Below are 44,028 nucleotides of genomic sequence, written 5' to 3' on the forward strand. Positions count from 1 at the left end.
GCGGTACGTGGGACGTCGACAACAACGTATGGATCGTGGGCGACGACTCCGAGGCCGTGGTGATCGACGCCGCCCATGACGCCGACGCCATCGCCGAGGCGCTAGGCGACCGCCGGCTCGTGGCCATCATCTGTACGCACGCGCACAACGACCACATCGACGCGGCCCCGGCCCTGGCCGCTCGCACCGGCGCCCCGATCCTCCTTCAGGCCGACGACCTCCCGCTGTGGAAGCAGACCCACCCGAACCGCCTGCCGGACGGTGAACTGGCCGATGGGCAGCGGCTGTCGGTGGCCGGCACGGAGCTGACCGTGCTGCACACTCCGGGTCACGCTCCGGGCGCCGTCTGCCTGCACGCCCCCCAGCTGGGCGCCGTCTTCACGGGCGACACGCTCTTCCAGGGCGGGCCGGGCGCGACGGGGCGTTCCTTCTCCCACTTCCCGACGATCATCGACTCGATCCGCGACCGGCTGCTGACCCTGCCGCCCGAGACGGAGGTCCGTACCGGCCACGGCGACTCGACGACGATCGGTGCCGAGGCCCCGCACCTGAAGGAGTGGATCGACCGGGGTCACTGAGTCCCCGCGGTGAGGCCTCGCTCGCTGGGGACGGTCGTTGGGCGTACTCGGTTCGCTATTCAGATCCCGTTGGTTCGGTTGAAAGCTGGCCATGATCTGCTGGCGCGGGACAACGGCCTTTCTCGCGGGCAGGGAGGACTGGCGCATGGAGCTGCGCAGTGTCGATGAGCTGATGGATCTGCTGCACGCCTGCCGGGGGGCCTGGGGCACCCCGTACCTCCGCCACTCGAGGCCACGCCCCAACGGAGGGTCCCTCGCCGGCAGCGCGCTCGATCTGCACGATCACGCCTTGCAGACCGCCGCGCTGCTGCGGCGCGGTCATCCCAGTGACAAGGAACTCCAGGTGGCCGGCCTGGTGCACGGCATAGGGCAGCTGCTGCATCCCGGCGACGAGACCGGTCACGCGGACCACGCGGCGGACGCCGTGCGGTCCCTGCTCGGCGAGCGGGTGGCCCGTCTCGTACGCCTGCATGCCGCGCCGTGGGACGACGGCCCGTTCGACGACGACGTGCTGTCCCTGCGGCAGGCGGACGAGGCGGGCAAGGTCGCCGGGCTGAACGCCGGCGTGCTGGAGGACTGGCGCACCGTCCTGGAGCTGGTCGCGGCGCGCGCCACCGTCCGCCGCTGACGCACACCTCTGGTAGCTGACGGTCCGTCATGAGACCGTACGCGGATGACTTCGCCGTACGGGCTCACGGGCAGGGCCGCGATCGTCACCGGGGCTTCGCGCGGGATCGGGCGGGCGGTCGCTCAGGCGCTCGTCCGGGCGGGCGCGCGAGTGTGCGTGACCGCCCGTGATCCGGGCGGGGTGAGCCGGGTCGCCGAGGAGCTCGGGGTCGTCGGGCTCGCTGGTTCGGTCGCCGAACCGGCGCACCTGCGCGAGCTGACGGAGCTGACGCTGCGCGAGTTCGGGCGGATCGACGTGGTGGTGAACAACGCGGCGACGAACGAGCCGTACGGCCCGCTCATGGACGCCGACCCGGACCGCTGGCGCGAGGCGTTCACGGTCAACGTCGAGGCGCCGCTACGGCTGGTGCAGTGCGCCTGGCAAGCGTGGATGGGCGAGCACGGCGGCGCGGTCGTCAACGTCTGCACGGAGGGCGCCGCTCATGTGGGCCCCAACGTGGGCGCGTACGGCACCAGCAAGGCCGCCCTGCTGCACCTCACCCAGCAACTCGCGGGCGAGCTGGCCCCGAAGGTGCGGGTCAACTCCGTCTCCCCCGGTCTCGTCCGCACCGAGATGGCGCGGTTCGTGTGGGAGCGGGGTGAGGACGAGGTGGCCGCAGGGCTGCCCCTGGGCCGGATCGGCGAGCCCGAGGACATCGCGCGGGCCGTCGTATGGCTGGCCTCGGACGCGGCGGAGTGGATCACGGGGGCCGACCTGCTGGTGGACGGCGGAACGAGAGTACGGGCGGCACACACGGCGACGGCGTACGCCGTCCACGAGCGCCTGCGGTCGCAGGTGCCGCCGGATGCCGACAGCAGCGCGTACTGACACGGCTGAGCACGACACGATGTGCACGGTTTGCCCGAGATCAAGGCGGCTACGCGATTGCCCCCAATAGGGCAACAGGCCCGCGGAGGGCCTGCACGGAGTCGAACCACGAAGAACGCGTTGCCATCGCACCGGGCACCCTCACGGTAGGACAGCGGCTCCCGCACAGGCCACCGGATTACCGCGGGCGGGCGGCCCTACCACTTGCCGGGCGCGTAGTCCTTCAAGAACACCCCGTACAGATCCTCGCCCTGCTCGCCCCGCACGATCGGGTCGTACACCCTCGCAGCCCCGTCGATCAGGTCGAGCGGCGCGTGGAACCCCGCGTCGGCGAGGCGCATCTTGTCCGGGTGAGGCCGCTCGTCGGTGATCCAGCCGGTGTCGACGGCGGTCATCAGGATGCGGTCCTTCTCGAACATCTCCTGGGCGCTGGTGCGCGTGAGCATGTTGAGCGCGGCCTTGGCCATGTTGGTGTGCGGGTGCCCCGCGCCCTTGTAGCCGCGGCTGAAGACGCCCTCCATGGCGGACACGTTCACGATGTACGTGCGGTTCGCCCCCGAGGCCGCCATCGCGGCGCGCAGGCGGCTGATGAGGATGAACGGCGCGGTGGAGTTGCAGAGCTGGACCTCGAGCAGCTCGACCGGAGTGACCTCCTCGACAGCCTGGATCCAGCTGTTGGTGTCGTGCAGGTCGGGCACGAGACCGCCCGCGTCGATCGCCGTACCGGCCGCGATGCGCTCCAGGGACGCCGAGCCGGAGACCAGCGCGAGGTCCGTGACGTCCTGGGCGGTCAGCTCGCCGCCCCCGGCCACCGGCAGCGCGGCCACGGCACCGGAGCCGAAGGTGCCGATCACCTCGGCGGGCGGCAGCTCGCCCGAGGGGAGCGGGGCGGACTCGGCGGCGAGCAGCTCGCTGTAGGCCCCCGGAGAGCGGCGTACGGTCTGGGCCGCGTTGTTGATCAGGATGTCGAGCGGGCCCGCGGCGGCGACCGAGTCGGCGAGCGCGACCACCTGGGCGGGGTCGCGCAGGTCGATGCCGACGATCTTCAGGCGGCCGATCCACTCGTCGCTGTCGGGCATGGCCTTGAAGCGGCGGATCGCGTCGTTCGGGAAGCGTGTGGTGATCGTGGTGTGCGCACCGTCACGCAGCAGCCGCAGCGCGATGTACATGCCGATCTTGGCGCGGCCACCGGTGAGCAGCGCGCGCTTGCCGGTGAGATCCGCGCGGGCGTCGCGGCGGGCCCGGTTCTCGGCGGCGCAGTTCTGGCAGAGCTGGTGGTAGAAGTAGTCGACCTCGACGTATCGGGTCTTGCAGGTGTAGCAGGAGCGCGGGCGCTGGAGTATCCCCGCGATCTGCCCGGCCTCGATGGTGGACGAGGGCAGGATGCCCTCGGTCTCGTCGTCGATGCGCTGGGCGGAACCCGTCGCCGTCGCCTCCGTGACCGCCTTGTCGTGGGCGGTCTTGGCGGCCCGGCGCTCCTGGCGGCGGCGCTGCTTCACCGTGCGGTAGACACCCGCGGTGGCGCGGCGCACGGCGACGGCGTCGGGGTGGTCGACCTCCAGCTTGTCGAGCTCCTCGAGCACGCTGAGGCAGACAGCCAGCCGCTCCGGGTCGATGCCGGGACCGTACGAGGCGCCTGCCACCTCTGCCGCGTCCACGGCGGGGGGCGCCTGGCTGTCGTCTGTCACCGTCATCGTCGTTGCCGTTTCTCGGGTTCCGCGCCGCGCTCGAACCGCGCTCGCTTTCGAAGGCGGAATTTTACGGAGCGCGGGGCGAAGGAACCAAACCCGGCGTGATCACCGCTCCCGTCAGGGCGCGCAGGCGACGTTCAGCGCCTCCACCTCCGCGATCACCGCCTTGGCCAGCCGGTCCAGGTCCGGCACGGCCTCCGCGTCGGCGACGAGCCCGTAGTGGACGCGCCCGCGGTACGTCGAGACGGCGACCGCGAGGGACTGGCCGCGGGCGAGCGGGGCGAGCGGATAGACCTCGGTGAGCGGGCAGCCGCCGAGTTTCAGGCCGAGGCTGGGCAGCGGCACGCTGGTGACCAGGATGTCGAAGAGCAGCCGGGCCGCCTGGCCGACGACGGGACCGCCGAGCCGGTGCCCCAGCGGCAGCACATGGTCGGCGAGCAGAGCGACGGCACCCGCGCCCCGGTTGGGGCCCGCGTCCTTGTTGCGGTTCATGGCCGTACGCACCGTGTCGAGCCGCCCGAGCGGGTCCGCGTCGTCGACGGGCAGCTTGATCAGGTAGCCGGAGAGCCGGTTGCCCTGGGGGTGCGCGGTGCGCGGGCGGCGCTTGGAGACGGGGATCAGGGCCCGCGGCACGACGCCCTCGCTGCCGTCACCGCGCTCGTCCAGCCAGCGGCGCAGGGCGCCCGCGACGATCGCGATCAGCACGTCGTTGACGGTGCCGCCCACGCTCTTGCGGATCTTGTGCACCTCGTCGAGGTCCAGGTTCACGCCCGCGATGCGGCGGGTGCCGGTCGGCTCCGACACCAGGGCGGACGAGGAGCGTACGCCCAGGGTGGCGCGGGCGACGGAGGCGCCGATGTCGAGGGCCCGGCCCACGTCGGAGAGGGTGCCGCGGACGAGGCCCGGCAGTTTGCGTACGTCCGGGAGGAAGCCGCGGGCGGGCTCTGCGGGGCGGGGGCGGGGCTCGGGCAGGTCCATGGGGTCCATGACCGCCGCCGCGAGCGTCAGCGCCCGCAGTCCGTCGGCCAGGGCGTGGTGGAACTTGAAGAGCACGGCGAACGAGGTGCCGTCCACGCCGGGCAGCACATGCGCCTCCCACGGCGGCCTGCCGCGCTCCAGCTGGCGCTGCATGAGCACGCCCGCCGATTCGTGGAAGTCCGCAGTCGGCGCGTGCAGCCGGACATGGTCGAGCGGGTCGAAGTCGCGTACCGGCTCGCGGGCCGCACCGCCGAAGGCCAGCGGCTGCCCGAAGGAGAGCGGCTGCCATACGTCACGGATCCGCATCCGCAGCCCGGGCACACCCGCGGCGCGCGCCGCGAGCAGGTCGGCGGCGTGGGCGCCCGCTGCGGGCGAATGGGTCTCGAAGACACCGAGGGCGCCGAGATGCATGGGGTGCTCGGCGGACTCGATGTTCCAGAACGCCAGGTCGAGTGGTGCAAGCAGGTCGGAGGTCAATGGCTTGCTCTCGCGTCGACGACGGGTGAGCAAGCAGTCAACCCCCGACAAGCGATTACGGTCAAGTACGATCAAGCTACGCACAGTTAACAGCAGATTAAGTCCCGCCTCCTTGTGAGGGATGGGACGCATGTGGTCTACGAGGTCCTTTCCGGGCAGCTGAAGCGACTTACGGGCCGCATACGGCCGGGCGGCCCATCCGCCCACCGCGAAGACGAGTGGGCGGATGCCGTACAGCGCCGGCCGCAGGAATCAGCCAAATGGCCGTCACTCGACCGAGCAGCCCACAGAGGTCGTCAGGGACGCGTCCCGGCTCGGTGCTTCATGTGCGGCCTTCAGCCGGGGCACCTCTGTCTCGTTCTGCCTCCTCAAGGCTCCGACAACGCGAACGGCCCCGGTGCGCACTCCGCACCGAGGCCGTCCCGATGATCGTTACGACACCTGCTGTCCCTTGCCCAGCGCGATCACACCGCCCTTGGAGACCGTGTACAGCTCATGATCCCGTTCCGGATTGACGCCGATCGTCGCGCCCGGCGGTACCTGTACGTTCTTGTCGAGCACCGCGCCCCGTACCACCGCGCCCCGCCCGATGTGGACGTTGTCGTGCAGCACCGAGCCCTGGACGACGGCGCCCGGGTCGACGACCACGCCCGGTGAGAGCACCGAGCGGCTGACCTGGCCGCGGATGAGGCAGCCGGCGCTGATGATCGACTCGCTGGCGATGCCGCCGGCGTTGAAGCGGGCCGGCGAGAGCTGGCCGGAGTGGGTGTAGATGGGCCACTGGCGGTTGTAGAGGTTGAAGGCGGGCCGCTCGGCGATCAGATCCATATGGGCGTCGAAGTACGCGTCGAGGGTGCCGACGTCACGCCAGTACCCCTGGTCGCGCACGGTCTCGCCGGGCACATGGTTGGCGCTGAAGTCGTACAGCTGGGCCTCGCCGCGCTCGGTGAGCTGCGGCAGGATCGAACCGCCCATGTCGTGTATGGAGTTCTCCTCCTCGGAGTCCCGCTGGAGGGCCTCGATCAGGGCCTTGGTGGTGAAGATGTAGTTGCCCATCGAGGCGAACACGGACTCGGGGTCGTCCGGCAGACCCGGTGGGTCGGCGGGCTTCTCCAGGAAGCTGTCGACGGTCTGGCCGTCGGATCCGGGGGCGATGACACCGAAGGACGACGACTCGCCCCTCGGCACCCGTATCCCGGCGACGGTCACGCCCGCCCCGCTGTCGATGTGCTGGGCGAGCATCTGTCGCGGGTCCATGCGGTACACATGGTCGGCGCCGAACACTGCCACGTACTCGGGCTGTTCGTCGTAGATGAGGTTCAGTGACTGCAGGATCGCGTCGGCGCTGCCGAGGTACCAGCGCGGGCCGAGCCGCTGCTGGGCCGGGACCGGTGTGACGTAGTTGCCCAGCAGGCTGGACATCCGCCAGGTCGTGGTGATGTGCCGGTCCAGCGAGTGCGACTTGTACTGCGTGAGTACGCAGATGCGCAGAATGTCCGCGTTGACAAGGTTGGAAAGTACGAAGTCCACGAGGCGATACGTTCCGCCAAACGTGACCGCGGGTTTCGCACGGTCGGCGGTCAGGGGCATCAAACGCTTGCCCTCACCGCCTGCCAGTACGATTCCCAGCACCGAAGGTCCACCGCGTCGCATGCCGTGCCGCCCCTCTACCCGCCCGGTTGTGCCATTTTCTTGTACTTCACCTGCTTGAGGCTTACCCCAGTTTGAGGAGTTCCTCGTACAGCTGGACCGTACGCCGGGCCACCGCGTCCCAGCCGAACTCCCGCACCGTCCGTTCCCGGCCCGCCTCGCCCATCCGCCGGGCGGCCTCGGGGTCGGCGAGCAGGGAGTCGAGGGCGCGCGCGAGCTGCGCCGCGTGTTCCTCGGCGCTCTCGTCGACGGACACGAGCAGACCCGTCTCGCCGTCCTCGACGACCTCGGGGATCCCGCCGACCCGCGAGGCGACCACGGCCGTGCCGCAGGCCATCGCCTCGAGGTTGACGATACCCAGCGGCTCGTACACCGAGGGGCACACGAACACGGCGGCGTGCGTGAGGAGTTGGATCACGTCCGGGCGCGGGAGCATCTGCGGGATCCAGAACAGGCCCTGGCGTACTCGGCTGAGTTCCTGGAAGAGATCGCGGAACTCCCGGTCGATCTCCGGGGTGTCGGGGGCTCCCGCGCACAGGACGACCTGTGCGGCCGGGTCGATGTCCCGTACGGCGCGCAGCAGTTGGGGCACGCCCTTCTGGCGCGTGATGCGGCCGACGAACAGGACGTACGGGCGGTCGGGGTCGACGCCCAGGCGTTCGAGGACGTCCGTGCCGTGGTCCGGCTGGTACAGGGAGGTGTCGATGCCGTTGTGCACGACGCGCACCTTCGCCGGGTCCAGGGCCGGGTAGCAGCCGAGGATGTCCTCGCGCATGGCTCCGGAGACGGCGATCACGGCGTCGGCGGCCTCGATCGCGGTGCGTTCGGCCCAGCTCGACAGGGCGTAACCGCCGCCGAGCTGCTCGGCCTTCCAAGGGCGCAGCGGCTCCAGGGAGTGGGCGGTCATCACGTGCGGAATGCCGTACAGCATTTTCGCGAGGTGGCCGGCGAGATTGGCGTACCAGGTGTGCGAGTGGACGAGCTCGCGGCCTTCGAGGGCGGCGGTCATCGCGAGGTCCACGGAGAAGGTACGCAGCGCGTCGTTGGCGCCGTCGAGCGTGGGCCAGGGCCGGTGGCGGAGGACTCCGCCCGCGGTGCCCTCGCCCCAGCAGTGCACGTCCAGGTCTGTCAGGGGCCGCAGCTCCCTGGCGAGGAACTCGACATGGACGCCCGCGCCGCCGTACACGTCCGGCGGGTACTCCCGGGTCAACAAGCCCACTCGCACCCGGTTACCCCCTGTCTCAGCGGCTGATTCCCCCATGGTCACCCAGAACAGGCCCGCGGGGGAAGACCGCAAGTGACAGCGGGGTGGGAACAGTGCGACGGGCGGGCGAAGCGAACCAGTGTGCGACCTCGCGGACACGGAACGTGATCGCGGTCGAGATCCGGCGAGATTCACGGAATTCGAGTGGACCAAGCGGGCATACCGGCTCGAGCATGGGAGTTGTACCCGGTGTCACCCAACCAGGGTAGGACGGGGCACGCGTCGTACTCCATCGGCAGTAGGACCCAATGCCTGCTCAAGGACGACGACGCGAGCGCCTTCGAAGGGCATCGTATTCACCATGAAAACCGACCGTTCGCCGCGCCGGAATCCCCGCCAGCCGGAGCGCGCCAGCCAGACGCAGAGGAGGGACCCATGAGCGCCCTCGCACTGTCTGTGCTGCTTTCGCTCGTGTCCGCCGTCGCCTACGCCGGTGGCGCGATCGTGCAGGAACGGGTCGCCGCGGCGACGCCGGACCAGTCGTACGCTCCCATGCGCCGGCCCGCCTGGTGGGCCGCGGTGGGTCTCAACGGCCTCGGTGGTCTGCTGCACGTTGTGGCCCTCGCCTTCGGCCCCCTGAGCCTGGTGCAGCCGCTGGGCGCGCTGACCATTGTGTTCGCGCTTCCCATGGCGGCTCTCTTCGTTCGCCGCAAGGCCGGTGCGACGGCCTGGCGGGGCGCGATCATGGCGACGGTCGGCCTGGCCGGACTGCTGTCGCTGGTCGGCACGGCCGATTCGCAGTCCTTGGACAACTCCCAGCAGCTTGCGGTGGCCCTGGCCACCGGCGGTGCGGTGGTGGGCCTGATGATGGCGGCCCGCGCGGCGCACCGGCACCCGGCGGTGCGCAGTGTGCTGCTGGCGATCGCCTCCGGTATCGCGTTCGGTATGTCGTCGGTGTTCACGAAGACGGTCGCGGTGGACTGGACGGGCGCCTTCACGCTCGGCCAGCTGCCCGCCCTGGCGGTGATCGGCGTCCTGGCCACGGCCGGCATGCTGCTCTCGCAGGCCTCCTACAGGGGTGCGGGACTCGCGGCGCCGCTGGCCACGCTGACCGTGGTGAACCCTGTGGTGGCAGCCGCGGTCGGCATCACGATGTTCGGCGAGACCTTCCGTTACGGCTCGACCGGCACCCTCCTCGCGCTGGGCTTCGGTGTCGTCGCGGCGGGCGGCCTCATCCTCCTGACGTCGGAGCGGATCAGCAGCACGGAGCGTACGGAGCCGGTTCCGGGCGAGCCCGCGCTGGTGGCCGGGGCTCCGGCCGACGAGGTAGTGCTGCCCGAGCAGCAGAGCGTCGAGGTGGCCGGGCTGGTCGCCGCCACGGCGGCGGGACAGGAAGCGGCGGCGATGCGGGAAGAGGTGCCGCTCGTGCCCGCCGCGGTCGTCGTGCCGACACCGGTGTCCGTGCGGGAGGCGGCCGGACTGGCGCGCACCGGGTCCAATGGGCCGCCGCCGGGCGACGACGATGCACGGGACGGCGCAGCACCGGCACGGCCCGGCCCGTACTACGAGGGCTTCTACCTGCCGCTGCTCCCGGTGCCGCTGGTAGTCGGCTCCCGCGTCAAGTCTTGACGTCTGCCATGCAGAACCTGATGCCGGGTGTACGCGTCAGAGGCTGACGCCACCCTTGCGCAGATAGGCGACCGGATCGATGTCGCTGCCGAATTCGGGCCCCGTCCGCACCTCGAAGTGCAGATGCGGGCCCGAGCTGTTGCCCGTGGAGCCGGAGCGGCCGATGCGCTGTCCGCTCACCACTTTCTGCCCGTCCTTCACGGAGATCGCCGACAGATGGGCGTACTGGCTGTAGCGGCCGTCGGCGTGCTTGATCACCACCTGGTAGCCGAAGGATCCGCCCCAGCCCGAGGTCACGACCTGGCCCGCGGTGACCGCCTTGACCGAGGTGCCGGTGGGCACCGGGAAGTCGACGCCCGTGTGGTAGCCCTTCGACCAGGAGGAACCCGTCGCGCGGTAGGCAGTACCGGCGCCGGCGTCCACCGGGGCGGTGAGCGTACGCGCCGACTCACGGGGCTTGCTCTCGGCCCGCTCTTCCTTCTTCTCGGGCTTCGCGGGAGCGGTCGGGTTGGACACCGGTGTGGGGGACGCGGGCTTGTCCGGGGCCTTGGTGCTGAGGCTCAGCCGCTGGCCGGGGACGATCATGTCCGGGTCGGCGCCGATGGCCTTGCGGTTGGCGTCGTACAACTGCCGCCAGCCGCCCTGGACTTCACGGGAGCCGGCGATGCCGGACAGCGTGTCGCCGCGGACGACGGTGTACATCTCGGCGGTGCCCGCCTGGGACTGGGGCGTGTTCTGCGGCTGTACGTCGCGGACGGTGCGCTGGGGTTTGCGGTCGGTGGTGCCCGAAGGGTTGATGTCGGGGGTGTCGCCGCCCCGGGTGAGGCCCGCGCGTACGGAGCACACCGGCCAGGCGTCGGGGCCCTGTCCCTTGAGGACCTTCTCGGCGACGGCGATCTGCTGGTCCTTGGTGGCGAAGTCGGCGCGTGACGCGTAGACCGTGCCGCCGAACGCCTCCCAGGTGGACTGCTTGAACTGCAGCCCGCCGTAATAGCCGTTGCCGGTGTTGATGTCCCAGTTGTTGCTGGACTCGCAGGCGGCGACCTTGTTCCAGGTGTCCACATCGGCCGCGTCGGCAACACCGGCGGCTATCAGGGGCATCGCCATTCCGGCGCCGCCCGCCGTGACCGTCAGCGAGGCACGGTTGATCCTGTTCGGCTGATACCGGCGGTGCCGGCCCCGTACGGCCATGGAGTATCCCCCTCGACATGCGTCAGCAGCGGCAAAAGTAGACGCCGCGAACAGGCCATGACAAGGCGGCAATCAGCCGCTCTGTCCCGCCAAGTGACCGGGAATGCACTGTTGTTGCGGGTCGGCTGAGGCAGAACGGCACGCCATGCGTACACATCGTCGGCAAGTCAGGATGGTCAGTGGGGCGATACTGACTGGCACCACCGTTTTCAGGACCTTTTAGGAGCCAACCGTATGAGCACTTCAGCGCAGATCGGCGTGACGGGTCTCGCGGTCATGGGGCGCAATCTCGCCCGTAACTTCGCACGCAACGGATACACGGTCGCCCTGCACAACCGGACGGCGTCGCGCACGCACGCGCTGGTCGAGGAGTTCGGCAGCGAGGGCGACTTCATCGCGGCCGAGACCGCCAAGGAGTTCGTGGCCGCCCTGGAGCGTCCGCGCCGCCTGGTGATCATGGTGAAGGCCGGCGATCCGACCGACGCGGTGATCCGGGAGTTCGCCCCGCTCCTGGAGCCCGGCGACATGATCATTGACGGGGGCAACGCCCACTTCGCGGACACCCGGCGCCGGGAGCGCGAACTGCGCGAGCAGGGCATCCACTTCGTCGGCATGGGTGTCTCCGGCGGCGAGGAGGGCGCGCTGAACGGGCCGAGCATCATGCCGGGCGGCCCGAAGGAGTCGTACGACTCGCTGGGCCCGATGCTGGAGAAGATCTCCGCGAAGGCGGACGACGGGACGCCCTGTGTCTCGCACGTGGGCCCGGACGGTGCCGGTCACTTCGTGAAGATGGTGCACAACGGCATCGAGTACGCGGACATGCAGCTGATCGGCGAGGCGTACCAGCTGCTGCGTGATGTGGCGGGCTACTCCCCCGCGCAGATCGCGGACATCTTCCGCACCTGGAACACCGGGCGCCTTGACTCCTACCTGATCGAGATCACCGCCGAGGTGCTGTCCCACGTGGACGCGGCCACCGGCAAGCCCTTCGTGGACGTCGTCCAGGACCAGGCCGAGCAGAAGGGCACGGGACGCTGGACCGTGCAGATCGCACTGGACCTGGGTGTGCCGGTGTCGGGTATCGCGGAGGCGGTCTTCGCCCGGTCGCTGTCGGGCCACACGGAGCTGCGCGAGGCCTCGCGGGGGCTCGCCGGGCCGAAGGCGGCGCCGCTCAGCGAGTCCGAGGCGGGGGCCTTCGCCGACCAGGTGGAACAGGCGCTGTACGCCTCGAAGATCGTGTCGTACACGCAGGGCTTCCACAAGATCGCGGCGGGCAGTGCGGAGTACGACTGGAACATCGACCTGGGTGCGGTGTCCTCGCTCTGGCGCGGTGGGTGCATCATCCGCGCGGCGTTCCTCGACCGGATTCGCGCCGCGTACGACACTCGGCCCGATCTGCCGAGCCTGCTCTCCGACGAGACGTTCGCGCAGGAGATCGGTTCGGCGCAGGACGACTGGCGTGCGGTTCTCGTCGCCGCGGTGCAGCAGGGCGTTCCCACGCCCGGGTTCGCCGCGGCTCTCACGTACTACGACGCGCTGCGTGCGGAGCGGTTGCCTGCGGCGCTTACGCAGGGGCAGCGGGACTTCTTTGGGGCGCACACGTATCGGCGTGTGGACCGGGAAGGGTCGTTCCACACGCTGTGGGGTGGAGACCGGTCCGAGGTGGCCGGCTAATAGCTCGGGGGGTTCTGGGGTTGGGCGGCTGCGGGTTCGTTGTGGCTGGTCGCGCCCACGCGGCGGAGCCGCAGTTTGATACAGCCCCGCGTCCCTGACGGGGCGCACTCCTACTGAACCAGAGCTGACATGGTGGCCCGGTGCGGAAGTAGTCCGCACCGGGCCACGTGTCGTTTACCCACTACGGCTGCAGTGGACCCGGCTTCGGCAGCGGTTCCGGGCCGGGAGGCTCCGGGACCGGGGACGGGGTGGGGTCCGGTACCGGGTGGGGCTTGGGGTTGGGGTTGGGCGGCTCCGGGAGGGGTTCCGGGCGGTCGGGGCCGGGGCCCGGAGGAGGGCCCGGACGGGTGGGGTCAGGGTTCGGGTGGGTCATCGTGTCCTCCAGCCATACGGAACTTCGGCCCTGGACTTGTCCCACGCGTACCCCTGCGCCGTACGCGCACTCACCCCGTCGCAGGATGTTACGGGGCCCAGATGGACGGTCAGACGGTGACCGCAGGCACAGCCTGCGGGCTGCGCTCCTGGTCCGAGTCCGGTACCGGCTCGGACGGGTCCGCGCCGAGGGCCACGATCCGGTTGCCGGCGTCGACGTGCACGACCCGGGGGCGCAGGGCGCGGGCCTCGGCGTCGGAGACCTGGGCGTAGCTGATGAGGATCACCAGGTCGCCGGGGTGCACCAGGTGGGCCGCCGCACCATTGATCCCGATGACGCCCGAGCCGCGCTCGCCCTCTATGACGTACGTCTCCAGGCGGGCACCGTTGGTGATGTCGACGATGTGGACCAGCTCGCCGGGCAGCAGATCGGCGGCGTCGAGAAGATCGGCGTCGATGGTCACGGAGCCGACATAGTGCAGGTCGGCCTGAGTCACCGTGGCGCGGTGGATCTTGGATTTGAACATGGTGCGCAGCATTTTGAACTCCTGGAAGACGGCTCCCTGCCAGCTTTCTGCAGGTCAAGGGCGGTCTCTACCGTACACCGGTAGGCGTTGGACTCGAAGATTGTGAGGAACATCGCTTCACTCTGGCGAGAAAGCTCCCTGCCTGCGTTTCCGCGCGAACCAGGCTGCTGCGACGCCGTCTCCAAGGCACCTGTTCAGACAACCGTCTCGGAATGTGCAGGGACTGATGCTGATCAGATGCTGACTTACCTGACGACATATCAGGCACACGAAGGGCGCAGGGCGAGTCGCTTCCCACGAACACCTATGTCAAATAAGCGGTGTAACTCGCGCCTCGGGATGGCTCGGTGTGCGGATTGCTGGCTACTCGAAAATGGAGTGCTGGACGGTCAGCAATCAGAACTTCCTGACCGACACACCAGGCGTTTTCAATGCGGTCACAGATCAGGGGACGCCGACGCGGGCCCGCAGTCCGCGAACCCCAGGGCCGAGTGGGGTACAGCCCGCAGCAATTTGGGGCCGAACGTACACCAGGTTGGCGGGCTACCTGATTGCTCAGTTCGCGTTTACGGCATCGTGGTTGATGCAACCCAGGATTGCGTCACTGATCCGATCAAGCCGAGCCTGCCCCGTCGACGTAGCGGTATCGCATGGCCACCTCGCCGGGGTGGCTGGGCGCGACGGGTACCAGCGGATATCGGGAGTTGATCATACTCACGACAGTCTACTGGGTGTCCCGCCCCATGCCCCTCAAATGCGGCGGGTTGGAATGCAGTGGGCCGACTCAAGAATGACGCTCAACGGCGCGCGCAGAGCAGAGCAGCAGAATTGAGCCGAGCCACGCACAGATAGTGGAGAAGTCGGCAAACGAACCCGGCCTGCTCGGCGGAGACCTTCCGCCGGCCCGGTCCTGCACTGACCTCACTTCCGACATTTTCACCGTCGCGCGTGTCCGCAGAAGGTGAAGTTTTCCATCCCGGGCGTCAGACATCCAGACAGAAAACTCTACCCCCCACGAGACTGCCAAGTGATGGCAAGCTGACGGTCATGACCAGCCACGCTCTCAGCGAGCTGGGCGAATTCCCCGATGCCCCGCACCGCGTCCTCCATCGCAACTGACAACTCGGCCGGATACACACCGACGATGACGACGACGCGGATTCTGCGGCTGGGCACGCCGACGAATAAGGCCATCGACCTTCCGCCGATCCGAAAGCGTACGCATGTCCACTGAACTCACCGAGTCAGCTGTTCCTCCCCCCACTGGCCCCACTGCCGAGCCCTCCTCCGCGCCGTCCCGGCGCACGTTCATCGCGACGACCACCGCGGTCGGTGGCACCGTCGTGGCCGGCGGCCTGATGACGGGTCCGGCCGCGCTTGCCGTCGAGACGAGGGCTGCCGCCGAGGCACCGCCGAGCGGTCGTGTCTCGCTGACCGTCAACGGGAAGCGCCACACCGTCACCATCGACAACCGGACCTCGCTGCTGGACCTGTTGCGCGAGCACCTGGACCTGCCCGGCTCGAAGAAGGGCTGCAACGCCGGTGCCTGCGGCGCCTGCACGGTCCTGGTCGACGGCCGCCGCGTCAACTCCTGCCTGACACTGGCGGTCCGTCTGGAGGGCGCCGAGGTCACCACGATCGAAGGGCTTGCCCCGGGAGGCACGGACGGTGAACTGCACCCGCTGCAGCGGGCGTTCATCGAGCAGGACGCCTTCCAGTGCGGCTACTGCACGCCGGGCCAGATCATGTCCGGCGTCGGCTGCATCCAGGAAGGCCACACCGGATCGGCGGACGAGGTCCGGGAGTGGATGAGCGGCAACATCTGCCGCTGCGGCTGTTACGTGAAGATCGTGCGCGCGGTCGAGCAGACCGCCCACGGGAAATGAGACCCGCCTCCCATGTATCCCTTCTCCTTCACCAAAGCCTCCGACACCGCCGAAGCACTCAACGCCGGGCGGCGCGGCGGGCGTTACATCGCCGGCGGCACCACGCTGGTCGACCTGATGCGCGAGACCGTCGAACGCCCCGAGACGCTGGTCGACATCAGCGCGCTGCCGCTGCGCGAGGTCACCGTCACCGAGCGCGGGGGCCTGCGCATCGGCGCGTTGGTGCGGATGGCCGAGGCCGCCGCACATGCCAAGGTCCGCACCCTCTACCCGGTCATCTCCGAGGCGCTGGAGCTGAGCGCGTCGGCCCAGCTGCGGAACATGGCCACCATCGGCGGCAACATCATGCAGCGCACCCGCTGCACGTACTTCCGTGACGTGAGCGCCGACTGCAACAAGCGCGACCCCGGCTCGGGTTGCGCGGCGCGGGGCGGCTTCAACCGCACCCACGCAATCCTCGGCACCTCCGAGTCCTGCGTGGCCACCCACCCTTCCGACGTCGCCGTGGCCTTCGCCGCGCTGGAGGCGAGCGTCCGTCTGCTCGGCCCGGACGGGACCGAGCGCAGCATCCCGTTCGCCGACTTCCTGCTGCGGCCCGGCAGTACCCCGCACCGCGAACAGGCCCTCCGCAAGAGCGAGTTGATCACCGCCGTGGAGATCCCCGCCCTTCCGCGCCCGCTCAAGTCCGGCTACCTGAAGGTCCGCGACCGACAGTCGTACGAGTTCGCCCTGACCTCGGCGGCCGTCGCGCTGCACATCCGCGGCGGGGTGATCCGGGAGGCCAAGGTCGCCGCCGGAGGCGTCGGCACCGTGCCGTGGAAGCTGCCCGCCGTCGAGCAGCACCTCATCGGCGAGCGGCCCTCGCAGTCGCTGTGGGCCGAGGCCGCACAGCGTGCGGCGGACGGGGCCCGCCCGCTGGAGCACAACCGTTTCAAGGCCGAACTCCTCAAACGCACCGTCGAGCGCCAACTGCGCATCGTGGGAGGTACCAAGTGAGCCCGCAGCCGCAGGCAGCCGTCGGAGCGCCGCTGTCCCGGGTGGACGGCCGGCTGAAGGTGACGGGGAAGGCGACGTACGCCGCCGAACACGACATCAAGGGCGTCGTCCACGCCGTCATCGTGGACAGCACCATCGGTCGCGGGCGCATCACCGGCATCGACACCCGTGCCGCCCTCGCCCAGCCCGGCGTCATCAAGGTCATCAGCCACCTCAACGCGCCCAGGCTGGCCTACCGCGGCAACCCGGAGAACGACTGGCCGAACAGCGAACAGCTGCGGATCTTCCAGGACGACAAGGTTCTCTTCCGCGGCCAGCCGGTCGCCGTCGTGGTGGCCACCACCCTGGAAGCCGCGGAGCACGCCGCGCACCTGGTGAAGGTCCGCTACGACGCCGAGAAGACGTCGACCGACATGGCCACCGCACCGGCCGGTGAACCCGTGAACTACGCGCGGGGCGACGCGGACAAGGCGTACGAATCCGCCGCCGTGCAGGTGGACGCGATCTATCAGCAGGCCCGTGCCCATCACAACGCGATGGAACCGCACGCCACCATCGCCCGCTGGGACGGCGACAGGCTCACCCTGTGGGACAAGACCCAGTGGCCGATCGGCACGCAGAAGGACGTCGCCGCCGTGTTCGGCATCCCGAACGACTCGGTGCGCGTCATCTCGCCGTTCGTCGGCGGCGGGTTCGGCAACGCCATTCGCGCCTGGCCCCACATCGCCACCGCGGCGGTCGCCGCCCGCGAGACCGGCCGCCCGGTCAAGCTCGTGCTGTCCCGCAGGCAGCTGTACTTCGGGGTGGGCTACCGGCCCTCGTACGAGTACCGGGTGCGCCTGGGCAGCGACCGGCGCGGCCGGGTGAGCGCCATGGTCCAGCACCTGAAGTCCGAGACCTCGACGTACGAGAACTTCATCGAAGGCGTCCTGCACGTCGGGCAGATGGTCTACAACGCGCCCCACGTCCGCCAGGACCACCGCACGGTGCCGCTGGACGTGAACACCCCGATCTGGATGCGCGGCCCCGGCTACGCCACCGCCGCCTTCGCCATCGAGTCGGCGATGGACGAACTCGCCCACAAGCTAGACATCGACCCCATCGAGCTGCGCCTGCGCAACGAACCGGAGGGGGACCCGTCCAGCGGGCTGCCGTTCTCCACCCGGCGACTGCGCGAGTGTTACACCGTCGGCGCCCGCGAGTTCGGCTGGAACCGGCGCGACCCCAAGCCTCGCTCCACTCGCGACGGCGACTGGCTGATCGGTACCGGCATGGCCGTCGGCACCTACGACGTGGTGCGGAGCGGGGCCGAGGCCCGGGTCAGGCTGAACGCCGACGGCACCGCCCTGATCCAGTCCGCGACCAGCGACATGGGCCCGGGCACCTACACCTCGCAGACCCAGGTCGCTGCGGACGCCCTCGGCCTGACGATGCGCAAGGTGATCTTCCAGCTCGGCGACTCCACCATGCCGAAGGCACCGCCCCACGGCGGATCACAGACCATGATCAACATCGGCTCCGCCGTCCAGGACGGCTGCGACAAGGTACGCAAGCAGGCGATCAAGCTGGCCGTCGAGGACAGAGACTCGCCGCTGTACGGCGTCGATGCCGACGACGTCGTGGTCCGCGCCGGACGGCTGCACGTGTCGGACAATCCGGCACGCGGGGAGACCTACCGGCAGCTGCTGACCCGCAACAACCGCACCCACCTCGAAGTCCTCGGCTCCTGGACCCCCGGCGAAGCACGGCACTCGATGTACACCTACGGTGCGATCTTCGCCGAGGTCGCCGTCGACGCCCGTCTCGGACTGGTTCGGGTGCGGCGGATGCTCGGCGTCTTCGACGCGGGCCGCATCATCAGCCCCAAGCTCGCCGACAGCCAGGCGCTGGGCGGGATGGTCGGCGGCATCGGCGCGGCCCTCCTGGAGCACACGGTCACCGACCACCGAGACGGCCGCATCGTCAACGCCAACCTCGCCGACTACATGGTCCCGGTCAACGCCGACATCCCCGACCTGCGGGGGATCTTCCTCAACGACGGCGAAGACCTGGAGGCCGACCCCATCGGCGTCAAGGGACTCGGCGAGATCGTCTACATCGGCGTGGCACCCGCGATCGCCAACGCGGTCTTCCACGCCACCGGTCGCCGTATCCGCGAACTGCCCATCACCGCCGAGGCACTTCTCTGAGCTGAGGCCCGAGACGAGCCCCCGGGCGGCCGGTTTCGTGGTGAGACGGCCGCCCGGGGTGCTCACCCGACCGTTCGGCGGCTGACCATGCCCGGCCGCCGGACCCCCAGGGCCGCCGCCGTGTCACTCCCCTCGACGACACGGCGGCGGCCCACCTCCCAACAACCGTCGTCCCACGACGCCTCACCCGGATCACACGGAGACCACCCCCATGCTGAACATCGCGGACACGCTGTACGACTGGTGCCGCGCGGCCCGCCCCTTCGCCCTGGCCACCATCGTCGACGTCCACGGCAGCGCGCCCCTGCCGGTCGGCACCGCACTCGCCGTCGACACCGACGGCAACGCGGTCGGCAGCATCTCCGGCGGCTGTGTGGAGGGAGCCGTCTACGAACTGTGCCAACAGGTGCTGGCGGACCGAGGCGCCCCCGCACGGGCCCGGTTCGGCTACTCCGACGATGACGCCTTCGCCGTCGGCCTGACCTGCGGCGGCGAACTCGACGTCCTCGTCCAGCACGTCGACCCCGCCGACCAGCCCCATCTCACCACGGCCCTCGAAGCCGTCACCCAGGGCCGGCCCACCGCCCTTGCCCAGATCATCGACGGCCCCGAGGACCTCCTCGGCCGCACCCTCTCCCTGCTGGGTGACGGCAGTGCGTACGACGGAACCCTCGGCAGCCCGGGCGAGGACCGGGCGGTGGCTGCCCAGGCCCGCGCGCTGCTCCGGGCGGGCCGCACCTCCCGGATCGAGGTCGGCGGGGACGCCGACACCTGCCCCGAAAGGCTCTCGGTCCTCGTCCACACCCACGCGCCCCGCCCCCGCATGCTGATCTTCGGCGCTGTCGACTTCGCGGGTGCGTTGAGCCAGGCCGGTCATTTCCTCGGCTACCGGGTCACGGTGTGCGATGCCCGCCCCGTCTTCGCCACCTCCACCCGCTTCCCCCACGCCGACGACGTCGTTGTCGACTGGCCACATCGCTATCTGGAGCACACGGAGGTGGATGCCCGCACCGCGGTCTGCGTACTGACCCATGACGCCAAGTTCGACATCCCCCTGCTGCGCCTGGCCCTCGACCTCCCCGTCGGCTACGTCGGTGCCATGGGCTCCCGCCGCACCCACGACCACCGCCTGAAGGCGTTGCGAGAAGCCGGCGTACTCGAGGACCGGCTCGCGCACCTGCACTCCCCGATCGGGCTCGACCTCGGCGCCCACACCTCCGAGGAAACCGCCATCTCCATCACTGCCGAGATCATCGCCCACACCCACCGCGGCACCGGCCTGCCCCTGACCCGCGGCACCGGCCCCATTCACCCACCCGCCCCGGGCGCTCCTCCATCGGCCACACGAACAGCTGCGTGACGACCGGCCTGCCCACCACACGACGCAGACCGGATGACGCCCAGGATCAGCCGGCGGCGTCAGCTCTCGACTGGTGGGTGGCGGGCCAGCAGGCGAGGAAACGCAGTCCCTCGTGGGAGGAAGTGCCAGGCTCCGCCGTGAAGATGACGAGCTGCTGGTCGGGGTCGGTGGGGCAGGCGAGAGCCTCCCAGTCGAGGGTGAGGTCGCCGGCCACGGGATGACGGAAAGTCTTCGTTCCCATGGCGTGGTGGGCCACGTGGTGGGCGGCCCACCACTCCCGGAACTGAGGATCCTTTTCAGACAGCTCCTCGACGAGTGCGGTCATGCTGGGATCATCCGGATTGTCCGCTGCTTCCATCCTCAGAAATGCCACGCCGGTACGCGCGACGGTTTCCCAGTCCGCATACAGATCCCTCATAGCCGGATCAGTGAAGAGCATTCGCGCAGAATTGCGCTGCCCTTCCGGAATCTGGGAGAAGTCCGCGAGCAAGGCAGCCGCAAGGTGATTCCAGGCGAGAATGTCCATGCAGCGGCCGAGAACGATGGCGGGAGTGTCGGTGAGATTGTCGAGGAGCCGCCGCGTCGACGGCCGGACCTTCTGCGCCGAGTGCCGACGTGGCCGCGCGTTTTCCTTCCCGGCCAGTTCGAGCATGTAGTCGCGCTGGTCGTCGTCCAGACGCAGCGCCCGGGCCAGGGCCATCAGGACCGGAGTCGAGGCTTCAATGCGGCCCTGCTCCAGGCGGGTGTAGTACACGGTGCTGATCGCAGCCAGCTGCGCCACTTCCTCCCGGCGCAGGCCCGGGACCCGGCGCAGTGCCCCGCTCTCGGGCAGTCCCATTGCACGGGGGCTCAGCTTTGCACGCTGGGCCTTGAGGAATTCACCCAGCTCGCTGAGGTGTGCGTCCCTGCTCATGCCGGACACGGTACTGCGGAAGCCACTTCGGGACGGCTCGGGTGGGGGGTAGAGATCTGTACCCGGAACACGCCTTCCCGTACAGGAGAAGAGGGTCATCGAATTCCTGCACGTGATCGACCCCCTGAGCGACCCGCGTGCACACGGCGGCGACCCTGCCGACGCCTTCCACCTGGTCATCCCGTCCATCCCCGGGTACGGGTTCTCCGGCCCGGTCACCGAACGCGGCCGGGACCCCACGCGGGTGGCCGGCGCCTGGGCGCAGCTGATGGCCCGCCTCGGCTACGAGCGCTACGGCACCCAGGGCGGCGACTGGGGTTCGTTCGTCTTCCGGGAAGTCGGCCGCGCCGACGCCGACCATGTCAACAGCTCAACTCCCCGCCTACCTGCGAGGCAGCCCTGTTCGGCGTCGCTCTCGGCGACCGTTTCGGCCGCCGAGGGCTGTTCGTATCGGGCGTGGCATTTCCACCGCCGCCACTGCCGTGGTCCGCTCACCCGGATACGAACGAACCGATCGCCGCCCGAGCGGTGCAGGGCTTCGGCGCCCGCGATCGTGACGCCGCTGACGCTCACCCTGCTGTCGGCCGCCACTCCTGCTGAACGGCGTGGCGTGGCCTTCGGTACCTGGGGCGCGGCCAGCTGCGTCACCGCGCCAACAAGCCGCAGCAGACCGGCTGTCCGGGCTGGTCGTACGAGGCCGACGCTGCAATCCGCCAGACCTCAGAGGGGCGAACGAACTGCATGGTCTTTGCCCCGCCAACTCCGGGCCAGCCCTTGACGATGATGACACCTGGAAGAACCAGTCGGCGGATCCGGGCCACGTCGGCAGCCTTACTGGCCCGGTTGTCAAAGGCGAACTCCCGCGAAGGACCGGGACAACGCCCTCGCCCAGCAGGTCGATCTGCCGACACCAGGACCTCCCGGCACTGCTCGGTCGGATTCGCATCCCCGAGCTACTGACAGGCCCTGTCTCCATGTGCGTACAACGGGAAGATCGCCCCGGCGAGGGACCTGTTCGCCCCGCACGTTCCATGATCGGCTGAGCTGCGGCTTCTTACCGGGACATGGCCTGCTCCGAGTGTTTATCAGCTGAGTAGTCAGCTGCCCTCCGGCCAGGCTGGTGCGCTGGTCGCACAAGACCTGGAGGGCCGTCTCGGCAAGCCGGTCGGCGTTGCGAACCTTGCGGTCGCGCGGTCATCTCTCCGGCCGCTCGACGCCGATACGGCGAAGAGCGGCCGGAGACTGGTGTGCCCCAGGACCACCGCGTCACCTTGAGGGCAAGCGGCCGCGGTGGTGAGAGCGGGTCAGGTGGCGTAGGAGGCGAGCAGTTCGCTGTACTGCTTGGCGGCGGTGGCCAGGTCCTCGTCGGAGAGGCCGAAGGCGGTGCCGTACACCTTGACCATGGGCTGCTGGATGTCGAACTGGCACAGCCGCAGGGTCGCTTGCCAGTTGCTGAGGAGGGTCTCGATGGTGGCCTGGTTCGAGCCTTCAGGGGTGTAGTGATCGGCGGGGACACCGGTCGTGACCGCGACGACGGCCTTCTTGCCGGCCAGCTGCGAGGCGGAGCCGTCGATGGTGAAGGCCCAGCCAAAGGTGAAGACCTTGTCCTGCCACTGCTTGAACAGCGGGGTGGTGTTGTACCAGAACACCGGGTGCTGGAAGACGATCACATCGTGGTCGGCCAGCAGCGCCTGCTCGGCGTCGACGTCGATCTGGAAGTCGGGGTAGGTGGCGTAGAGGTCGTGCACGGTGACATGGGTCAGATCGCGGACGGCGTCCACGAGCGCGGCGTTGGCCTTCGACTGGGACAGGTCGGGGTGGCCGACGACAAGGAGAACCTTGGACATGGTGAGAAACCTTTTCAGTGATCAGGGAGAAGGTGAATGGACGCGGATTGGTCGGTGTGACGGGTCAGGGAACTTCGCCGGGGCGTCAGTCCTTCGCGAAGTCCAGGAGCGCTGGTTGAGCTGGGAACAGCGGTCAGCGGTCGATGCTGGCCATGTTGGCCTCGTTGTGGCGTTCGCCGGCGGCCGGTGTGAGGTTGTTCAGGCGGTCGAGCTGGGCGGCGGTGAGTTCCACACCGTCGGCGGCGGTGTTTTCTTCGACACGCGAGACCCGGCGGGTGCCGGGGATGGGGGCGATGTCGTCGCCGCGGGTCAGCAGCCAGGCCAGCGCGGTCTGTGCGGGGGTAGCGCCGATCTCGGCGCCGATGGCCCGCACCTCGTCGACGATGCGCAGGTTGCGCTGGAAGTTCTCGCCGGTGAAGCGCGGATTGGTCTTGCGCCAGTCGTCGTCGGTGAAGTCGTCGACGGTGCGGATCTGCCCGGTCAGCAGGCCGTGTCCGAGCGGGGAGTAGGGCACGAATCCGATGCCCAACTCCCGCAGCAGCGGGAGGATCTCGGCCTCGACGTCGCGGGTCCACAGGGAGTATTCGGTCTGCAGCGCGGCCACCGGATGCACGGCGTGTGCCCGGCGGATCGTCTCGGGCCCGGCCTCGGAGAGCCCGATGTGGCGCACCTTGCCCTCGGCGACCAGCTCCGCCAGTGCGCCGACCGTTTCCTCGATGGGCGTGTTGGGGTCGACGCGGTGCTGGTAGTAGAGGTCGATGTGGTCGGTACCGAGCCGCAGGAGTGAGCCTTCGGCGGCGGTCTTCACGTTGGCGGGGCTGCTGTCGATGACGCCGGGGCCGTCGCCGGCGTGGGACACGAGGCCGAACTTCGTTGCGATGACGATGTCGTCGCGTCGGCCCTTGAGGGCCTTGCCGACGAGGTGCTCGCTGTGGAAGGGGCCGTAGATCTCGGCGGTGTCGATGTGGGTGACCCCCAGATCCAGGGCCCGGTGGATGGTGCGGATCGACTCGGCGTCATCGAGGCCTCCGCCGGTGGTGTAGGTGCCGGCCATGGTCATGGCTCCCAGGCCGATGCGCGAGACATCAAGCCCGCCCAGGGATACGTGCTTCATCAGGTACTCCTTGTCGTAACGGCCCTCAGGCCCGGTCAGCGGTCGCGATCAGTGCGGAGCGCCACCAGTCGGCGGACCGTGCGATGCCGGGTGTATTGCTCAGGCACGGGGTCGCTGTAGGCCAGGACTGTGTTGCCAGTGACAGGCGACGGGGATCGGAACGCGGAACCGGTTTGTGCCCGGGTCAGTGCTCCTGGGCCGCCGGCTTCAGAACGAAGACCGGAATCTCTCGGTCCGTGTTCCTCTGGTACTCGGCGTAGGGCGGGAACGCCTCGACGGCTCGGGCCCACCACACGGCCTTCTCGTCCCCGGTCACCTCGCGTGCCAGCATGTCCTGGCGCACCGGGCCGTCCTGGAGCTCGACTCGGGGGTCGGCCACCGCGTTGTGGTACCAGACCGGGTGCTTGGGGGCTCCTCCCGCGGAGGCGACCACGGCGTAGGAGCCGTCGTGCTCCACCCGAATGAGCGGGGACTTGCGGATCTTGCCGCTCTTCGCGCCCAGGGTGGTCAGGATGACAACGGGCACGTCCCCCAGTTTCTCGTCCTCTTCACGGGTGACCAGGAAACCCAGCGTCGTTCCCTGCGTACCGCCGGAGCTTTCGTACAGCTCCACTTGGTCACGTACGAACTGCGCCGCGCTCGGCTCGTACACGCCTTTCAGTGGCATGGTGCCCCTCTCAGGCGTGGGTGTCGTCGTAGGCGAGGCTGTCGCCCAGTTCGCGGGAGGCTTCGGCCTGGGCGAGGAGTTCCTTCGCCTTGGCCTGGGCGGCCTCGATGGCGTCCGCGCCGGCGACGAAGCGCTGGAGGGGCTTGTCCTGGTCGGCGATGGTGAGCAGGGCGCGGGCGAGCTTGGCGGGGTCGCCGGGCTGCTTGCCGTTCATGCTCTTCATGCCCTCGATCCGCGGGGCGGTGCGCGGGGCGTAGTCGTCGATGGACAGCTCGGGCCAGATGGTGGAGCCGTCCACGAGGAGTTCGGTGCGGAAGTAGCCGGGTTCCACGACGGTGGTGTGGATGTTGTACGGCTCGACGTCGTGGCGCAGCGACTCCATCCAGCCCTCTTCCGCGAACTTGGAGGCGGCGTAGGCGGAGGTGAATTCCATGCCGACCAGGCCGGCGGTCGAGGTGATGGTGATGACGTGGCCGGCGCGCTGTGCTCGCATGTGGGGAAGGATGGCGCGGGTGACGTTCATCGGGCCGAAGAGGTTGGTCTCGAACTGTCGGCGCATCTGCGCGGGCGAGATCTCCTCGAAGTAGCCGGTGAACAGGTTCCCGGCGTTGTTGATGAGGACGTCGATGCGGCCGAAGCGGTCGACGGCGGCCTGGGCGGCGGCCTCGGCGTCGTCCAGGCTGGTGACGTCGAGCCTGGTGACCAGCAGGTTGTCCTGCGGTCCGCCGAGGGTCTTCTCGACCTCTTCGGGGCGGCGGCCGGTGGCGACGACCTGGTGGCCGGCGGCGAGGGCCTCGCGGGCGATGTCCGTGCCCAGACCGCGTCCGGCACCGGTGACGAGAATGACCTTGCTCATGGGTTTCCTTTCAGGCGCCGTTCATCCGGCATCTGGTGTGTGCGGTGGTGATGCGTCGTGCCCTCCCGGCGGCCGAGCGGGCGGAGAAGGGCCGGGCGGGCCGGACGGCGTCAGGCCTGGTCGGTGGGCATGATCCACAGTTCGGCGATGGAGGCGTGGCGGGGCCGGGTGACCATGTAGGTGACGCCGTCGGCGATGTCCTCGGGTGCGAGGATCTCGGTCGTGTCGAGGAAAGGCTGGATCATCTCGCCGTGGATCTCGGGCTTGTTGTGCGAGTCCAGTTCGGTGTTCACACCGCCCGGCTCCAGGACACCGACGCGGACGTGCCGCTGGGTGACTTCCTGGCGCAGGGACTCGGTGAAGCCGTTCACCCCGAACTTGGTGAGGTTGTAGACGCCGTAGCCGTTCCAGGCCACGCGGCCCGCGATGGAGCTGATGTTGACGATGTCGGCGACCCGGCGTGGACCGTCCTCGGCGGCCTTCAGCAGGTGCGGGAGGGCGGCGCGGGTGGTGTAGAGCAGACCCTGCACGTTGACGGCGATCATGCGCTCCCACTCCTCGGCGTCCGCGCCGACGACGGGGCCCAGCAGCATCAGGCCGGCGTTGTTGACGAGAGTGTCGAGCCGTCCGAAGTGATCGACGGTCTGCTCGACGGCGGCCTCGGCCTGGGTGCGGTCGGTGATGTCGGCCTCCACCACCAGCGCGGTGCCACCGGCCTTCTCGATCTCGGCGGCGAGTGCGTCCAGACGGTCCTTGCGGCGGGCCACCAGGGCCACGGAGGCGCCGAGCTCGGCGAGTTGGCGGGCGGTGGCCTCGCCGATACCGCTGCTCGCGCCGGTGACGAGAGCAACCGTGCCAGTCAGTTTCGATGCCATGAGGGTGTCCTGTTTCTTTGGTTCTCTGCATGTGCGGCACAGGGCCCGGCGGGGGCGAACCCTGTGCCGAGGGCGCGGCGAGGGCCGGTCATCCGCCCTCGGCGTGAGGGGAGTGGGGGCGGGTGCAGTACCGCGCTCCGCTGCTACGCGGCGGGGATGGCGCCCATCTGCCGGAGGATGCCGAGCATGTCGAGCTGGGCACGCTCCTCGACGATCTTGCCGTGGGACAGGCGGTAGAACGCCATGCTCTCCGAGCGAATCGCCTTGCCCGTGGCCTCGACCCCGGCGAAGGGTCCTTCGTGGGTACCGGTCATGGTGTAACGGACGGCCACGGTGTCGCCCTCGGCCCGCATGTCCTGCACCGTCCACTTGAGGTCGGGGAACGCCTTCAGGTTCGCCGCGACGATGCCGAGATAGGTGTCCCGGCCCTGCCACGTCTGGCCGCCGGAGTGCACGACGATGTCCGGGCTGACGAACTTGCTCGCCAGAGCGGGATTGCGACCGGGCAGGTACTCGCTGGTGTAGCGCTCGATGATGCGCTTGTTCACCTGAGCGGTCCCGTGGTTCCAGGAGACGGATTCCGGCGTGACTCGAGACGGCGACCCGGAACCGGTGTTGCGGTCGGCCGTGTCGGCCGCGGCTCCCGTTCCGAAGGCCGCGAGGCTGAGCGCTCCCAGCGCGGTGACTACGGCGGTCGGCCTGGTGTATCGACGCATGATCGTCCTTCTGACTCCGGTGATCACGGCGCCGACGGCGCCGCGAAGGGGCTGGAGACCGGCGGCACAAGCACCGCCGTATCCGGGCCATTCACACCGCCGTGGGGCGGTGCACCACCAACACAACCGGCTGTCACGGCGGCGTGGGAGTCCCTGATGAGGGGGTCACTGACAGGGACCCCCAACCCGGCGGCGGCGCTCGTAGAGTGAAACGCATGGCAGGCAGAAAAGACCCCAACGGCAGCAACCGCGATATTCGTGATGATTTCCGCGCGGAGATCCGGGAGTTCCTGGGCACGCGACGGTCCAAGGTCACCCCCGAGCAGGCCGGACTGCCCGTGTACGGCGGAGAGCGCCGACGGGTCACCGGGCTGCGCCGGGAGGAGGTAGCCCTGCTCGCGGGCATCTCCAGCGAGTACTACACCCGCCTGGAGCGCGGTAACGCCACCGGGGTATCGGAGAGTGTCATCGAGGGCATCGCGCAGGCGCTGCAGCTCGACGAAGCCGAACGCATCCACCTGATCGCCCTCCTGCGCGGCGCCGGCACCACCCGCCCGCCACGCCGCCGGCCGGCCCAGCAGCGCATCCGGCCCGCGGTACAGCGCGTCCTCGACTCCATGAGCGGCACACCCGCCTTCGTCCTCAACGGACGCGGGGACATCCTGGCCGCCAACCGCCTCGGGCGTGCCCTCTTCTCCCCGGTCTACGCCGACCCTGTGCGCCCGCCCAACAACGCCAGATTCATCTTCCTCAACCCGCACGCGACCGAGTTCTTCCGCGACTGGAACCAGGTCGCAGGCGACTGTGTCGCCATGCTGCGCGCCGAGGCCGGCCGCGATCTCTACGACCGGCGGCTGACCGACCTGATCGGCGAACTGTCCACCCGCAGCGAGGAGTTCCGTCACCGCTGGGCCGCCCACAACGTCCGCATGCACACCACCGGCGTGAAGCTCCTCCACCACCCCGTCGTCGGCGACCTCGACCTACCGTTCGAATCCTTCCCGGTGGGCGGCGACCCCAGCCAGTTCCTCCTCAGCTACACCGCCGAGCCCGCCTCCCCCACGCAGGACGCTCTGAACCTGCTGGCCAGTTGGGCCGCGACGGACGACGACATCGAGCGGTCCACGCCGGCCGACGGTTCCGAGCCGGCCGACTCGACCGAGACACCCGACTGACCGGTTGAAACGGCTCGGCCGCTGCCAGCCGAGCGGTTCCGTTCGGGTCGACGGCCATGAGGCATGACCAGCCGCGCTCCTCCAGCGCGAGCCGGAAGGTGACGCTGGGGCCGTAGCTGGAGTCGACCAGGATCTCTGGCACGGTCGGCAGCCAGGCCGCCAGCCGGTCCAGCAGACCCAGTGCCAGCCAGGTCCGACGCGGTCGGGCACTCGGGCCGCCTCGCGTCACCTGTCGCCCGCCGCCCACTCCTAGGGCAGGAACAGCTCCCACCCAACTTCCCCTGCAGTCAGGGTCTTCACGCTACGAGGGGAGGGACAGCCTGGCGCAGCCGCAGTCCTTGAAGAACGAGCCCATACCGCGGGCGAGCTGTCGTGCCATGTAACAAACCTTCCGAACGGGAGCCAGGCATCTGCGCCCAGGCCCCGCCGCGGCGGTCACCAGGTCAGCATGCCAGGACGCTTGCGCGCCCAATGCTGACCGTTTGCTGACCCGAGCAACCCGATCACGCCTCTGACCTGCATAAATACCCAGATGCTAGATCTTGGATTTGAACATGGTGCGCAGCATGAGGCGTTGCTCCTGGGGTGAAGAGGGTCGCGTCCCGGGGTGCGGGTACGCGCCGACGCCGCCCAGAGTACGGCGGCGCCCCGCGCGCTGCCTACGCCACTGCCTCGCCCACCACAGCGATCTCCGCCACATCCGCCTTCTCGAGCGGCGCGGCCTTCTGGAACTGCGTCCGGTACAGCTCCGCGTACCGTCCGCCCGCCGCGAGCAGTTCCTCGTGCGTGCCGCGCTCCACGATCCGGCCGGCTTCGACGACGAGGATCGCGTCGGCGGCCCGTACGGTCGACAGCCGGTGGGCGATGACTACCGCGGTGCGGCCCTCCAGGGCTTCGGTGAGGGCCTCCTGGACGGCGGCTTCAGAGGTGTTGTCCAGGTGGGCGGTGGCCTCGTCGAGGATGACGATGCGCTGGCGGGCCAGCAGCAGGCGGGCGATGGTCATGCGCTGGCGTTCGCCGCCGGAGAGCCGGTAGCCGCGCTCGCCGACCACGGTGTCCAGGCCGTCGGGCAGGGAGCGTACGAGGTCGTCGAGGCGGGCGCGGCGCAGTACGGCCCACAGTTCGTCGTCGTCGGCGTCGGGCCGGGCGAGCAGCAGGTTGGCGCGGACCGAGTCGTGGAAGAGGTGCCCGTCCTGGGTGACCATGCCGACGGCTGCCCGCATCGACTCGGCGCTCAGGTCGCGGACGTCGACGCCGCCGATGCGTACGGAGCCCTCGTCGGTGTCGTACAGCCGGGGCAGCAGTTGCGCGATGGTCGACTTTCCGGCGCCGGAGGAGCCGACGAGGGCGACGGTCTGACCGGGTTCGGCGCGGAAGGAGATGCCGTGCAGGACCTCGGCGCCGCCGCGGGTGTCGAGGGAGGCGACCTCCTCGAGCGAGGCCAGGGAGACCTTGTCGGCGGACGGGTAGCCGAAGCGGACGTCGGTGAACTCGACGGAGACCGGACCGTCCGGCACCTTCCGGGCGCCCGGCTTCTCCTCGATCAGCGGCTTCAGGTCGAGCACCTCGAAGACGCGCTCGAAGCTGACGAGGGCGCTCATGACCTCGACTCGGGCTCCCGCCAAGGAGGTCAGGGGCGCATAGAGGCGGGTGAGAAGCAGCGCCAGCGACACCACGGCGCCCGGTTCCAGGCTGCCGCGCAGCGCGAACCAGCCGCCGAGTCCGTACACCAGGGCGAGTGCGAGCGCGGAGACGAGGGTCAGGGCGGTGATGAACGCCGTCTGCGCCATCGCCGTACGCACCCCGATGTCGCGCACCCGCCGGGCCCGCGCCGCGAACTCCTGCGACTCGTCGTCGGGCCGTCCGAAGAGCTTGATGAGCGTGGCGCCGGGCGCGGAGAACCGCTCGGTCATGCGGGTGCCCATCGCGGCGTTCAGGTCGGCGGCCTCGCGCTGGAGTTTCGCCATCCGACGGCCCATGCGGCGGGCGGGGATGACGAACACCGGGAGCAGGACCAGGGCGAGCAGGGTGATCTGCCAGGACAGGGTGAGCATGACGGCGAGGGTGAGCAGCAGCGTCACGAGGTTGCTGACCACTCCGGACAGGGTGTTGCTGAACGCGCGCTGGGCGCCGATCACGTCGTTGTTGAGTCGGCTGACGAGCGCCCCCGTACGGGTACGTGTGAAGAACGCGACCGGCATGCGCTGCACATGATCGAAGACCGCTGTGCGCAGATCGAGGATGAGTCCCTCGCCGAGCGTCGACGAGAGCCAGCGGCTCATCAGCCCGAGCCCCGCCTCGGCGAACGCGATCAGGGCGATGAGCAGGGCAAGGCGTACGACCGTGCCCTCCTCACCGCCGGACACGATCGCGTCCACGACGCGCCCGGCGAGGACCGGCGTCGCCACGGCGAGCAGCGCGGTCGCCACGCTGAGCACGACGAACTGCGCGATACGGCGGCGGTGCGGGCGGGCGAAACCGGCGATGCGGCGCAGTGTCGCGCGGGCGAAGGGGCGGCGTTCCTGCTGGGCGTTCATGACGCTGTGCAGCTGCGTCCAGGCGGTGGTTTCCATGCTCATGCGTACGACGCTAAGACCTCAAGCAACCTTGAGGTCAAGGGGTTGACCGATGCACATGACCCAAGGACGTGCCCGGCGCGTAAGCCGCCGTCCCCGTGCCCGCAACCGCCCGTTGGCACGGCGCGGAAAGCCTCTCCAGGTGTGACGGACGTACGACTTCCCCGAGCCCTCCACCGACGCATCCCGGTCCGCCAGATCCTGTGCCTGCTTCCGCTCGCCCTCGTGGCCGTGGTCGCGGTGCGCCACTGGTCCGTGCTCGTGGACGGCTTCGGCCACCTGGCGACGGCCAAGTGGCCCTGGCTGCTGGCGGCGGGTGCGGCGACCTGCCTCACCTGGGTCGCGGCGGCCGTCACCCGGCAGGGCGCCCTGGTCGAACGGCTGCCCAAATGCCGGCTGCTCGCCACGCAGTTCGCGGCGGGCGCCGCCAACCACCTCCTGCCGACCGGGCTCGGCGCGAGTGCCGTCAACCTCCGCTTCATGGCGGTGTGCGGTGTTCCGCTGGCCCGCTCCTCGGCCGCGCTGGCGCTCTATCTGCTCGCGGAGTCCATAGCCCGGACCGGCCTGCTGCTGGCCCTGCTGATCGCCTTCCCCGACGCGCTGCGACCCGACAAGCTCATCCCGGACGCGGCGATCGGTCCGCTGCTGCTCGCCGCCGGTGCGGCGGTGTGCGTCGCGGTGGCGGTCCTGCTGCTCGCACGACGGCTGCGTACCGTCGTGTTCACCTTCCTGCGGACCGCGCTGAGCGAGGCGCGCTCCGTGCACACCCGGCCGGCGCGCGCGCTCGCGTTGTGGGGCGGCTCGATCTCCTTCCCCATCCTGCAGGCGGCCGGACTGGTCGCGGTGGGGCTGGCGTTGGGGCTGCCGGTGTCTCCGCTGCACATCGTGGTCGCGTATCTGGCGGCGACGGTCGCCGTGGCGCTCATCCCCACGCCGGGCGGTATCGGCTCGGTCGAGGCCGCGCTGATCGTCGCGCTGGTGGCGGCGGGCGGCCCGGCCGCGGTGGCGACGGCGGTCGTGCTCGCCTACCGCATCATCACGGTGTGGCTGCCGCTGCTGCCGGGGGCGTTGACGCTGGGCGCGTTGGTGCGGCTGAAGATGATCTGAGCCTCGGCCCCGGTGGCGGCGTATCCAGGCCATCTTGGGCGCGGCGAAGGGGACGAGTCCCAGCCCCCTGAGTCGCCGGTGATCACTCCGCGCATGCCCTGCCCCAGCCACGCCGGGCGTCCACACACTCAATGCGCCTACGCCGATGGCCGGAAACGAAGCGGGCCAGGGGTGAGGCATACGCGCGAATACGGCAGGATGAGCGAGCCTGCCGTGTCTTCGTACAGATGTCCCGGCGGGAGCGCACTTCACGGAATCGAGCAGCAGGTGACCAAGTGACAAGACATCGCATACCGGGCGTAAGCGCCCTTCCCAGCGCGACGGGAGGCAGTTGGTGAACCGCGATCTCACCGCGCAGGACATGATCATCGCCGGCGTCTGGGTGGCTGTCGGGCTTGCGGCGGGCATCCTGCTGCGGCTGCTGCTGCGCTGGCTGGGCAAGCACGCGGACCGTACGAGTTGGCGCGGGGACGACGTCATCGTCGACTCGCTACGCGCGCTGGTACCGATCGCGGCGCTGGCCGGCGGCGTGGCCGCTGCCGCGGCGGCCCTGCCTCTGACGAGCCGGGTCAATCACAACACCAACCAGGTCCTGACGGTTCTCCTCATCCTCGCCTCCACCATCACGGCGGCGCGCATCATCACGGGCCTGGTGCGGGCCGTGACCCAGTCACGGCAGGGCGTCGCCGGATCGGCCACGATCTTCGTCAACATCACGCGTGTCGTGGTGCTGGCGATCGGCATCCTGGTGGTCCTGCAGACCCTGGGCATCTCCATCGCCCCGCTGCTCACCGCCCTCGGCGTCGGCGGTCTGGCGGTCGCGCTCGCTCTCCAGGACACCCTCGCGAACCTCTTCGCGGGCATCCACATCCTCGCTTCGAAGACGATCCAGCCCGGTGACTACATCCAGCTGTCGAGCGGCGAGGAGGGCTATGTCGTCGACATCAACTGGCGCAACACGGTCGTACGTGACCTCTCCAACAACTTGGTGATCATCCCCAACGCCCAGTTGTCCAGCACGAACATGACCAACTTCAGCCGTCCCGAACAGGAGATGACGCTCACCGTGCAGGTCGGGGTCGGCTACGACAGCGACCTGGAGCATGTCGAGCGGGTGACCTCCGAGGTGGTGATGGAGGTGATGACGGAGGTCGAGGGCGCCATGCCCGAGCACGAACCCGCCATCCGCTTCCACACGTTCGGGGATTCGCGGATCAGCTTCACGGTCATCCTGGGCGTCGGCGAGTTCAGCGACCAGTACCGGATCAAGCACGAGTTCATCAAGCGGCTGCACACGCGCTACCGGGTCGAGGGCATCAGGATCCCCTCCCCCGCGCGGACGATCGCGCTGCAGAACGGCGGCCCGAACGGCAGCGGGGCCATTCCGCCGCAGTGGGACGGCGTCACAACCATCTCCGTGGACACGCAGAAAGCATGAGCCGAGCGGGAGGTCACCGTGTCAACACCGGTGACCTCCCCGGCAGTTGCCTCGCCCGGAGAGACCCGAGAGATCCGCCCGCCGTCAGGGCACGTACGTGGCGTTCTGCACCGTGGTGACCACCTGCTGACCGTCGGCCTGGCTCAGCAGCCCGGCCGACACCCAGGAATTCACGGTCGACTGCACACGCGAGACCAGCGCGCCCTTGTTGGCGAACGGCGCCCCCGCCCAGATCTCGTCGAGCAGCGTCGTACCGTCGGACTTCGCCGGGTTGGCGACCCCGGAGTCCGTGTTCCCGAACACGACCTTGGGCTCCGCCCGGCGGACATAGGCGTGCGTCCGGTCCTCGGTGCCCTCGTAGAAGGGGGCGAACTCGGTGCCGTTCAGCGTGTAGTGGAGCGGCTTGCCGGACACCGGCGTCAGTGAGGGCAGCAGGTCGCCGGAGAGCGCGGCGTTCTTGTAGAGCCCGACCTGGAGATGGCTTGTGCTGGAGTTACGGCCCACCAGGTTGACCGGGCCGTAGAAGAGCGTCTGGAGGGACGGGTCGTCGAGCGCCTTCTCGACCCGCAGCCGGAACGGGATGGTGACGCGTACGGTGTCGCCGCTCTGCCAGTTCCGGGAGACGGTGAAGTAGCTGCCGGGGTTCGGAGTTCCGCTGACCGCGCTGCCGTTGACGGTCACCCGGAAGCCGCCGGTCGCCCAGGACGGCACGCGCAGCTTCAGCTCGAAGGAGGCGCTGCCGCCGGTGACGGTGAGCGTGGAGCCCTGCTCCCTCGGGTAGTCCGTGGCCTGCGTGACGGTGACGCCCTTCGCGGACCAGGTCAGCGTGGAGGGGCTGTACAGGTTGACGTACAGGGCGGAGTTGTCGGCCTTCGTGAAGTACACCGAGTCCTGGTACTTGGTGGCGCTCTCCATGCCGGTGCCCTCGCAGCAGGTGGTGCCCTGCTTGGGCGTGTAGTCGCGTACGTGCCCGGGCGTGAGGCCGATGAAGTACGTGACGAGCGGCTTCTCCGCGTCGGCCTTGTCCTGCTTGGAGCCGAGGACCTGGTTGTACAGGGCCCGCTCGTAGTAGTCCATGTACTTCGGGTCCTGGTCGTGGAAGAACAGCATCCGGCTCAGCTTTAGCAGGTTGTACGCGCAGCAGGTCTCGGCGCTGGTGTCGCTGATCGTGCCCGCGACGAGCCCTCGGGCCTTCCAGAACTCGGCCGTGCTCGTCCCGCCGATGCCGAACATGCGGTGCGGGATGACCATGCCCCAGAAGTTCTTGGCGGCGGTGAGGTAGCGGGTCTCGCCCGTCGCGTCGTACAGCCTGACGTACCCGGTGAAGATCGGGATGTGCTGGTTGGCGTGCAGGCCGTCAAGGGTGTCGGTGTTCGCGGCGCAGGCGTCGATGAGCTTGTCGAGGTCGAACAGCTTGGCCAGCGCGAGGTGTTCGGCCTTGCCGGTGATCGAGTGCAGGTCGACGATCGTCTCGACGATGCCGCCGAACTCGCCGCTGGAGAAGATGCCCCACATGCGCTGGAGCGTGGAGTCGGGCAGCTTGGACAGCCGGGAGTACATCCAGTCGCACATGCCGGACGCGAGGTCGAGCGCCCGGTCGTCGTCGGTGGCGAGGTACGCGTCCAGCAGGCCCTTGAGGATCTTGTGCGCGGTGTAGTAGGGCGCCCAGACCTTGGTGTAGTCCGCGGTGGTCCGCGACTCCAGGTCGATGAACTGCGTCTCCGGGTACGCGGCGAGGAAGCCGGGGTGGCTCGGTCCGCCCCAGGTGCGGCGCAGGGTGGCGGTCAGGCCACGGCCCGAGGCGTCGGCGAAGGTGCCGCCGGTGGTGGCGGAGAAGTAGTACGACGCGAGGTTGCCAAGTCCGGCGGAGGAGTTCTTGGCCTCGTTCGTCTGCAGCGAGGTGATCTCGGCCGCGGTCAGGGCCCGTGACCAGACGTTGAACTCGTCGAAGGCGCCCGCGAACACCGGGTCGCCGGAGAAGTTCGAGCGGCCCAGCCAGTTGTTCGTCAGGGTGCCCAGGACGGACGGGTTGAGCGTCATCGAGGTGTTCTGGGCGACGGCGGTGCCATTGACGTAGAGGGTGCCGGTGCTGCCGGAGATGGTCACCGCCAGATGGCTCCACTGGTTCAGCGGCAGCGCGGCGGTGCCGTTGAGCCCCTGCTCCCCGCCCGGCCCGTTGGTGGTGATGGCGAACCGCGGCACTCCGTTCGCGTTGCGGCCGGCCAAGTACATGTACCGGGTGGCGTTGTTGCCGAAGTCGAAGACACGCTGCCAGTTGGCGTTGTGGGTGGGCTTCACCCAGACCGACAGGGTGATCGCCGCGGCACCGCCGAGCACGGCGGCCGGGAGATCGACGTACTGGTACGAGCCCCGGACGTTCTCGTGGGCGCCGCCCCACTTCCCGGTGACGGCGAGCATGCGCGGGGCGGTCCGCAGTGCCGCGCGCACGTCGGTCAGCGCGCCGATCATGGTGCGGATCTTGTCGGCGTACGCCTGGTCGCCGGTGGACGCGTACGCCTGCGACAGCATGGTCAGGAAGTGGCCGGTGTAGTGGCCGCGCAGGTTCCCGTTGGCCTCGCCGTCCAGGCCCTCCCAGCCGCCGGGGGCGACCGCGCCGCCCGTGGAGAGCCCGGCGTTGGCGCGGAAGACCTGGAGCAGCCGGTTCACGTCGTAGCCGCGACCGTGGTCGAGCATCAGCTGGCGCTTGGTGGCGAAGACGCCCTGCCCGAGCTTCACGTCCTCCAGCTCGAACGGCCGCACCGCCCAGGCGGTCGGCGCCGGCAGCCCGGCCGCGACGGCGACCGCTGCCGCGGCGGCACCGGTCTCGGCGGCGGCGCGGCCGACGGGGATCGTGGATATCACCGGGGTCGCGGCGACCAGGGCGGCGGCGCGGAGCAGGGATCGTCTGGAGGGGGATGACGCCATGGGGGGGCCTCTTCTACTCAAGCTTCTGGTCGGGAGCGATGTCCGATATATCGATCAAGGTTCGGATAACCGACCAGAACGTAAGAGGCAGGCGGGTGCACGTCAATGGTTGCGTCACGATCAGCTCGTACGTATGCCTGCGACTCACCGGCGCCAGAAGTCGCCAAGCGTTCGCGGAGTCTTGACGCGGCCCCACCTGCACCTTACGTTTCGACCGGCTTGCCGAACTCCGTTCGAAATGTCGGCCATTGGCCGGTGTTCATGGTTCCCGACAGCGCGACACGGCAACGTCCCGCGGTCGGGTGACCACAGAAAGACGACATCCGTCCGGACAGGAAGAGGAAGCCTTATGCGCACAGTCGGTGTGCTCGCCGGATTACTCGTGTTGGGGGTCGCGGTGCCGACGACGACAGCAACGGCGACAGTGACGGCCGAGGGGACATCAGCCGCCGCCACGCCCACCATCGTCGTGGCCGTGAACGGCGACGACTCCGCTCCAGGAACGCTCGCGCGTCCGCTGCGGACCATTCAGAAGGCCGTGGACAAGGCGCGGCCCGGTGACGTCATCGCCGTCCGCGGCGGTACGTACGGGATGACCGACAACATCACCATCACCACCTCGGGCACGGCGTCCCAGCCGATCACCCTGGAGGCGTACCAGGGTGAACGCGTCGTCGTCGACGGGGAGCAACTGCCCGCCAGTCACACACCTGTTGGCGGCAGCATCCCGCGTGCCGAGCGCGGTGCCATCCACCAGGAGGCGTCCCACTGGCGGATCTCGGGACTGGAGATCGTGAACGGCCCGTACGGCATCTACTGCGACGGCTGCAACAACAACGTCTTCTCCGGCCTGCGCACCCACGACAACTACGAGTCGGGTTTCCAGTTGCAGGGTGCCTCCAGCAACAACCAGATCCTGAACCTGGACAGTTACGGCAACCGCGATCCGCGCAAGAACGGCGAGAGCGCGGACGGGCTCGCCATCAAGGAGGGCAGCGGGAGCGGCAACGTGGTGCGGGGCGCACGGCTGTGGAACAACGTCGACGACGGCTTCGACGCCTGGAAGTTCACCTCGCCGATCGTCATCGAGGACACGGTCGCGTACGGCAACGGCTTCAACCGCTGGAACTTCCCCGACTTCGCGGGCGACGGCAACGGCTTCAAGATGGGCGGCGGGGATCCCGACCCGTCGGTCGCCCACACCCTGCGCAACAGCGTCTCGTTCAAGAACGCCAAGCACGGCGTCACCGACAACGGCAACCCCGGCGCGCTCGCGCTGAGCCGCAACTCCACCTTCGGCAACGCCGGTACGGGCTTCGACGCCGACGGTGCGGGATCGCGTGCCGTACTGAAGGAGAACCTGTCGGTCGCGGACGGGCGGGCCGTCGCCGTCGGCTCGGGCACCGTCGCCACCGGCAACTCCTGGAACTTGGGCGGAAGTTGGGGCGAGTCCTCCGTCCAGAGCACAAACCCGGCCGCGATCACGGGGCCCCGCGACGCCGACGGCTCCCTGCCGTCCGCCGCCGGCTTCCTGGTCCCGCGTAACGGCACGGCCATCGGGGCGCGCCTGTGAACTGACCGCTGCGTACGGCCCGTTCCGCAGGGCCCCGAACGAGAAACAGGGCCCATGGGACGGGCCGTACCCGCAGAAGAAAGCACCGAGGAGAGCCGCACATGAACACACCGGACAGACCCGCCGCCGTACCGAACGACACCAGAGCCCCGAACTCCCTGACACCGTCCCGCCGTGGCGTGCTGCGGGCGATGGCCGCCCTCCCCGCTTCGGCGGTCCTGCTGGGCGCACTGCCCGGAACGCTCGGCTCGGCCCTGGCCGCCGCACCGCCCCGCGGCTCCGCCACCCGCTACACCATCGTGCCGTTCCTCAACAGCACCGACGCCACGGTCAATGTGTACGAGTCCGACGACGCCACCGACTTCCGGATGCTGAAGGCGTCCGCGTACACCCCGCCGGCGGGCCGGATCCGTGACGCCAGCATCTTCCGGCACTCCGACGGCTACTACTACGTCACGTACACCACGCACACCTGGCAGGACACCAGCACCACCATCGGCTTCGCCCGCAGCTCGGACCGGGTCAACTGGACGTTCCTGTACGACTACACCGTCCCCATCGCGAACCTGTCGCGCGCCTGGGCACCCGAGTGGTTCGTCGACAGCGACGGCAGCGTGAACATCATCCTGTCCTGCTCGACCACCAACGACCAGTGGATCTTCACGCCGTATCGGCTGAGGGCCACCAACTCAGCGCTCACCGCGTGGAGTTCGCCCGTGGCCCTGTCCGGCATCGGCGCCAACCACATCGACACGTTCATCGTGAAGCTCGGCTCCACCTACCACGCGTTCACGAAGAACGAGACGACGAAGTACATCGAGTACGCCACCGCTACCGCCCTCAACGGCCCGTACACCATTCGCAGAACCGGCAACTGGGCGGGCTGGGGCAGCACCCGCGAGGGCGCCGCGCTGATCCAGCTCGACAACGGCGCGTGGCGGATCTTCTTCGACGGCTACGGCGACGGCAGCTACTACTACAGCGACAGCTACGACACCTTCGCCACCTGGAGCGCCCCGAAGAGGCTGCCGTCGATCTCCGGCACGGCACGCCACTTCACCGTGCTCAAGGAGACGGTCTCCGGCGGGGTGAACCTGCCGGCGAACGTCAGCCGCTCGCTGCGCTCGGCCAACTACACCACCCGCTACTGGCAGGAGCAGTCCGCCCTGCTCAACCTCCCCGTGGTGAGCTCCACGAGCAGCGCGGCGGAGAAGCAGGCGGCGACGTTCACGGTCGTGCCGGGTCTCGCCGACGCGGGCGGCTACTCCTTCCGGAACGCGGCCGGGAACTATCTGCGCCACTGGGACTTCCGGGCACGCTTCGACGCGAACGACGGCTCGTCGACCTTCGCCAGGGACGCCACGTACATCGCCCGTACGGGCACGGCGAGCGGCTCCGTCCGCTTCGAGTCGTACAACTACCCGGGGTACTACCTGCGCCACTACAGCTACCAGCTCCGGGTGGACCCGACGGACGGCTCCGACGTGTTCCGCCAGGACAGCTCGTTCGTACCCGCAAATCCGCTCTGACCTGGGAGGGGTTCGCACGACGGCTCAGGCGGACACCGGGTTCGGGGCGGAAGCGTGCTCGATACCTCCAGCTGTCCGCCACAGCGCGGCCGAGAGCCACATCAGGATGACGCCGACCAGGACGTGCAGCGCACTGGTGAGCAGGGAGTCGGGCAGCGAGGTCAGGAACGCGAACAGCGGCAGGACGACGGCGTACCCCCACGACGGAACCCTCGGCAGGACGCGGGCCCGGATCATCGCCGCTCCGAACAGGGCGCAGCCCACGGCGAAGACCGCCGCGGAGCCGATGAATGCAGGGATCGTGGGCCCGGTCAGGGTCTCCTCGATGACGTCGTCGTCGAAGTAGAACAGCACCAGGTTCGAGGCGAACGCGGCACCACCGAACAGACCGAGCCCGACGAGGTTCACGATGTGGGCGACCTCCGCGAGGCGCCCGCCGGCCGGGCCCTGCCGCCGGTGCAGTGCGGTGAGCAGCGGCAGGGCGAACGCGGAGGAGAGGGCGAGGGGGACGCTGGTCGCGGAGGTCTCCCCGGTGAACGCCTCGACCAGCGCGGGCAGGGCGATCAGCAGGCCGGACAGCAGCCCGCACAGGGCGCCGGCACGAAACGTCGATGTCGATGAGGTGAGGGTCGATGAGGTGAGGGACGAGGACATGAGGCCGCTCCGGGTGCTCGGTCTGGCTCGGGCAGTGGGTCAGGGCCGTCACGGTAGGGAGCGGCAAGCAGGTGGCGGGAGGTGCAGGACGTCGGCCGTCGGCAGCCGGAAGTCACCGTCTTCCGGGCCGTGTTGTGCCGTTCGGCATGTGCCGATCGGCCCGAACCGGCCGGAGTTTCCCGCCGGTGCCCCTCGGCGGTCGCGTTCGGCCTAGCCTGGCGGCAGCGGGTGAGGGGGCGAGGCGGTGCGCATGGCGGCATATGGGCCCGTGCGGTGGGTGGCGCCGCTGCTGTACGGCGCGGTGCTCGTCGGCGGTCTGTACTACGCGGCGGCCGGCCTGGGCGACGGCCCTGAGCCCGCGGCATGGCGAGTGTCGGGTTTTGTGGCCGCGATCGGGGCGCTGTTCGCTCTGGAAGCGGTCGGACGCCGCCGGCCCGGGGCCCGGGTGCCGCTGCTGCTGGCCCGGTGCGGACTGATCGGTGCTGTGGTGTTCCTCGACACCTCGGGCCTGTCCCAAGTGCTGTTCGTGCTGCTGCCGTTCACCGCCTACTTCGCCTTCGGCCGCACGACCGCGCTCGCGCTGGGCGCGCTGTGCCTGGCCGGGCCGCTCACCGCGTACCTGCTGACCGCACCCGGCTGGTATCGCGATCTGGAGCGCGTGTCCGACCTGCTGATGCTCTCCGTCGGCCTGGTGCTGGCGATCTCGATGGCCGCCGTGGCCGTCGGCGAACAGCGCGCCCGGCTCGAAGTGGAAAAGTACGCCGCGCGGGTCGCCGCGCTGTCCGCCGCCGCCGAGCGCAACCGGCTGGCCCGGGACATCCACGACAGTCTCGGGCACCATCTCACGGCGATGTCCGTGCAGTTGGAGATGGCCTCGGACTTCCGGGCCCTGGACCCCGACGCGGCCCAGCGGGCGCTGACCGAGGCGAGGCGGTCGGTGCGGCTCGCGCTGGGCGACGTCCGGCAGTCGGTCCGCGCGCTGCGCGGCGAGGCGGCGCACCCCACGCTGGCGGCCGCGCTGGCCGGCCTGACACACAGCGGTGCGGCATCGCCGCGGGTCACCGTCGAGGTGAACGGTGATGAGGACGGCTACAGCACGGCCGAGCTGACCGCTCTGTACCGGGCCGCGCAGGAGGGCGTGACCAACGCGCGCCGCCATGCGCGGGCCACGCGGGTGACGGTGGCCGTCCGCCTGGCCGAGGACGCCGCACAGCTGGAAGTGACCGACGACGGCCGCGGCTTCGCACCGGACGCGACCGTCACCGGGTTCGGGCTGCTCGGGATGAGGGAGCGGGTGCACCTGGTGGCGGGGAGCGTGGAGATCGACAGCGGCCCGGACTCCGGTACCCGGCTGACGGTGACCGTTCCGCGCGGGAAGACGGGGGAAAGATGACCACGGACGACCAGGAGCCGGCGCCGCCGGTACGGGTGCTGGTGGTGGACGACCAGCGACTCATCCGGGACGGCATCGCCTCCCTGCTGTCCATCCGGCCGGGCATCGCCGTCGTCGGTACGGCCGTGGACGGCCGGGACGCCGTGGCGAAGACCCTGGAGCTGGAACCGGACGTCATCCTCATGGACGTCCGGATGCCGGAGATGGACGGGGTCGAGGCGGTCGCCGTCCTGCGCGGCCGGGCACCGGAGTGCAGAGTGGTGATGCTGACGACGTTCGACGACGAGGAGTACGTCGTACAGGCGCTGCGGGCGGGCGCCCACGGCTACCTGCTCAAGGACCTGCCGGCCGAGGGCTGCTATTTACGCGTCAGGGTCCTGGAATCGCGTCAGGGTCTTGGAATGCGGATGCGGGCCTTGGCCCGTCTGCTGCTGGCGGATGGGTGGCTGAATCGGATCCGTGGTTACGAGGCGGTGGTGCAGGCGCTCCGCCTGTCTCTGGTCGGAGCCGGTCGGGACCGCCAGGAGACATGAGGCCTCCGCAGTACGTCCGGAAGCGTGCCATGCTTCGCGGCGAACGACGTCCACCGGATTACCGAACAGGGCAACCCGACCAAGAACACGGCCGGCAGCCGGTTCCATGGGGAGTCCCCCAATGCGGCGCGGCGGCAGATCCTGCTATGCAGAAACCAGCCCGTTTTCCTCCTCAGCCTCGCCTTCGGGATGGTGGTCATGGACTCCGACGTTTTCACTGCAGACATGCATGAGCGAGTGCAGGCCGCCCGCCGGCGCCATGACGAAGCAGCGGCCGCGCGCTACAGCGAAGGGCTCCCGCAGCGTGAGGCGGCCAAGCGTCCGACGGGGCAGGGTGTCTCCCTGCCGGACACCGAAACCCAGCTCCAGGCGCGTGCGGAACACCTGATCAGCGGTGATGCGCTGCCCATGGAGACGGTGTTGTCGCTTGCAGCGCAGGAAAAGCCGGGCCGACGGCTGCTGGAGCGCATTATCGGCGCCTCCAAGGACCTCCAGGCGGTCAGCTTCCTCTCGCGCGGGTCGCGTGCCGCCGCGACCGTGGGCCGCGTCTCGATGCTCGACAACGGCAGGCTGCTGCCGCTGGGAACGGCGTTTCTCGCCTCCCCGGATCTGCTGATGACCAATCACCATGTGCTGCCGGACGCGGAGACAGCCGCCATGGCCGCCATGGAGTTCGCTGCCGCCTGACGCGCGTGCGCAGGCCGGGCCGGCGCGGCGTACTGCCGGCCGCTCGCGGGACTCGCCTGTGCGGCCTCAGGTTCCCTGGGCACGGGTATGCAGGTCGGCACGGGCGCGCCTCAGGGCGACGGCGAGGGCGCCGCGCAGGGGGGCCGCGTCGCCCAGGGCGCCGGACTCGATGGGTGGGGGCAGGGGCGCGAGGGCGTTCACCGCCGCGCGGACGGGTTCGAGCAGGGCGGGGTGGCTGCCGATCGGGCCGCCGAGGAGGACGAGTTCGGGGTCGACGACCGCGCAGACGGTGGCGATCGCCTCGCCGATGGTGCGGCCCTCCGCTTCGACGACGGCGCGGGCCTGGTCGTCGCCCTCGTCGGCACGCCGAAGGATCTCGCGGGCGACGGTCACGGAATCCGGACCGTCAGTTGTTGACTGCTGCGCGCGGAACCCCGCCGCCGCGACGGCGCGGGCGAAGCCGTGTCGGACCTGGGTGCCGGGGGGCTGGGAGCTGACGCTCAGGTAGCCGATCTCCCCGGCCACCCCGCGCGCGCCCCGGATGAGCCGGTCGCCGATGACCAGCCCCATGCCCATCCCGACGCCGATGAAGACGTAGGCGAAGCTGTCCGCGCCGCGTCCCGCGCCGTGCCAACGCTCGGCCACGGCGGCGAGGTTGACGTCGTTCTCCACCAGCAGCGGGGCGTCGGTCAGACCGGCCAGGGCTTCCTGGGGCTGGAAGACGCCCTCCGGGTAGGGGGTGTCCTCCAGCGGGATCACGGCGGAAGTCCTGGGATCGACGGGGTTGGCAACAGACACCCCGATGGTCAGGGGCTTTCCGTGGCCGACGGTCCCCTGGTCGATCGCCCCGGTGATGATGGAGCGCAACTGCCTGGCGATGTGCTCGGGGTCGCGGGGCTGAGCGGGTTGGTGCGTGCTCTCCAGGAACGGGCGGCCGAAAAGGTCGGCGGCGCACATCCTGATCTCGTTCTGATGGAGGTCTACGGCGATGACGAAGCCCGCGTCCGCGGCCACCTGGTAGTAGGTACCGACCCTCCCCTGTCGGCCGCGCTGTTCCCCGGCGGGCAGCAGCAGCTTCATCTCCTCCAGACGGCGCACCGACTCCGAGACGGTGGTCTTCGAGATGCCCGTTCGCTGCGCGAGCTCCGCGCGGGTGATGGGCGCCTGCTCGAACACGGTGTCCAGCACGATCTGGTCGGTCAGCTCCCGCAGCAGGCTCATGCTGGGCAGAGCCGCGCCTGCGAGCTCTCGACGGATCTCCATCGCACCTCTTCGTCGTCTGTTGTCGTCAGACCCTCTTGCCGCCACATGCCGTCGTTGTTACCTTATCGCGAAATCCCCTTTAGTAAGGAAACCTTCCTGACTATATCGCGACCAACCGGCAGCAGCGCTCGGTAGGTGCCGACTGCCGAGGTCGACGCGGAGATCTCGAGCGAAGCCGAGCGCTTGGGGAAGGGTCGGCGGGCCAGACGCGGATCGCCTCGATGAGCGCGTCCTGCACGGCGTCCTCGGCCGCCGCGAAGTCGGCTCCGCGGCGGACGAGGACGGCGAGC

34 protein-coding genes and 2 pseudogenes (1 of these 36 only partly in view) are annotated in these 44,028 nt (G+C 69.6%); 18 read left to right on the top strand and 18 right to left on the bottom strand.

Annotated elements, in window-relative coordinates; translation table 11 throughout:
- From OP79_RS07110 to OP79_RS07120, 3 genes are all read left to right on the top strand, one after another.
- On the top strand, positions 1-578 hold the 3' portion of the coding sequence (locus tag OP79_RS07110) for an MBL fold metallo-hydrolase (RefSeq protein ID WP_033319112.1). It extends 52 nt beyond the left edge of the window; only the last 578 of its 630 coding nucleotides appear in the window; the start codon falls outside the window, past its left edge; its stop codon occupies positions 576-578.
- A gap of 145 nt (positions 579-723) precedes the next feature.
- Positions 724-1,206: an HD domain-containing protein gene (locus OP79_RS07115; protein ID WP_033319113.1), complete on the top strand. Its 483-nt coding sequence runs from the start codon at positions 724-726 to the stop codon at positions 1,204-1,206.
- A 45-nt stretch (positions 1,207-1,251) separates the two neighbouring features.
- The gene (locus OP79_RS07120) at positions 1,252-2,073 is read left to right on the top strand and encodes an SDR family oxidoreductase (RefSeq protein WP_033319114.1); all 822 of its coding nucleotides are present in this window, start codon (positions 1,252-1,254) and stop codon (positions 2,071-2,073) included.
- Between the two features lie 197 nt (positions 2,074-2,270).
- On the opposite strand, the gene OP79_RS07125 is transcribed toward OP79_RS07120, so the two are convergent.
- The 4 genes from OP79_RS07125 to glgA form a co-directional block, all read right to left on the bottom strand.
- The gene (locus OP79_RS07125; RefSeq protein ID WP_033319115.1) at positions 2,271-3,767 is read right to left on the bottom strand and encodes an SDR family NAD(P)-dependent oxidoreductase; all 1,497 of its coding nucleotides are present in this window, start codon (positions 3,765-3,767) and stop codon (positions 2,271-2,273) included.
- Between the two features lie 114 nt (positions 3,768-3,881).
- Positions 3,882-5,219 carry a wax ester/triacylglycerol synthase family O-acyltransferase gene (locus tag OP79_RS07130; RefSeq protein WP_033319116.1) on the bottom strand — a complete coding sequence of 446 codons (1,338 nt, stop codon included), beginning with the start codon at positions 5,217-5,219 and terminating at the stop codon, positions 3,882-3,884.
- A 432-nt stretch (positions 5,220-5,651) separates the two neighbouring features.
- Entirely contained in the window at positions 5,652-6,872 is a 1,221-nt protein-coding gene (gene glgC / locus OP79_RS07135) for a glucose-1-phosphate adenylyltransferase (protein WP_033319117.1), read from the bottom strand.
- Positions 6,873-6,933: 61 nt separating this feature from the next.
- Positions 6,934-8,094 carry a glycogen synthase gene (glgA, locus tag OP79_RS07140; RefSeq protein ID WP_033319118.1) on the bottom strand — a complete coding sequence of 387 codons (1,161 nt, stop codon included), beginning with the start codon at positions 8,092-8,094 and terminating at the stop codon, positions 6,934-6,936.
- Positions 8,095-8,508: 414 nt separating this feature from the next.
- On the opposite strand from glgA, the gene OP79_RS07145 reads away from it, so the two are divergent.
- Positions 8,509-9,702: a DMT family transporter gene (locus OP79_RS07145; protein ID WP_211270751.1), complete on the top strand. Its 1,194-nt coding sequence runs from the start codon at positions 8,509-8,511 to the stop codon at positions 9,700-9,702.
- Between the two features lie 36 nt (positions 9,703-9,738).
- Here the strand turns inward: OP79_RS07145 and OP79_RS07150 are convergent, their stop codons facing one another.
- On the bottom strand, positions 9,739-10,893 hold the full coding sequence (locus OP79_RS07150) for a transglycosylase family protein (RefSeq protein WP_033319119.1): 1,155 nt from the start codon (positions 10,891-10,893) through the stop codon (positions 9,739-9,741).
- Between the two features lie 234 nt (positions 10,894-11,127).
- On the opposite strand from OP79_RS07150, the gene gndA reads away from it, so the two are divergent.
- Positions 11,128-12,567 carry an NADP-dependent phosphogluconate dehydrogenase gene (gndA, locus tag OP79_RS07155; RefSeq protein WP_033319120.1) on the top strand — a complete coding sequence of 480 codons (1,440 nt, stop codon included), beginning with the start codon at positions 11,128-11,130 and terminating at the stop codon, positions 12,565-12,567.
- A 482-nt stretch (positions 12,568-13,049) separates the two neighbouring features.
- Here gndA and panD read toward each other — a convergent pair whose 3' ends face one another.
- Positions 13,050-13,478, bottom strand: a complete 429-nt coding sequence (panD, locus tag OP79_RS07160) for an aspartate 1-decarboxylase (RefSeq protein ID WP_033319121.1) — start codon at positions 13,476-13,478, stop codon at positions 13,050-13,052.
- 1,211 nt (positions 13,479-14,689) lie between these two features.
- Between panD and OP79_RS07170 the strand changes: the two genes are divergently transcribed.
- The 4 genes from OP79_RS07170 (at position 14,690) to OP79_RS07185 (ending at position 19,897) form a co-directional block, all read left to right on the top strand.
- Positions 14,690-15,352 carry a (2Fe-2S)-binding protein gene (locus tag OP79_RS07170; RefSeq protein WP_033319123.1) on the top strand — a complete coding sequence of 221 codons (663 nt, stop codon included), beginning with the start codon at positions 14,690-14,692 and terminating at the stop codon, positions 15,350-15,352.
- A 12-nt stretch (positions 15,353-15,364) separates the two neighbouring features.
- Complete coding sequence (locus OP79_RS07175) at positions 15,365-16,348, top strand: FAD binding domain-containing protein (protein ID WP_033319124.1); 984 nt, start codon at positions 15,365-15,367, stop codon at positions 16,346-16,348.
- Positions 16,345-18,537, top strand: a complete 2,193-nt coding sequence (locus OP79_RS07180; protein WP_033319125.1) for a xanthine dehydrogenase family protein molybdopterin-binding subunit — start codon at positions 16,345-16,347, stop codon at positions 18,535-18,537. The genes OP79_RS07175 and OP79_RS07180 overlap by 4 nt, the downstream gene beginning before the upstream one ends.
- A 211-nt stretch (positions 18,538-18,748) precedes the next feature.
- Positions 18,749-19,897 (top strand): XdhC family protein, encoded by a 1,149-nt coding sequence (locus tag OP79_RS07185; protein ID WP_033319126.1) that lies wholly within the window; start codon positions 18,749-18,751, stop codon positions 19,895-19,897.
- Between the two features lie 46 nt (positions 19,898-19,943).
- Here OP79_RS07185 and OP79_RS07190 read toward each other — a convergent pair whose 3' ends face one another.
- A complete protein-coding gene (locus tag OP79_RS07190; RefSeq protein ID WP_033319127.1) occupies positions 19,944-20,810 on the bottom strand; it encodes a helix-turn-helix domain-containing protein in 867 nt (288 codons plus the stop codon).
- Between the two features lie 94 nt (positions 20,811-20,904).
- Between OP79_RS07190 and OP79_RS56825 the strand changes: the two are divergent.
- Positions 20,905-21,168 (top strand): annotated as a pseudogene (locus OP79_RS56825) (alpha/beta fold hydrolase); the annotation flags it as partial.
- A 946-nt stretch (positions 21,169-22,114) separates the two neighbouring features.
- Here OP79_RS56825 and OP79_RS07195 read toward each other — a convergent pair.
- From OP79_RS07195 to OP79_RS07220, 6 genes are all read right to left on the bottom strand, one after another.
- Positions 22,115-22,657 (bottom strand): NAD(P)H-dependent oxidoreductase, encoded by a 543-nt coding sequence (locus OP79_RS07195; RefSeq protein WP_033319128.1) that lies wholly within the window; start codon positions 22,655-22,657, stop codon positions 22,115-22,117.
- A gap of 133 nt (positions 22,658-22,790) precedes the next feature.
- Positions 22,791-23,771 (bottom strand): aldo/keto reductase, encoded by a 981-nt coding sequence (locus tag OP79_RS07200; RefSeq protein ID WP_033319129.1) that lies wholly within the window; start codon positions 23,769-23,771, stop codon positions 22,791-22,793.
- Between the two features lie 184 nt (positions 23,772-23,955).
- Positions 23,956-24,438, bottom strand: a complete 483-nt coding sequence (locus OP79_RS07205; RefSeq protein WP_033319130.1) for a nitroreductase family deazaflavin-dependent oxidoreductase — start codon at positions 24,436-24,438, stop codon at positions 23,956-23,958.
- 10 nt (positions 24,439-24,448) lie between these two features.
- Entirely contained in the window at positions 24,449-25,294 is an 846-nt protein-coding gene (locus tag OP79_RS07210; protein ID WP_033319131.1) for an SDR family oxidoreductase, read from the bottom strand.
- 110 nt (positions 25,295-25,404) lie between these two features.
- Positions 25,405-26,169 (bottom strand): SDR family NAD(P)-dependent oxidoreductase, encoded by a 765-nt coding sequence (locus OP79_RS07215; RefSeq protein ID WP_033319132.1) that lies wholly within the window; start codon positions 26,167-26,169, stop codon positions 25,405-25,407.
- 143 nt (positions 26,170-26,312) lie between these two features.
- Positions 26,313-26,885: an ester cyclase gene (locus tag OP79_RS07220; RefSeq protein ID WP_051744458.1), complete on the bottom strand. Its 573-nt coding sequence runs from the start codon at positions 26,883-26,885 to the stop codon at positions 26,313-26,315.
- A 215-nt stretch (positions 26,886-27,100) separates the two neighbouring features.
- Between OP79_RS07220 and OP79_RS07225 the strand changes: the two genes are divergently transcribed.
- Entirely contained in the window at positions 27,101-28,060 is a 960-nt protein-coding gene (locus OP79_RS07225; RefSeq protein ID WP_051744459.1) for a helix-turn-helix domain-containing protein, read from the top strand.
- Between the two features lie 13 nt (positions 28,061-28,073).
- Here OP79_RS07225 and OP79_RS58450 read toward each other — a convergent pair.
- Together OP79_RS58450 and OP79_RS07230 are read right to left on the bottom strand one after the other, a co-directional pair.
- A pseudogene (locus tag OP79_RS58450) lies at positions 28,074-28,331 on the bottom strand (transposase); the annotation flags it as partial.
- Between the two features lie 388 nt (positions 28,332-28,719).
- A complete protein-coding gene (locus tag OP79_RS07230; protein WP_033319133.1) occupies positions 28,720-30,639 on the bottom strand; it encodes an ABC transporter ATP-binding protein in 1,920 nt (639 codons plus the stop codon).
- Between the two features lie 141 nt (positions 30,640-30,780).
- Between OP79_RS07230 and OP79_RS07235 the strand changes: the two genes are divergently transcribed.
- Both OP79_RS07235 and OP79_RS07240 read left to right on the top strand, forming a co-directional pair.
- Positions 30,781-31,743, top strand: coding sequence for a lysylphosphatidylglycerol synthase transmembrane domain-containing protein (locus OP79_RS07235; protein ID WP_033319134.1), 963 nt, complete (start codon positions 30,781-30,783; stop codon positions 31,741-31,743).
- A gap of 334 nt (positions 31,744-32,077) precedes the next feature.
- On the top strand, positions 32,078-33,181 hold the full coding sequence (locus tag OP79_RS07240) for a mechanosensitive ion channel family protein (RefSeq protein WP_033319135.1): 1,104 nt from the start codon (positions 32,078-32,080) through the stop codon (positions 33,179-33,181).
- A gap of 84 nt (positions 33,182-33,265) precedes the next feature.
- Here OP79_RS07240 and OP79_RS07245 read toward each other — a convergent pair whose 3' ends face one another.
- On the bottom strand, positions 33,266-36,106 hold the full coding sequence (locus OP79_RS07245) for a beta-L-arabinofuranosidase domain-containing protein (RefSeq protein WP_033319136.1): 2,841 nt from the start codon (positions 36,104-36,106) through the stop codon (positions 33,266-33,268).
- Between the two features lie 349 nt (positions 36,107-36,455).
- On the opposite strand from OP79_RS07245, the gene OP79_RS07250 reads away from it, so the two are divergent.
- Together OP79_RS07250 and OP79_RS07255 are read left to right on the top strand one after the other, a co-directional pair.
- Positions 36,456-37,679, top strand: coding sequence for a right-handed parallel beta-helix repeat-containing protein (locus OP79_RS07250; protein ID WP_033319137.1), 1,224 nt, complete (start codon positions 36,456-36,458; stop codon positions 37,677-37,679).
- A 101-nt stretch (positions 37,680-37,780) separates the two neighbouring features.
- Positions 37,781-39,208, top strand: coding sequence for a glycoside hydrolase family 43 protein (locus tag OP79_RS07255; protein ID WP_051744460.1), 1,428 nt, complete (start codon positions 37,781-37,783; stop codon positions 39,206-39,208).
- A gap of 24 nt (positions 39,209-39,232) precedes the next feature.
- Here the strand turns inward: OP79_RS07255 and OP79_RS07260 are convergent, their stop codons facing one another.
- A complete protein-coding gene (locus OP79_RS07260) occupies positions 39,233-39,862 on the bottom strand; it encodes a hypothetical protein (RefSeq protein ID WP_051744461.1) in 630 nt (209 codons plus the stop codon).
- 250 nt (positions 39,863-40,112) lie between these two features.
- Between OP79_RS07260 and OP79_RS07265 the strand changes: the two genes are divergently transcribed.
- Genes OP79_RS07265 through OP79_RS07275 form a run of 3 tightly spaced genes read left to right on the top strand, consistent with a single transcriptional unit; the run spans position 40,113 to position 42,475 of the window.
- Complete coding sequence (locus tag OP79_RS07265) at positions 40,113-41,255, top strand: sensor histidine kinase (RefSeq protein WP_033319138.1); 1,143 nt, start codon at positions 40,113-40,115, stop codon at positions 41,253-41,255.
- Positions 41,252-41,788 (top strand): response regulator, encoded by a 537-nt coding sequence (locus tag OP79_RS07270; RefSeq protein ID WP_078491654.1) that lies wholly within the window; start codon positions 41,252-41,254, stop codon positions 41,786-41,788. Before OP79_RS07265 ends, OP79_RS07270 begins: the two co-directional genes overlap by 4 nt.
- Before the next feature lie 24 nt (positions 41,789-41,812).
- A complete protein-coding gene (locus tag OP79_RS07275) occupies positions 41,813-42,475 on the top strand; it encodes a hypothetical protein (protein WP_033319139.1) in 663 nt (220 codons plus the stop codon).
- A gap of 66 nt (positions 42,476-42,541) precedes the next feature.
- On the opposite strand, the gene OP79_RS07280 is transcribed toward OP79_RS07275, so the two are convergent.
- Positions 42,542-43,738 carry an ROK family transcriptional regulator gene (locus OP79_RS07280; protein WP_033319140.1) on the bottom strand — a complete coding sequence of 399 codons (1,197 nt, stop codon included), beginning with the start codon at positions 43,736-43,738 and terminating at the stop codon, positions 42,542-42,544.
- Positions 43,739-44,028 lie beyond the last annotated feature (290 nt).

The organism is Streptomyces yerevanensis (assembly GCF_000716805.1).
Taxonomy (GTDB): Bacteria; Actinomycetota; Actinomycetes; order Streptomycetales; family Streptomycetaceae; genus Streptomyces; species Streptomyces flaveus.

Excerpts from the sequence above, each read along its gene's own strand:
- OP79_RS07115 (WP_033319113.1), top strand. The coding sequence starts at position 724 with ATGGAGCTGCGCAGTGTCGATGAGCTGATGGATCTGCTGCACGCCTGC.
- OP79_RS07120 (WP_033319114.1), top strand. The coding sequence starts at position 1,252 with ATGACTTCGCCGTACGGGCTCACGGGCAGGGCCGCGATCGTCACCGGG.
- OP79_RS07125 (WP_033319115.1), bottom strand. The coding sequence starts at position 3,767 with ATGACGGTGACAGACGACAGCCAGGCGCCCCCCGCCGTGGACGCGGCA.
- glgC (WP_033319117.1), bottom strand. The coding sequence starts at position 6,872 with ATGCGACGCGGTGGACCTTCGGTGCTGGGAATCGTACTGGCAGGCGGT.
- OP79_RS07145 (WP_211270751.1), top strand. The coding sequence starts at position 8,509 with ATGAGCGCCCTCGCACTGTCTGTGCTGCTTTCGCTCGTGTCCGCCGTC.
- OP79_RS07150 (WP_033319119.1), bottom strand. The coding sequence starts at position 10,893 with ATGGCCGTACGGGGCCGGCACCGCCGGTATCAGCCGAACAGGATCAAC.
- gndA (WP_033319120.1), top strand. The coding sequence starts at position 11,128 with ATGAGCACTTCAGCGCAGATCGGCGTGACGGGTCTCGCGGTCATGGGG.
- panD (WP_033319121.1), bottom strand. The coding sequence starts at position 13,478 with ATGCTGCGCACCATGTTCAAATCCAAGATCCACCGCGCCACGGTGACT.
- OP79_RS07170 (WP_033319123.1), top strand. The coding sequence starts at position 14,690 with ATGTCCACTGAACTCACCGAGTCAGCTGTTCCTCCCCCCACTGGCCCC.
- OP79_RS07175 (WP_033319124.1), top strand. The coding sequence starts at position 15,365 with ATGTATCCCTTCTCCTTCACCAAAGCCTCCGACACCGCCGAAGCACTC.
- OP79_RS07185 (WP_033319126.1), top strand. The coding sequence starts at position 18,749 with ATGCTGAACATCGCGGACACGCTGTACGACTGGTGCCGCGCGGCCCGC.
- OP79_RS07190 (WP_033319127.1), bottom strand. The coding sequence starts at position 20,810 with ATGAGCAGGGACGCACACCTCAGCGAGCTGGGTGAATTCCTCAAGGCC.
- OP79_RS07195 (WP_033319128.1), bottom strand. The coding sequence starts at position 22,657 with ATGTCCAAGGTTCTCCTTGTCGTCGGCCACCCCGACCTGTCCCAGTCG.
- OP79_RS07200 (WP_033319129.1), bottom strand. The coding sequence starts at position 23,771 with ATGAAGCACGTATCCCTGGGCGGGCTTGATGTCTCGCGCATCGGCCTG.
- OP79_RS07205 (WP_033319130.1), bottom strand. The coding sequence starts at position 24,438 with ATGCCACTGAAAGGCGTGTACGAGCCGAGCGCGGCGCAGTTCGTACGT.
- OP79_RS07210 (WP_033319131.1), bottom strand. The coding sequence starts at position 25,294 with ATGAGCAAGGTCATTCTCGTCACCGGTGCCGGACGCGGTCTGGGCACG.
- OP79_RS07215 (WP_033319132.1), bottom strand. The coding sequence starts at position 26,169 with ATGGCATCGAAACTGACTGGCACGGTTGCTCTCGTCACCGGCGCGAGC.
- OP79_RS07220 (WP_051744458.1), bottom strand. The coding sequence starts at position 26,885 with ATGCGTCGATACACCAGGCCGACCGCCGTAGTCACCGCGCTGGGAGCG.
- OP79_RS07225 (WP_051744459.1), top strand. The coding sequence starts at position 27,101 with ATGGCAGGCAGAAAAGACCCCAACGGCAGCAACCGCGATATTCGTGAT.
- OP79_RS07230 (WP_033319133.1), bottom strand. The coding sequence starts at position 30,639 with ATGAGCATGGAAACCACCGCCTGGACGCAGCTGCACAGCGTCATGAAC.
- OP79_RS07245 (WP_033319136.1), bottom strand. The coding sequence starts at position 36,106 with ATGGCGTCATCCCCCTCCAGACGATCCCTGCTCCGCGCCGCCGCCCTG.
- OP79_RS07250 (WP_033319137.1), top strand. The coding sequence starts at position 36,456 with ATGCGCACAGTCGGTGTGCTCGCCGGATTACTCGTGTTGGGGGTCGCG.
- OP79_RS07255 (WP_051744460.1), top strand. The coding sequence starts at position 37,781 with ATGAACACACCGGACAGACCCGCCGCCGTACCGAACGACACCAGAGCC.
- OP79_RS07260 (WP_051744461.1), bottom strand. The coding sequence starts at position 39,862 with ATGTCCTCGTCCCTCACCTCATCGACCCTCACCTCATCGACATCGACG.
- OP79_RS07265 (WP_033319138.1), top strand. The coding sequence starts at position 40,113 with ATGGCGGCATATGGGCCCGTGCGGTGGGTGGCGCCGCTGCTGTACGGC.
- OP79_RS07270 (WP_078491654.1), top strand. The coding sequence starts at position 41,252 with ATGACCACGGACGACCAGGAGCCGGCGCCGCCGGTACGGGTGCTGGTG.
- OP79_RS07280 (WP_033319140.1), bottom strand. The coding sequence starts at position 43,738 with ATGGAGATCCGTCGAGAGCTCGCAGGCGCGGCTCTGCCCAGCATGAGC.